We start from the raw sequence: 55,998 nt of genomic DNA, 5'->3' as shown, positions 1-55,998 counted from the left end.
CTCCATGATCGCATTCAACAGGCCCGGCAGATAATGCTGCACATGGGTCTGGCCGGTCTTGAGCGTCAGACCCTTCTCCATGAAGGCGCCGAGCGGAAACTTGTCGACGAAGCCGCCATAGACCGCCGGCATGGACACGCGGCCACCCTTGCGGCAGGCAATGATCGCCTGGCGGATCGAATGGGTGCGGTCGGTGCCTGTAAAGGTGGAGACCTTGATCTGGTCCCAGACATTGTCAGCGAAAAGGCCGTGCGCCTCCAGCCCAACCGCGTCGATACAGGCGTCGGGGCCAATGCCGCCGGTCATCTCCATCAGCGCCTCGTAGGTCTTGCTCTCCTCGAAGTTGATGGTTTCCGCGCCGAACTTTGCCGCCAGCTCAAGGCGGCGGGGGAAATGATCGATTGCGATCACCCGCTCGGCGCCCATCAGGAAGGCCGCCTGCACGCAGAACAGGCCGACCGGCCCGCATCCCCAGACAGCGACCGTATCGCCGGGCTCGATCTGCGCGAACTCGGCGGCCTGCCAGCCTGTCGGCAGAATGTCGGACAGGAACAGCACCTTGTCGTCGTCGATCCCGTCGGGAATGACGATCGGGCCAACGTCGCTGAACGGCACGCGAACATATTCCGCCTGCCCGCCGGCATAGCCGCCTGTCATGTGGCTATAGCCGAACAGCGCGCTCATCGGCTGGCCGTAGAGCGTCTGGGCGATATCCTGATTATCGGCCGGGTTGGAATTGTCGCAGGCCGAATATTGGTGCTTGCCGCAATGGTAGCAGCTCCCGCAGGCGATGGTGAACGGCACGACCACCCGCTGCCCTTTTTGGAGCGTCGAGCCGGGTCCGGTCTCGACCACCTCGCCCATGAACTCATGGCCGAGAATGTCGCCGGACTTCATCGTGGGAATGTAGCCATCGTAGAGGTGCAGGTCCGAGCCGCAGATTGCGGTGGATGTGACCTTGATGATCGCATCGCGCGGATTGATGATTTCAGGATCGTCCACGGTGTCCACGCGGACATCATGCTTGCCGTGCCAGGTGAGCGCGCGCATCAGGCCGTCTCCTCTTCCAGTTGCTTGTGCGTCCACGCCGACGTGGCGATCTCGCCGGTTTCCATGAGTTGTTTGAAGCGCCGCAGGTCGCGCCGGGCCTGAATGGCCGGCTCGCGCTGGAACATCTTGGCGATGACCTTGCCGATGAACCCTGCGGGGGGATCGTAGAGGATCGTCGCCGTAACCACGGTGCCGCGCGCGCCTGCATCGCGGAAATCGATGCGGCCGCTGTTCGGCACGTCGGCGCCCTCGGTCGAGGCCCATGCGATGAACGCGTCCGGTTGTTCTTCGGTGATGACGGCATCCCACTCGACGGTCCGGCCGCCTGGCGCCTTCACCACCCAATGGCTGGTAACATCATCGATCATGTCGACCCGCACGACATTGTCCATGAAGGTCGGCAGCCGGGTGAAGTCACGCCAGTAAGCGTACAGCTCCGCACGGGGGCGATTGATCGTCACGGAGCGGCCGACTAGACTGTCGCCTTTGGGTTCGACCAGGGTCGCCGCAGCCTCATCGACCGCGTGGCGATCTTTGGAGGTCGTCAGCGGTGCGTCGTCGCGCGCATCGGGCATTCTACTTCTCCTGTCGCGGGTTGGCTCAGTGAGCGTATGATTAGTCAACGCGTCTCAGCTGGGACCGTTGCCCACATATCGGACGAACTCCTCAGAATAGCGGCGGGTGATCATCGCCTGCTCGCTGGACGAGACGTCCTCCATCAGCTTGGGGAACCAGGTTCCCTCCTCGGAATAGATGTGATGGGCGACCGCGCCGCGGATATGCTCGAGCTTGTCGAGATAATCCTGGCTCATCGGGTCCAGCCGTTCCAGCAGACCCATCTCCATCTTGGCGGCGGATTGTTCCTGATAGGCAAGCTCGGCATGGCCGACCTGCTTGTCCGCGGCCAGCGCGGGATAGATCGCCGCTTCCTCCGCGATGGAATGGCCCGTGAGGAGCAGCGCCAGCCGCTCCTGCGCATCGCGACGCGTCTCGGCCGTGGCTGCGGCCTTCACCGCAGCGAACAGAGCCTCGATCTGCCGATGATGATCGAGAATATGCGCAAGCCAGCTGCCGCGCGTCGCAAGCTCCTCGGCCTTGGCCCGGGCCTCGGCCCGCGCCTCCTCGCTTTCGGGCGGGGTGACAGCGGCGATGACCTTATCGATGATGGACATGATTAATCTCCTTTTCGAAGGAACTCAGGCAACGGCATCGAGATCGACGAGCGGCTCGCGTGCCCAGAACCGCAGCGGCGCCAGCGCCGCGACGAATGCCGTCGCATCGGATTTGCTCTTGAGGGCGAAGCAGCCTTCATCGAGGTCGGGCATCAGACCGGCCTTGGTCAGCAGCGGCTCTGCTTCCTTGCTCAGGCCCATGAACTTGCAGTGGGCAAAAGCGTCCGTCACGAAGTCCTTCGCCGTGGCATCGAGCGCGAGCAACTGCCCGCCCTCGGCCGAGGCGACGACCGCGACGGCATCGAACAGGACCGAAGGCCCGCCATCCACCTTGTAGTGGGCGCCAAGGATCTTACCGTCCGACAAGGTGACCCCGCCGATCTTGGGGGCAATGAACTCGATCATCGCACCGGCTTCATCGACCGCATTGATGATCGCCTGGACGAGCGTCGCATCGGCGCCATCGGTCACCAGCAGGCCGAGCTTTCGGCCGGCAAAGCTCTGCGGCCCACGCTTGATGATGCTCAGCGCATCGGACGGCGCCAGATCCGTCCGCGGCTGCACCGCTGCGGTCGCCGCCTGCGGCATGGGAAGCCCCAGCCCGTCTGCGACGGTTGCCGCGAGGTCCGCATCGATGTTCAGCAGATGCGAAACCATGCGGGAGCGGATGTCCGGCCGCTCAACGCGGGAGAGCTCGAACACCAGCGCATCGCCGATATGCTTTTGCTCGATCAACGTCTGGCTCGCATAGAACTGCGTGGCCTGGCTATAATGATCGGCAAAGCTTTCCGGGCGAATGCGCAGCTTGTCGCCATCGGCCGGCTCCGCATAGCTCTTGAAGCCGCGCTGCGGATCCTCGCGCGGACCGCCGATTTCCGCGCCCCAGCTATTGGGCTCGTAATTGGCGCGACCAACGGGATTGCGCATCGCCATATGCCCATCCTGCTGGAAATGCGCGAACGGGCAGCGCGGGGCGTTGATCGGCAGATGCGTGAAATTGGGCGAGCCGAGGCGCTTGAGCTGCGTATCCAGATAGGAGAAATTGCGCCCCTGCAGCAGCGGATCGTTGCTGAAGTCGATGCCCGGCACGACATTCTGGGTGCAGAAGGCGACCTGCTCGGTCTCGGCGAAGAAATTATCGACCAGGCGATCGAGCACCAGACGACCCACGACACGGATCGGCACCAGTTCCTCGGGAATGATCTTGGTGGCATCGAGCACATCAAAATCGAAGCTGTCGGCGAATTCCTGATCGAAGAGCTGGAGACCCAGTTCCCATTCGGGAAAATCGCCGGCTTCAATGGCGGCCCAGAGGTCCCGCCGGTGGAAGTCGGGGTCGGCGCCGTTGATCTTGACCGCTTCGTTCCAGGCCACCGACTGAAGGCCCAGCTTGGGCTTCCAGTGGAACTTGACGAACGTCGACTTTCCTTCTGCATCGACCAGCCGGAAGGTATGGACGCCAAACCCTTCCATGAAGCGGAAGGAGCGCGGGATCGTCCGGTCGGACATGATCCACATGACCATGTGCATCGATTCCGGCGTCAGGCTGATGAAGTCCCAGAAGTTGTCATGCGCCGTCTGGGCCTGCGGAAAGGCGCGATCCGGCTCGGGCTTGGCGGCATGGATCAGGTCGGGAAACTTCATCGCGTCCTGGATGAAGAAGACCGGGATATTGTTGCCAACGAGGTCCCAATTGCCCTCCTTGGTGTAGAGCTTCACCGCAAAGCCGCGCACATCGCGCGCGAGATCGAACGAGCCCTTGGACCCGGCCACGGTCGAGAAGCGAACGAAGGCCTCGGTCCGCTCGCCTACCCGCTGGAAGAGATCGGCACGGGTGATGTCGGACAGGCTGTCTGTCAGCTCGAAAAAGCCATGGGCGCCATAACCGCGCGCATGAACCACGCGCTCCGGGATACGCTCATGATCGAAGTGGAACATTTTCTCGCGAAAATGGAAGTCTTCCAGCAGCGCGGGGCCGCGCGCGCCCTGCTTGAGGCTGTTCTGGTCATCGGAAACGGGAACGCCCTGCGCGGTCGTCAGCGTCGCGACATCACCGCCAGCGGTCTGCCGCGTCTCGCCACCCTCGCCCATCGGTCCTTCAAAAACAGGCATGTCCTCAAAGGCGGCATCTGCAGAAGGGCTGTTTGCCGATGACCGCTGCTGATCGGATTTCATCGGCGCACGGCCTTTCGCCGCACGCGTTGCCTGTTTCGCCATCGCGGTTCCTTGTCATTGCTGGGATGTGAACGAGTTCGTCTCGTGCTTCACCAACACGCCGTCCGGATGACAGTTGCCTGTTAAGGCTAGGAATTAACATTGATCATAGTGAAAGCCGATCGGGGCTGGATCGCCAGCGCGGCTTATCCGTTAGCCACTCGATGTTGATGGATCGCCTCCTTGCAAACCGCCGCGGCGTTGCCCTGACGCCGGAAGAACGAGCCGCGCTCGAAGACACGATTCTCGAGGTTCGCACCTTCGAGCCCCGCACGACGATTATCGAAGCGGGTCAGATTGTGGATGTCAGCAGCTTCCTGGTCGAAGGGATCATGTCGCGCTATATCGATGATCGCAAAGGCTTGCGGCAACTCGTCGCCATCCATGTGCCGGGCGAATTCGTCGATCTCCATGCCTACCCCATGCGTGAGCTGGACCATGCCATCGGCACGCTCACGACCGCGAGCATCGCTATTGTCCCGCACAAGGCGCTGAAGGAAATTCTCGATCCCCGGCCCGATCTGGCGCGCAAGCTGTGGTTCTCGACGCTCATCGATGCCGCGCTGCATCGCGCCTGGTTGTTCCGCGTCGGCCGGCTCGACGCGGTGGGGCGTGTCGCCCATTTCCTGTGCGAGATGAATGCCCGCCTGTATGCGGTGGGATTATCGGACGGCCATCGCTTCGTGCTGACCCTGACGCAGGGCGACATTGCCGAGATTTGCGGCCTGACCACCGTTCACACCAATCGGGTGCTCCGCCAATTAAGAGAAGCCGGACTGTGCGAGAGGCACGCCTCACTGGTCCAGATCAACGATTATGCCGGTCTGGCCCGCCGGGGCAATTTTTCATCAGATTATCTGTATCTCGCCCCCTGCGCAGATATCCAGCAAGGAGGACCAGCATGACTGTCCACTCCCCAATCGAGCCCTATGCCGAACCCGGCGTCGCCACGGCCGAGGAGGATCATGTCATCCTCGAGGGTCCGGGCGGGATCGCTGTAACCATGACGGCGGACGCAGCCGTTGCCACGGGCGAAAGTCTGATCGAAGCCGGCGAGGAAGCGCAAAGGCACCAGAAGACCAAATAACTGCGCGATCTCAGATGCCACGCAAGCTTGGACTGGGACGGCCACCGGCCGCGCCGAGCGCCGGTCGACTCCTCGCGGAGACCCCGGCGCCGGGAACGATGTCGACCGGATGGAAGTTTCTCTCCAGCGATAAGGACAACAGGTCGAGAGATGATGTTTCCGCAGGAGAAACCCTCAGAAGCTTATGCCGAGACCCTATCCCCGGCACTACCCGATGACATCATTGCGGCAGCCATGGCCGTGCTCGAAACCGCCAGTCAGGCGGAGATTGGGATCGCCACTGCAGAAAGTTGCACCGGGGGGCTGCTCGCATCGCTGCTGACCGATATCGAGGGGACCAGTAATGCCTTTGACCGGGGCTTCGTCGTCGACAGCAAGGATGCCAAATGCGATCTGCTCGGGCTCAGCCATAAGTTTGTCGAGGATTACAGCGCGGTGAGCGAACCCGTCGCGCGCGCGATGGCTGAAGGGGCCTTGCGCCGATCCAAAGCGCGACTGGCGATTGCGATCACCGGCTTTGCCGGCCCCGGTGCCTCCGACGATGAGCCGGGGCTGGTCCATTTCGCCTGCGCCGCGCATGGGGCGGATACGCGCCACAGCGTCCATCACTTCGGCGACATCGGGCGCGGCGCGACCAGGATCGAATGCCTGCGCGTTGCGCTTGCCATGTTGAGCGAGATGTTCGCCGAGGTGGTCGCCGATCCTCAGCAGGTCGCGTGAGGCCACCCATGGCGACACCGGCACCCGATGGCATCACGCAGGAGCATGAGAGCAACAGCCGGCGGGCCAATCCCTGGCCGCTGGTCCTGCTCACAGTGATCTTGGGCGCCGGTCTGACCGGCCTGTTTGCGGGGCAGGCCCCTGTCGTGCGCAAAAGCTCGAACGACCGCATCACCCTCCTCGTGCAAACGCCGGAAACGCTGCGCAACGGCATGGTTTTCGAGACCATCGTCGAGGTGACGCCGCGCAAACCGATCGGCGATCTGGTGATTGCCGTGTCGGATGACCTCTGGCGGGAGATGACGATCAACACGATGATCCCGGCCGCAAGCGAAGAACGTTACAAAGACGGCTCTCGTCAGTTCTCCTTCGGCGAGGCAAAGCCCGGCGAGACCTTCCGCTTCAAGATCGACGGGCAGATCAACCCGCCGCTGTTCGCCGGCACGCGCGGCAAGATCGCCGCCCTCGACGGGGACCGCGAACTCGCTGCCCTGCCCGTCCACATCAAGGTCTTGCCCTGATGGATATCATCCTGCGCGCCAGCGTGATGTTCTCCATCATGTACATGCTGCTCCGGCTGCTGGGCAAACGCGAACTCAGTCAGGTCACGCCGTTCGAACTGGTGCTGCTAGTGGTGATGGGCGATCTCGTCCAGCAGGGCATCACCCACAACGATCTCAGCATGACCGGCGCCGCGCTCGCCATTGGCACCATTGCCTTCTGGGCGCTGGCGCTGAGCTGGATCACCTATCTTTCCCCACGCGCCGAACGGCTGCTGGAAGGCGTACCGCGCGTGCTGATCAAGGATGGGGAACTGATTACCCCCAACATGCGCCGTGATCGCGTAACCCGGGCCGAGGTTGAAATCGAGATGCGGCTGGCTGGTATCGCAAACATATCCGAGGTCGCTTGGGCCATTCTCGAACCCAATGGCAAAATGAGCTTCATCGCGAAGAAGGAGGACGGGCCGGCCAAGCAGGAAGATGATGACAAGGCCGTTTGACCGGCTCCGCTGACCGCGCGGCCGATCTTTCCGGCTGAGCGAACGCGGCAGGGTTGCCCACGGGCCGGTGTCATTGTATCAGCAGGCCTGCTGATCAGACGAACTAATGTATTGGTTCAATCATGCGCATTCGCGACCACGCCGGTCTCACCCTATGAGGCCACACAACGAGACCCTAACTCGTCCCACAGCCCTGCTGCTGCAGCCCGGCGACTTGGCGCTCCCTGCCCGGCCCGAATGGCGCTCGTTCGCGCAGAGTTGGCATGACCTGCCCCGCGACATGTGGATGGCCGATGGCGGAACCTACCGCCGCCGCCGCTACGCTGCCTTTGAGATCGATGGCGACGCCTGCGCGCGCCTGCCGCATCGCTCCCATTATCAGGATCGCGATCACAATCGCTTGAATGGCGGCGTCGAACGCTGGTTTGCCCCCATGGCGGACGAACAGGCCGAGAGCGCGTTGTTGCAAGATCTGATGCGGGATACTGCGGCGCGCATTTCGCAGGCCAGCGGTTGCGAAGAGCACCCATGGATGGTCGAGGCCCATCAGTTTCGCATTGAGGCCCTGCCCGACCTCCCCGGCCTACCGACCCCTGAGGGGATGCATCAGGATGGACGCGACTGGGTGTTAATCCTGCTGGTCGGCGGCAGCAATTATTCCGGCGGCGAGACCCGCGTCGAAACTGTTTCGGGCGCGTGCCTGCTCGAACACCGGCTCGCGCACGCCGGCGAGGCGCTGCTCCTCGATGATGGAGAGGTGCGCCACGGAACCACGCCGATCCAGTCGGAAGCCGGGGATCTGCCGGCCTGGCGGGATACGCTGGTCCTGACCTTTGCGAACGCCGCGCGGCGCTGAGCGGCCGGCGTGGATCGCTTCTTCATCGTCACCGGCGGCCCCGGATCGGGCAAGACCACACTGCTCGATGCGCTGGCCCGGCACGGTATCGCGACCATGGCCGAGGCCGGGCGCGCGATCATCCAGCAACAGATGGCCGCAGGCGGCAGCGCCCTGCCCTGGGCCGACCGGGAGGCGTTTGCGGAGAAGATGCTGGCCTTCGACGTGACGTCCTATGAGACCGCAAAGGGACAATCCGGCCCGATTCTCTTCGACCGGGGCATCCCGGACGTGATCGGCTATCGCGCCCTGTGCGGCCTTCCCATTCCCGACAATTTGCACCGAACCGCCAGCGCGCACCGCTACAATAACGACGTCTTCATCGCCCCGCCCTGGGCGGAGATTTATGCGCAGGATGCCGAGCGCAAACAGGACTGGTCAGAAGCCGTGGCGACCCATGAGGTCATGGCCCGGGTTTATTCCGACCTTGGATATAATCTCGTGCCGCTACCGCTTACGACTCCGGACGAGCGCGGGGATTTCGTGCTGCGCAGGATCAGCGCCAACGCGTCAGCCTGACGACGATCGCCCATTACACCAGCCCCCGCGCGGCGCTGTCGCCGGCCGGCGTCAGCATTTCCACCACCTCATGAAGCGCCTGCTCGAGACGATCCCGTGACGGGATCGCGCCGAGGCACAGCCGCACGCCCGAGGGCGCACAGGGATCGACGGCCGGCGCATCGGGCGGGGTGAGCGCAATGCCGGCACGCAGGGCGCGGGCGCTCAGGCGCTCGGCATCGAGCATCGGCATCGGCATCCACACATGCAGGCTGCGCGCCGCGCCCGGCACGGCCATGGCCTTGCCCAGAATGTCGCGGGCAAGCTGTGTCCGCATCTCCGTCTCTGCGACCAGCTCGTCGGCGATGCGATCGGCCGTGCCATCCTGCTCCCACTGGCTGAACACCAGACCGCCCAAGGACGGCGGCGTATAACCAAAGGCGCGGACACCGAGCAGCAATCGGTCGCGAACCCCGGCATCCGCCGGCGGCAGCAGAAAGCCGAGGCGAAGGCCGGGCGCGACGGCCTTGGACACGGCGGCCACCATCAGCGTGCGCTCGGGCGCCAGATCGGCGAAACTCTCCGGGGCGTCCCGATCCGCGAAGACACGATAGGCATCGTCCTCGACGATCATCAGATCCCGCGCGCGCGCCACCTCGATGATCTCTGCGCGTCGCGCGGCATCGAGCGTGATGGTGGTAGGGTTCTGCAGGGTCGGGATCAACACCACCACCCGCGCACCGGTCTCGCGGGCGGCGCGGGCCAGTGCCTCAGGTTCGAGTCCGCGTTGATCCATGGCGACACCGCGCAGGCGATAACCAGCGTGATCGGCCAGCGTCCGGATGCCGGGATAGGTAGCCGCCTCGCACAAGATCGTATCGCCGGGCCGCGCCAGCGCTGCGAAGGCCAGCGCAAGGCCGTGTTGGCCGCCATTGCACTGGATCACGCGATCCCGCGTGGCGAGCTGAACGCCATGGCGACGGCGGAGCCAGGAGGCTCCGGCCTCCCGGATGGATTCTAGCCCCTCGGGCGGGGCATAATTGACGGCTGTCGCCAGATCCGCGCGCTGTCGCACACGGCTCAACCCTTCACCGATCCAGCGCTCGGCAGGCGCGAGCGGCGGAATGTTGCGCGCCATGTCCAATGGCCCGCCCGCCTCGGCCGGCGATTGCGGCCGCGCTCGGTCCGCGACGAAGGAACCGCGCCCGACATGGCTGGAGATAAAGCCCCGCCGTTCCGCCTCGACATAAGCGCGGCTGACCGTCCCGACACTCAGCGCCAGGCGATGGGCAAGGTCGCGCTGCGGCGGAAGGCGATCCCCCGGGACGAGCCGCCCCTCGCGCACATCGCGCTCCAGCGCTGCCACCAGACGCTCATACATCGGCGCGTCGTCGCCCGACACCTCCGGCCGCCAGTCCTTCATCCATCATCCTCGCTCGATTGAACCGGTGCAATATCACATTTGACACATGGATCAATCGCGATCATTTCCGGAAGCGGGAGATCATCATGGATACCAGCCTGCTCGCGCCTTTGGCGCTTTATAGTTTCGTCTGCACGGCCACGCCTGGCCCCAATAACATCATGCTCGCCTCATCCGGGCTGGTGTTCGGATTCCAGCGGACACTGCCCCATATCTTCGGCATCAATTTCGGTTGTGCGGCGATGCTGGCCTTGAGCGGGCTGGGCCTTGGCGCGATCTTCGAAGCCTGGCCGATCCTGCGCTGGGTGCTGCGCATCGGGGGCGCAGCCTATCTGGCCTGGCTTGCGGTGAAACTCTGGCAGTCCGAAGGCATGGCCCGGCGTGAAGGCGCGCATCCGATGACCTTCTGGCAGGCGGCGGCCTTCCAGTTCATCAATCCCAAGGCATGGGCCATCACCGTGCCGGCCATTGCCACCTTTACCGTGCCGGACCGTCCGCTGGGTCTGCAGCTTGCGGTGATCGTCGCGGCTTTCTCGCTGATCGGCCTGCCCTCCATCGCGGGCTGGGCGGCCATGGGCGCCGGCGCGCGCGAATTGCTCGAAAGTCGCAAGGCCATGACCATGTTCGTGCGGACCATGGCCATCATGACGGCGCTCACCGCTCTGCTGTTTCTGATCTAGGGAGATAGGCGCATGACACGCGACGAAATGATGCGCTTTGCGACCCAGTGGATCGCCAACTGGAACGCGCGCGATCTGGAGGCCGTGCTGGCGCACTTCGCCGAGGACGCGCGCTTCATCAGTCCCTTGGCCAAGGAGATTGCCGGCTCGCCCATTATCGAGGGCAAGGCCGCGTTGCGCGCTTATTGGTCCGATGCGCTTGCGGTCACCACGGACATGCACTTCACCCTCCTCGCGGCGGTGTGCGACATCGAGGCACAGGTGCTGGACGTCCATTATCTCGCGCAACGCAATGGCCGATCCCGGCGCGCGCTGGAGACGATGCGGTTCGTGGATGGCAAGCAGGTGGAAGGCGAGGCCTTTTTCGGCATCGATCTCACAGCCTGATAGCAGGCGCGGTTGCCAAAGCCCGCGCGAGCGTCTAGCAGGCTCCGTACATCAAGAGTTGGGGCGACGCCCAACGCCAACCTGCCAATCCGGGCAAGGTGGCACTCCGCAAGGAGGATGTGGCCGAACGGCAATTATGCGGATCAAGCCACTCAGCGTCGACCCGGACAAGGACCGACGCACCGTGCCGATCAAGATACCAGACCACCTTCCCGCCCGCCGTACCCTGGAAGCGGAAGGCGTCCTCGTCATGGACGAAGGCACCGCAACGCGGCAGGACATCCGGCCATTGCGGATCGGCCTGCTGAACCTGATGCCGGACAAGATCAGCACCGAGACGCAGATCGCCCGGCTGCTCGGCGCCACGCCGCTCCAGATCGAGCTGACGCTGGTGCGGATTACGGATCACGCCACCCGCAACACCTCCGCCGATCATATGGCCGCCTTCTATCGGCCTTGGAGCGCGGTACGCCATGAGCGGTTCGATGGCTTCATCATCACCGGAGCGCCGGTGGAGCGGCTCGATTATGAGGATGTGCGCTACTGGCCGGAGCTGACCCACATCTTCGACTGGACGCAGACGCATGTCCACCGCAGCTTGACAATCTGCTGGGCGGCGCAGGCGGCGCTTTATCACTTCCATCGCCTACGCAAGCGCACCTTGGAGCAGAAGGCGTTCGGGATCTTCCCGCATCGCAATCGCCTGCCGACCTCGCCATATCTGCGGGGCATGTCCGACGTGTTCGACGTGCCGGTGTCGCGCTGGACCGAGGTGCCGCGGATGGAGCTGGAGACGGCGCCGCATCTGCAGGTCCTGGCCGATGCGCCCGGAACAGGCGCGGGTCTGGTTTATGACGAGCCCCGACACATGCTGCACATGTTCAACCATCTGGAATATGATACGGAGACGCTCGCGCGGGAATATGCCCGCGATGGCGGGGCCTGTTTGCCTGTCGACTATTTCCCGCAGAATGACCCAGCGCGTCCGCCGCTGAACAGCTGGCGGAGCCACGCCCATCTGCTGTTCGCCAACTGGATCAACGAGGCCTATCAAACCACCGCGTTCGACCTTGCGCATGTCGGGCGGGAGCCACTGCCGGTGTCGTGAAGGACATCACCGGTTCCGCGCACGCCGTAGCCTCCAGTTGGCGATGTGCGCCCCCGCGAGCAGCAGGCTGCCCGAGACCGTGATCGCCGTTTCCAGAATCTCCCGGCTGGCGAACAGGATGCCGACCGCCATCAGCGCCAGGCCGACCGCGCCGATCGCCAAGGGCACGGGCGCCCGGTGCCTGCGCCAACCGCTCACCAGCGCGAAGGCGCTGGTCGGCACCGCGAGCGCGAGGACGATCGCGTGGAAGCTCTCGCCCGGATCGATCTGATCGGCGAAGGCCGGGAGGGCTGCCAGCAGCAGCGGCAGTCCCAGACAGTGGATCATGCAGGCGACGGAGGCGCAGACGGCAAAGCCGTCCAGCCAGTCGTTTCTGCTCCGGGTTTGCGTGAGGGGAGATGCGGCGGCTACATGATTCAATTTCATGCCACCATTATGATATGGTATATCATGTCTTTCAAGGCATGGAGCATTTAATTGGTCGGAACGCTACCTCTGAAGCAGCCCGCTATTCAAACGCTACGCGCCGCCAATCAGGGCGCGGCAGCCTGAACAACGCGCAGCCGCCTACCCTCTCAGTTCCGCTAGCATTTAGGTGCGCGAGCGCGCCCGCAACATGGAAAACTCCACGTCGCGGGCGTTCGCATTCACGCCTTGGGGATGACCGGCACCAGCAGGTGGCTGTCATACTGACCACCGGTGTGGATGATATGCGTGCCGGCGTTGCGCAGTTCTTCGTGGCGCGCGAAGGGCAGCATCGGCAGGCCCTCGCGATAGATATCCATGCCCTTCACGACGACGCGCAATTGCTCGCCCGCCCGGAACAGCGTGGAGGACGGCCAGATCTCGATATCGACCGGCACCGGAACGCCCGGCTCCAGCGGCTCCTCAACGAGATGGCTGTGGACCGGTTGGAACGGCGTCGAGCGTGCTTCATCCAGCGCGCGATGGCTGGCGCGCAGCCAACCCAATGCTACCGGACCATTTTCGAAAAAGGCGTAGAAGGTCATGCCCACCGCATTGCCATCGGCATCGAGCTTCTGCAGCGCGACGAACAGATCCATGTCGTCCGCGCCCTGCGCTTCCACCCACAGGCGCAACTTCATATAGCCGGTCAGCTCGGTATCCGTGTCGAAGCGGATATCGAAGCGGGCCTCGCCGGCTTCGTCGAGCGGATCATAGGAGGCGCTGGCTGCATTGCCCACGGGCTCGCCCTGCATCGTGCCGGTCGCGGCATCGAGATAGAGCGGCGTGTAGACCGTGCGTGCCAGCGGCCATTCCTGCTCGCCGCGCATGGTCCATGTCTGCGCGCTTTCGCGGACTTCGAGCAGCACCTTGGGCCAGTCGGCAAGGCCGCTCTCGACGCCCTTGAGATAGCGATCGAAGAAGACGCGGGCCAGCTCCTTGCTCTCGGGCATATAATAATGTGCCCATTTCTTGCGGCCATGGCCAATCAGCCATTTGTCCGGCGAGGAGAACTGGCGGAAGGCCTCGAAGGTGCCACGGGTATGCAGTGCCTGATCCGCCCAACTGCCCACGACCAGCGCCGGAATGTCGATGGCCGACAGGTCGACTTCCTTGCTCGCCCAATAGGCATCGTACAACGGATGCGCCTGCACATTGGCGTTGGTATCCTCGTAGCGCTGATGGCCAAAGCGCAGATTGCTGCTGCCGCGCGGCAGGAAGCCCGTCTCGCGAATGCCGCCATGATAGGCGAATTCGCGATACCAGTCCGAGAAGCCTTCCCACGGATTGATGGCGGCCAAATGCGGCGGCTTGAGCTGACCGACGAGATACTGGATCGCCGCGAGATAGGAGACGCCGGTCATGCCGACCTTGCCATTGCTCCAATCCTGCACGCCGAGCCATTCGATAAGGTCATAGCAATCCTCGCCCTCGCCGAGGCCGTTGTGGCGCACCTCGCCCTCGGACTGCCACATGCCGCGCGAGTCCGCATTGCACACGGCATAGCCATGCGCACACCAAAAGGCCGGATCGGGCGCCTCGAAGGCGGTGAAGCGGGACATCCAACCAGCCTCCACGCCCGAATGGGGCGGGAAGAGCTTATCGGACAGGCCATGCTTGCCATAAGGGCTCCACCCCAGAAGCACGGGCAGCGGGCCAGCGGCGGCATCGGCGGGACGATAAAGATCGACATAGATGTGAACGCCGTCGCGCAGCGTCACCTGGATATTGCGGTCGATGAGGAGGCCGTCCTCTTCCCATTGCTCATGGGCAATCGGCGGCAGCGGCGGCTTGCCCGGTGCTGTCGTGGGATCAATGCTGTCCTGCATGATCAGCGTGAAGCCGGCCGTATCGCTCATCGACAATCCTCTCGTCTGGAAATTAAAAATGCCCGGCGGTCAGTTCGACCGCCGGGCACATCATTAACGGATCAGAACTTGAACCGGGCACCGATGCGGTAGGAACGGCCAACCACGTCATACAGCACGTTGTTGGTCGGACCGAAGCTGGACGGTGCGTCCACCGGCGGATCCTTGTCGAACAGATTGTTGATCGCGCCGAATATCTCCATCTTTTGGTCGCCACGGTTCCAGACCGCGACGCTGCCGTTCAGGTTCACATAGGTCCACGGCGCGATGTAGTTGTCGTTGACGCTGTTATCGAGGTTCGGGTCATAGCCATATTGGCCGGGCCCGATCAGCGAGTTGTTGTAGGTGCCGCTGGAGATGTGACGGACCTGCACCTGCAGCGTGGCAGGCTCCGCATTGAACGTCACATAGCCGTTGATGATGTAGCGCGGCATGCCCGAGGGCTGCGAAACCGGCGAGCCGTTCATGCCGGCACGATCGACCGTACCGCTGGCGGAGTTGGTGATCAGGTCGTCGATGATCGTCGCCATGCCGCGCAGCGAGATGCTGCCCCCGAACAGGTTGACCGGCAGCGTGTAAGCGGCCTCGATGTCCCAACCGCGCGTGATCAAGCTACCCAGGTTCACGTTCGTGTTCACGATCGACTGGATATCACCGAAACGGCGCCCCGGAGCGACCGGACCGCGGGTGATGAGGCTGCAATATTCCTGGATGCCATCGCGCTCGCAACCATCGACGATGACCTGCGCACCTAGCTGCGACACAGCCTTATCAAGCTTGATGTCGAAGTAATCGACCGAGAAGCGCAGGCGACCGGCACTGCCCAGATCGGGCTGCAGGACGACGCCGACCGTGAAGGTATCGGCTTCTTCCGGCACCAGCGTGGAATCGCCGCCGAGCAGCACGGAGGTGAGCACCTGACCGCCTTCACTCGGGCGAACGTTCTGGAAGCTGGTCTGCAGCGGCCCGAAAAGCTCGAAGAGGTTGGGCGCACGAATGTCACGCGAGCGCGTCGCGCGCACACGCAGCCAGTCCAGCGGCGAAGCCTCGACACCGACCTTCCAGGTCATGACGTCGCCGCTAGTCGAGTAGTCCGTGTAACGCAGAGCGCCGTTCAGATAGACGCCCGGCGCGACGGGAACGTCGAGTTCGCCGAAGGCCTCGAAGACATCGACCTTGCCGTCGATCGGCGCGCCCGGGCCCGTGTAGAACTGCAGCGCCCGCGAGATCGCATCGGCATTACCCCGCGCGATATCCTGGCGCAGCTCGACACCCGTTGCGGCCTTGATCGGACCGGCCCAGCCCTGGAACAGCGTGCCGTTCATCGATGCGGCAACGACGTTCTGGGTGATCCGCGTGTCCTGCTCCACCGTGCCATGCGTCCACGCCTTGGCGGCGGCCGAGAAGTTGTTCTCACCGAACGGGTTCAGCGGAACGCAGCCAGCAGCCGCCGGGTTGCCCTGCAGGGTTGCGCGGCACACGATGTTGCCGTTGGCAGGACCGCCGTTGAATTCGCCCTGATCGACGGCGTCGATGGCAAACTGCAGGCGCGGCGTGATCGAGGTGTTGTAGCCGCGCTGCCAGTAGTCGGTGCGGCCGAACTGGTAATAAGCATCGAATTTCCAGTCGCCCCACATTTCAGCATTGATACCCACGACCGCGCGGTAGGTGTCGCGCTTCACGGTCGAACGCTGCGGCCCGAGGTCGTTCCACACGCGACCCATGTTGAAGGACGGCAGGCCGACGCTCGCCATGGTGGCTGCGACCGAATCCGGCAGGAAGGCGTTGTCGGCGCGGATCACCAGCGAACCCAGGTCGCGACGCTGCGCCCCGATGGTGGAGCCATTGACGCGGCTGTAGGAGCCCTCGGCGAACAACTCGACGCCGTCAGCCACTTCGAACTTCAGATGGGTGAAGCCATTGAGGCGCTCGACGGGCGCGGCGATCGGGAAGTTTTCGTAGAAAGCCTGACGCGCATCGCCACCACCGCTCTGGAAGATTGGCACGCCGTAATAGGTGCCATAATCATGCGGCACGAGCGTTCCGTCCGGGCGGAATTCCATGCCGCGCAGACCCGACGCATTGAAGGCTGCCGCGTTCGCAGCCGGCCCGGAGACGATGAGACCATTATAGGACGCCGTCGCCGTGCGCGTGTTCGGCAGGATCAGCGTGGCGGGCAGCCCCGCGCCGACGCGGCCGAGGCTCCGATTGGCGGGGTTAACGAGCGGATTGGCGACTGTGTTGTAAGCCAGCGAGCACCAGTCGCGCGAATAGCAGCCATCGGTGCCCTTATTATCGGAATACTCGACGCCCGCGATGATGTGGCCGCGACCACCGGCGAAGCTCATGCCGCCGGCGAGCGCGAACTGATATTCCTTGCCATCGCCTGCATCGTTGATGCCGTACTGCGCCGAGCCCTTGAGGCCGGTCAGGTTGGTGTCGAGAATGACGTTGACGACGCCGGCGACGGCATCCGAGCCGTAAGCGGCCGAGGCACCGCCGGTCACCACATCGACGCGCTCGACCAGCGAGGTCGGGATGATGTTAAGGTCAACCGCGCCGGCATTGGCGAAGGAGCTGCCCTGCACGGTCGAAGCCACCACGCGGCGGCCATTGATGAGCACGAGCGTGCGGTTGGCGCCGAGGCCGCGCAAGTCGGCGGTGGAGGCGCCGATGTTGTTGGCGAAGATCGCGTTGGTGCTCGGCGTCGCCTGCGGACGGAAGGACGGCAGCTCGTTCAGCACCTGCGCGACGTTGACGGCAGCCTGGCGCGCGATCTGCTCACCGCCAACCACGGAGACGGGCGTGGGCTGATCGAAGCCGGTGCGGGCGATGCGCGAGCCGGTGACGATGATCGCCTCGCCAGCCTCATCATCCTGCGGCTGCGCGGCGTCCTGGGCGAAAGCGGGCGTGGCGACAAAAGCCATGCCGAGCGCGAGAGCGCTCAGGCTGGCACCGGCACCGGCCCTCAAAACGCGCGAACGGGTAATGAATGGGGACATGGACAATCTCCTCTCCTGATCAGGCACTAGGCACAAGCTTTGCCGAACGACGCGCGCGCAAAGACAATGCCCGCCCCCGTTCGACATGCTGGAAAAACAACGATGACGGACTATCAAGGGAGAATTGATCCCTCAACACCTTTAGCGCGAGTTAACTGCCTCATTGGCGAGGTGTGACATATCCGTCACAAAACCGGGGCTTTGCGTTGAAAAAGTCCACTCGAATAGGGGTTTTTGAACACCAGAACCCCCAGCGAGATCAGGGAGCGAGGGGAATCGTCTCCGCCTCGGCGAGGATCAGGAGAAAGTCCTCCCGGACGTCGGTCCAAACCTGTTGGGGGGTCCAGCCACCGGCTGAAAGCAGGGCGCAGGCAGATTGTTCGGTATATTTGTGGCTGTTCTCTGTATGGATGGTTTCCCCATCGCGCATGAAGAACAAGCGGTCCTCGACCTGAAACGCGACGTCCCGCTGCGCCTCAAGATGCATTTCGATCCTGCTCGCCGCAGGATTCCATCGGGCGACATGGCGGAAATCGTCTGCGGGAATGTCCGCGCCCAGCTCCCGATTGATCCGGTGCAGGAGATTGAGGTTGAATTGCGCAGTCACGCCTTGCACGTCGTCATAAGCCGCGATCAGGCGATCGATTGGCTTCACCTGGTCGATGCCGATGAGCAGCCATGAGCCATGGCCGAGCGTGTCGCGCATCGAGCGCAGAAGGTCCGTCGCGGCGAACGGCGCGAGATTGCCGATGGTGGAGCCCGGAAAGAAGCCGAGCATCGCTCTGCCCCGCAGCGCCGAAGGCAGCGCGACCGTTTTGGTGAAGTCGGCTTCGACCGGATAGATCGGCAGGTCCGGCAGCAATTGCGCGAGATCGGCGTTGGACTGGAGAAGAAATTCCCCGGAAATATCGATCGGCACATAAGCCGAAGGATTGACCTGCCGCAGCAGATGGGGGGTCTTGAGCGAACTGCCGGAGCCGAACTCCACAACGACCCGCCCCTCCCCGATCAGGCCTGCGACATCACCGCAATGGGCCTTGAGCAAGCCGACTTCCGTGCGGGTCGGGTAATATTCGGGCAGCCGCGTGATATCCTCGAACAGTTCCGAGCCGACAAGATCGTAAAACCAGCGCGCCGGGATGGCCTTTTGCCGCTGCGACAGGCCCGACAGGACGTCCTCGCAAAATGCACTGGTGCCTTCATCCGGTGCGGAGCGGTCCAGCAGATCGAGTTTGGGCATCGTCGCCATGGTTAGCAGTCCTTTGCGAGCCGCAGTCCGGTGAACTGCCAGCGCTGATGAGGGTGAAAGAAATTCCGGTACGAGGCGCGCATATGGCCGCGCGGCGTAGCGCAACTCCCGCCCTTCAGCACGAACTGGCTGCTCATGAACTTGCCATTATATTCGCCGACCGCGCCCTCGGCGGTACGAAAGCCGGGAAAAGGTCGATAGGCCGAACCGGTCCATTCCCAGACATTGCCGAACAGCGAGAGAAGGCCTGGCCCGTCTTCCGGGCATAGCGGCGCGACCGGTCCCGGCCCGTCAAGCTGGATGCCGCCGTGAGGATCGGCACCCTGTGCCGCCGCTTCCAGTTCCTGCTCGGTGGGCAGGCGCGCGCCCGACCAGCTCGCAAAGGCATCGGCCTCGTAGAAGCTGATATGCGTGACAGGATCGGCATCATCCACGGCCTGCCAGCCCGAAAGACTGAACTGCTCCCAGGCGCCATCCGACTCCTGCCAGTAAAGCGGGTGGCCGATCCCTTCCCGATTGCACCAATCCCATCCGTCTGACAGCCACAGGGATGCCGTGCGATAGCCGCCATCCTCGATGAACGCGCGCCACTCACCATTGCTGATCGGTCGATTGGCGAGCGCGTGGGGCGCGAGATAATGGGGATGACGCGGCTGCTCATTATCGAAGGCGAAGGCTACATCGCCATCTGCGTGGCCAATGTCGGCAAGGCCGTTGGGCCGCTCGATCCAGCGCACGGCCGGGGTCTCGCTATGTCCTCGCGGTTGTGCAGGCCACAGGGCGACATCGAGCGGGTTGCACGAAAACAGATGCTTGAGATCGGTCAGCATCAGTTCCTGATGCTGCTGCTCATGATGGAGGCCGAGGGTGAGCAAGTCCGGGCACGCCTCCGCGAGCCGAGGCATCGCGTTCAGGACCGCCTCATCGACCCGCGCACGATAATCGCCGACCTCCGCGAGCGTGGGGCGCGTGAGCAGGCCTCGATGCGGGCGCGGGTGTCGCGGCCCCTCCGCTTCGTAATAGCTGTTGAAGAGATAGGCCCAGCGCTCGTCATGCGCGACATAGCCCGGCACATGGTCGCGCAGCAGGAAGGTTTCGAAAAACCAGGTCGTATGAGCGAGGTGCCACTTGGCGGGCGACGCATCGGGCATCGACTGCACCGTCGCGTCGGCGTCGCTCAGCGGCGCCGCCAGATCGACAGAAAGCGAGCGGACGGATTGGAAGCGGTCAGCCAGGTCTGCAGAACATGCCTCGGCGACCTGCGCGCGGCTCGCCATCTCAGGGATTCATGTCCGCGATCGGCTTCCCGTCCTGCTCCTCTTCGAACAGCAGGGCCGCTGCTCCAGTTGCGGACAAGCGCACCTTGTCCCCTTCCACCTCTGCGACGAGGCCGCCGGACAGATAATGGTGATGCTTGCCATGCGAACCGCTGTCCGCGCGCGTCATCTTGATGCGGTCGCCCTCGACATGGTCGACTGTCCCGATATGAGCGCCATCCGCGCCGATGATGGACATATGCTCTTTGACGTTGCTGAGATCGGCCACAATTGCCTCCACGCTTGATCGGGAACCCGATAGCCTAACGCGCAAGGCCGATATTGGATGCAGCCCGATCCGAGCGAATCTTCGGCTCAGACGTAGCGCAACCCGGCGTCCATGATCCGCTGGCGCAGATCGAACACGTCGAGACTGAACTCTCCGGCTGCAAGGCGCGTGCGCTTCCCAGCCTCGTTCGCCTCACGGGCCCGCGATGCTTCCAGCACCTTGGCGGCGTTGGCGCGGGGGACGACGCACACGCCGTCATCATCAGCGACAATCACATCCCCGGGATTGACCAGCGCGTTGGCGCAGACCACCGGGATGTTCACGCTGCCCAGCGTGTTCTTGACCGTGCCCTGCGCATAAATGGCCTTGGACCAGACCGGGAAGTTCATCTCGGTGAGGTCGCGCACATCGCGCACGCCGGCATCGATGATCAGGCCGCGACAGCCGCGCGCCTGCGCCGAGGTGGCCAGCAGATCGCCGAAATAGCCGTCTTCGCACGGGCTGGTCGGCGCCAGCAGCAGGATGTCGCCCGCTTTCAACTGCTCAATGGCGACATGCACCATCCAATTGTCGCCCGGAGGCGCGCTGATCGTCACTGCACTGCCGGCAATCCGCGCGCCGGCATAAATCGGCCGCATGTAGCTCGCCAGCAAACCCGTGCGTCCCTGCGCCTCATGAACCGTCGCAACACCGCACGCCGCCAGACCGTCAATCACCTCAGGATCAGCACGCTCGATATTCTGTACGACCACACCCATGATTGCTCTTGCCCTCTCAGCTTGCGATGATTGTCTTGGTCTCCAGAAACTCTTCCAGTCCCCAGACACCATATTGCCGGCCATTGCCGGACCTTCTGTATCCCCCGAACGGCGCCGCCGCCGTCCATGGCGGAAAGTTGATTGACACATAGCCTGCCCGCACGCGGGCAGCGACGGCCCGCGCCGATGCGGGATCGGCCGACTGCACATAGGCGGCGAGGCCGAAGTCGGTGGCATTGGCGATTTCCACCGCCTCGTCAACATTCCGATAGGTGAGGATGCACAGGACCGGGCCGAAGACCTCCTGCGTGGCGATGGCGGCATCCGGCGCGACCGGACCGAAGATCGTCGGCCTCGCATAATAGCCGGTCGGCAGATTGTCGGGTCGTCCGAGACCGCCGGTCAATAGCGGCTGCCCGCCATCGATCGCCTGCCGGATCAGGCCCTGCACCCGATCGAACTGCGCCGCGTTCATCAGTGGGCCGAAGCTCGTCGCGGGATCATCAGGCGGCCCCACCACAAGGCCCTGCGCTGCGGCCACGGCAAGCGCGGCAACATCCTCGAAGCGGTCGGCCGGGACGATCAGCCGGGTCGGCGCGGCGCAGACTTGCCCTGCCACCATCATGCATGCCACCACGCTGCGCGGGACGACCGCCGCAAAATCAGCTTCCGGCAGCAGGATATTGGCGCCCTTCCCGCCCAGTTCCTGATGCACGCGCTTGATGGTCGGTGCCGCCGCTGCCGCGACCGCCGCGCCGCCCGCCACCGATCCGGTGATCGAGATCATGTCTACATCCGGGTGTGCGGCGAGGCGCTGCCCGCAATCCGCGCCGCGACCATTGACGAGATTGAACAGGCCGGGCGGCAGGTCCGCCTGTGCCATCGCCTCCGCGAGCAGGCCGCCGCACAATGGCGCATGTTCGCTCGGCTTGACAATCACCGTGCATCCCGCAGCGATCGCCGGCACGGCCTTGCACAGCATCTGATTGACCGGGGCATTCCAGCTGGTGATCGCCACCACCACGCCAATCGGCTCCCGCACGATCTCGAACCCGCCGGGCATCTTCTGGGCGAACGGATAGCGCGCGAGGATCTCGGCCATGCTGTCGAAATGCGCTCGGCACATCATGCTCTGTCCCTGCGCGACCATGCGCGTCAGGCCGATCTCCCGCATGAGATGATCCTCCAGCGCGGGTGCCAGCGTCTCGAAGGCGGCGCGCATCCGGGCGAGCACGTCCAGCCTTTCCGCGATGCTGCTCTGCGACCATGAGGTGAACGCCTGCCGGGCAGCAGCGACGGCGCGATCTGCGTCGATCGCATCGCCGAGGACCGCGCGCCCGAGCAACGTTCCATCCGCCGGAGACCGAACCTCGACGATGTCCCGGCCGTGCGGGTTGACCCAAGCGCCGCCGATGAAGAGACGATCCTGATACAGCGGAGCATTCAAAGTCGTGACACCTTGGCGTGAGGATTGTATAGCACGAGAATATACTATTTCAGAGAGGCGCCGGTGCCGCAATCGGAAAGCGCAGATTATATCATCATCGGCGCGGGGTCGGCGGGATGCGTCCTCGCCAGCCGCCTGTCGGCCGCGCCGGAAAACCGGGTCTTGTTGCTGGAGGCAGGCGGGCACGATCGCCACCCGCTGATCCGCATGCCCTTTGCCTTCATGAAGCTGCAAACCATGCCGTTCCTGACCTGGCCCTATTGGAGCGAGCCCGAGCCGGGGCTGGATGGCCGGCGCCTGTGGCTGCCACGGGGCAAGGTTTTGGGCGGCACCTCCTCGATCAACGGCATGGTCTACGCGCGCGGCCATCCAGCAGACTATGATGAATGGTCGGCACTCGGCGCCACCGGCTGGAGTTGGGACGAGGTGCTCCCCTATTTCCGCCGCTCCGAACGGAGCTGGCGCGGCGACAGCGCAGATCATGGCGTCGACGGGCCGCTGACGGTCAGCCCGGTCGAGACGACTGGGCCTTTGCATGATGCGGTGATGCAGACCGCGCGCGCCCTTGGCCATCCAATTCTCGACGATCAGCATGGGCCAAATAGCGGGCACGGCTTTGCACCGCCCGAAGTGACGGTGGACAAAGGCCGCCGCGCCAGCAGTGCGCGGCAGTTCCTGCATCCCGTCGCGCATCGACCCAATCTGGCCATTCGGACCGGCTGCACGGTCACCCGGATCGCCATCGAGGCCGGGCGCGCGGTGGGCGTCGAGATCATCGACAAAGGCCGGCCGACTTTGCTGAGCGCGCGCCGCGAGGTCATATTGTGCGCGGGCACCTACAACTCGCCGCAATTGCTGATGCTCTCGGGGATCGGCCCGGCAGACGACTTGCGCGCGCTCGGTATCGATGTCGTGGCCGACTTGCCCGGGGTTGGCCGCAATCTTCAGGAGCATCCCCTCACCGGCATTGGCTACACGCTGACCGAGCCCATCGGCTTCGAGAGCAATTTGCGCTTCGACCGGCTGCTGTTGAACGTGGGACGCTTTTTCCTCGGCCTGGGGAACCGGGCGACGCAATTGCCGGTCACCGCCTTTGGCTTCATGCCGACCACGCCCGGGCTGGCGCGGCCGGATATCAAGGCCAATATATACCCCACCCGGCTCGATGCCCGCGTCTGGTTTCCCGGCATTCGCAAGGGCGCCGGTCATGCCATGAGCGCATTCGCCGTGCTGCTGAGGCCTGAAAGCCGAGGCAGCGTGCGCCTGCGCTCGCGCAACCCGGCGGACGCGCCCGAGATCCGGATCAACATGTATGAGGACGAACGCGATCTGCTGACGATGCGCCGGGCGGTGCGCATGTTGCGGGAGTTCTTCGCCACCGCGCCGCTGCGAGACCTTGCCGCAGGCGAGATCATGCCGGGCAGTGGCGTGCAGAGCGATACGGAGATCGACGCCTATAATCGCCGCAGCAGCGTGCTCGCCCATCATGCCTCCTCGACTTGCGCCATGGGCGCCGATGAGCAGGCTGTGGTCGACCCGGCCTTGCGGGTCCGTGGCATTGAGGGTCTGCGCGTGGCCGACGCCTCTGTCATGCCGCGCATTGTGGGCGGCAATACCAATGCGCCGGTGATCATGATCGCGGAAAAGGCCGCTGACCTGATCCTTGGCATCGCGCCGCCGCAGTCCTGCTGAGGGAGGACGTTCCCACGGCAATCGATTGCATTTTTACTGGCCCTGCGAGCCTCGCTTCGCTACCCCTCCCACCCATCGACCCGCTGGATGCGAGACTCGCCGCAGCCGCACGAGGATGAGGAGGCTTTGAAATGAAGAGATTTTTGATCGCCGGCGCCGCCATGCTGGCCATGGGCACGGCGCTCGCTGCGCCCGCTCAGGCAGAACTGAAAGTCGGCGCCGCCAAGGTCGACTGGACCCCGGCCGCCAAGAGTCTGAAAGAACCCTATACCGGCGTTCTCGACCCCATTTACGTGCGCGCGATCGCGCTGGAGAGCAATGGCGAGCGCGCCGCGCTCGTGACGGTGGATGTGGGCGCGATCCCGACGGACCTGTGGAGCGGCGTCACCGCTCGACTGAGCAGCGACCTCGGCATTGCGCCGGAGCGCGTCATGCTCACCGCGACCCACACCCACAGCGTGCCCTGGGGTCCGCACCCCAAGCTGGAGGACCAGATCGTCCAGGCCGTGCGCGAAGCGGTCGGCAAGATGCAGCCGGGCAAGGTCGCCTTCGGCGAAGGCAAGTCCTACATCAACGTGAACCGCAACATCATCGACCCGGACAACCGCCGTTGGTGGGAAGGCCCCAATGTCGATGGCCCGTCCGACAAGACGGTGGCCGTGCTGCGCTTCGAGAATGCGGCCGGGAAGCCGATCGCCGTTTATTATAACTACGCCGTCCATGCCGTGCTGACCGGCAATCTCGATCTGGTGAGCGGCGATCTGCCCGGCGCCGCCTCCCGCTATATCGAAAATGCGATGGGCGATGATGTGGTGGCGGTGTGGTCCGAGGGTGCCGCGGGTGACCAGAACCCCATCTTCTTCCAGCAGACCTACGATCTGCGCGCCATCCGCATCGCCGATTATGCCAAGCGCGGTGAGGACATCAGCAATGCCATGCCGCCCGGCGGCGTCGGCATGGATCGCAAGAACCCCCAGGTCGCCAAGCTCATGGAGCAGCAAAAGCAGATGGCCCAGTCCATGGGCCAGATGCTCGGTGAGGCAGTGCTGCAGACCATGCGCCTGCGCCTCGAACGGCCCGAGAAGGTGAACGGCATCGCCGGCGCCAGCAAGACCTTGGTGTGCCCCGGTCGCGAGCGCACCGACAAGGGCCGCGCAGGCTATGCCGGCACCTATGTCGACGCGGCAGACATCCCCATTCACCTCAGCATGCTGAAGATCGGCGATGTTTTCATCGGCGGCGTGAATGGCGAGGTGTTCAATCCCATCGCGACCAGCTTCAAGGCACAGGCGCCCTCGCGCCGCACCATGATGGCGACGCTGACCAACGGCTTTGGCCCATCGGGCTACATCCCGAACGATGCGGCTTTTGGCCAATATACCTTCGAGGTGGTGTCCTCGCGCCTGAAGCCCGGCTGCGCGGAAAGTGGCATCGTCAACGGCCTGCTCGATCTGGTCGAGCAGACTGACGCCGCCAAGTAAGGCCAAGGGGGCTACGGCCCCCTTCCCGCCTCCGGCCCAATCCGCCTAGGCTCAGTCCTCTTCGCACTTGCAGACCGGCCCCGCGCGCGTCGCGCTGGGCCGGGGTGCGGTCGTCGCGAACTCGACTGGGACCAGCCGGCCATCGCGGTTTGCATCCGCTCCGGCAAACCGGGTCGATGTCGCCACGGCCCACTCCTCGAACGAGAGGAGGTTGTTGCCGTCCTTATCCAGCTTTCGGAACGCGCTCGTTCGGCTTGCCATCATTTCCAGTCGCGTCACCACGCCATCGCGATTGCGATCATAGCGGTCGAAGCGCTTCTGCTCGCGGGTGCGCTCTGTGGCTTCCGGGACGTCGGGCGGCGGCGCCCCGCGTGCATTGGGATCGCCCGGCCCGGGCAAGGGCGGCGCTTCTGCGCGCAGGCCACCATTGGCGACGCGCGGCTGCATGTCCGCATCCACGGCGGACTGCCACCAGAACAGCCCCGCCGCGACGAACAGCAGCGCGGAAAGTACACCGGCAAAGAATCGCCCCATCGCAGGCCCCCCGAAGGGAGATTAACCGCGCAGGGCGGCGATCAGCAAGCGGCTGTACTGGCGGGGCGTGAAGCCGCGCGATGGCAGCCGGGCGGCGCGGACGTCCGGCATGGCAACAGCGGCGAGCAGACGCAGGGGGCGCGGCAGGCTACGAGGCGATCGCGCATCCCGAGGCAGAAAATCCGAGGCGATCGCGATGCTCCGCAGCGCAAGAGCCTCCTCGCTGGCGTGACCGGCCAGATCCCACAAGGCCCAGAGCGCGCCGAGCCGATCGGACGCCTCGCTCTCTCCTCCAGCCAGCAGGGCAAACAGCCCGCCACCCCGAGCAAGCGCATAGTCCCGCAAATCCTCGTCGCTCAGCGGATCGGGCGAGGCAAGCACGCGCCATCCGTCGATCAGCCGTTCTGCCGCCGCGCTGGCGCCGGCGTCCGCTTGCTGGCGCCAGGCTTCGACCAGAGGCTCGCCGCGCCCCTTGGCATCATCCCGTTCCACCAGCACGGCATCCCACCAGGCAAGGCGAATGGCGGCGATCGTCGGATCGGCCCGCCGACGGATCAGCTCGGCCAACCGGGCGTCCAATTGCCAGCACAGCGCATGCCATGAGCGTTCCGCCGCAGGCGTGTGTGCGAGCAACAGGCGCTGCAACGGGGCGGGCTCGTGATCGGCACCGAGCGCGGTAGGCGGCGCATTCACCAACGATCAACCAACCGAATTAGGCATTTGTCCACCACTTCTGAATAAGGCGAGGATCGGGCCGGTGGCGGTGCAATCGTTCGCCGGGTGGGTGGCTTTAAGGGCAGTGAGGACAGGAATGCGCAACCGGGCAGGCGCAAGCTTCATGACCAGGCTTGGCCGCGACGTGCGCGGCAACGTCATCGCCATTTCGGCAGCGGCGCTCATTCCGCTGGCGGGGCTGATTGGCGGCGGCGTGGACATGAGCCGTCTCTACCTCACAAAGACGCGACTGCAACAGGCTTGTGACGCCGGCGTGCTGGCCGGCCGCCGCGCAATGGGATCGGGCAGTTGGACCGAAGAAGGCAGCACCAGCACCCGCAGCCGCGCGCTCGAGCTGTTCAACGCAAATTTCACGGACGGCGCCTACGGCACGACCTTGCTCGACCACGATTTCTCGGAGGATGACGGCGAGGTCACCGGCTTCGCGGACGTCTCCGTGCCCATGACCATCATGCGCATCTTCGGCATCACCGAGCGGACCATGCACGTAACCTGCACCGCCAAGATGGAAATTCCGAATACCGACGTGATGTTCGTGTTAGACGTGACGGGATCGATGAATTGCCCAGCAGATGGAAGCTGGTGCCCGGGCGGCAACAATAACAATAGCCCGGCAAGCAATGCCCGCCTTGTTGGGTTGAAGAGCGCCGTCAAATGCTTTTATGAAGCTCTGCTGCGGGTTAACACCACGGAGACCTGCGGCAACGACCCTGCAGCCACCACTTATGCCGGCACGGCGCAAATCCGCTTGGGGTTCATGCCCTATTCGGTAAACGTGAACGTCGGCAAGCTTCTGAACAATGACTGGATGGCTAGCACAGCGATCTACCAGTCGCGCGAGCCAAAAACTGAAACAGTTTACTCATGGCAAGCGGGCACCGAAACAATAACCCCGTGGACAAACTGGTCAGGTTCTCCGACGAATCTAAATAATGCCAGCACCTATTCCGGCTGGTCTAATATTACGAACAGCAACAACAACAGTTCAACTACTATTAACGGCACATCATACAGCAATCGGCGCACCGACAGGAACTCTTCAAACTGCTCCAACCTCAACTCGAACGGGACGGTACTTACTTACACGGATACTGGCAGCCTACAGGACCCCACCGACGTAGCTCCGGTGTATCCGGAAGATCCACAAGTTCGGACCCATCGGCAGGACGACAACCATGTCGTCGTCGCATACAAATACTCATGGTCAAACAGCAGTTGCCGTCTTCAGAGCAGCAACGCGCGCACATACACGCGCTCAAAGACGGCGACTGGCACACGCTCCATCACTTGGACTACACACCGGCAACGCGTAACCGGCTGGACATATAAACAAATGTCGTTCGACGTTTCCGCTTTGAAAGCTGGTGGTACAAACTGGAATAATAGCGTCGCACTGCCGGTAGCGACATCGACCGTTCCAGCGGTCAAACTATCCGGCTCCAACGCGGACACGACGCTCTATATTGCCGCGAATGCCGAGGTCACTTGGGATGGGTGTATTGAGGAGCGCAAGACCGTTCTAAACAGCGACGGCGATGCGAGCGATGAATGGAATTCCATTCCGACTGGCGCGCGCGATATGAACATCGATGCGGTGCCCGATCCCTCCAACCCGGACACGCAGTGGAAACCTATGCTGCCTGGTGTAGTCTGGGCGCGCTACACGGGTACCAATTACAACTACAATTGGACCGTAGATCCTCCTGTAGTGACTTCGGATCCGAATCCTTATCATCCCCGCAAGGACCGATTCAGTTATTATTGCTCGACCGAAGCGAAGAAGCTCCAGACCTGGTACACACCAGGGGGATTTGAAACCTATGTCAACTCCTTGCGCGCCATCGGCAACACGTACCACGACATAGGGATGATCTGGGGCGCCCGGTTCATTTCGCCGACCGGTATCTTTGCTGACGAAAACAGGGAGACCCCCACTGGCGGCGCCATCCAGCGGCACATTATCTTCATGACCGACGGCGCCACGATGACAGACAACACAAATTATACGGCCTATGGCATTCCCTGGTGGGACCGGCGCCAGACCACCTATGCGCCCAACGACACGCAGCTCACCAACATCCTCAACAGCAGGCTCGTCGCACTGTGCACCGCGATCCGCAACCGCAACATCACATTGTGGGTGGTCTCCTATGGCGGCGGTGTCGACGCCGAGACTGAAGCGCGCCTGGAGAATTGCGCGACGCCCGGCAAATATTTCAAGGCGGACGATACGCCAACGCTGATCAGCAATTTCAAGCAGATCGCATCTGAAATCGCCGATCTGAGGCTGACCAACTGAGATGAGGCGCGCGCCTCATCTGTTCGGCGCACGCGCCCTGCCTGTCCTGCGCCGTTTCGCGCGGGCGCAGGACGGCGTGACGATCATCGAGTTCGCGCTCATTCTGCCGGGCTTCCTCATCATGCTGCTGGGCGCGCTGGATGTTGGGCACACGCTCTACATGCAGAGCGTGGTGCAGGGCGCCGTGCAGAAGGCCGCGCGGGACGGCACGCTGGAGACATCCGCGGGCACCAACGCGACCTCGCGCGATGCGATCGACGCCGTCGTGGAAAGCCAGATCAAGCAATTGCACAATGACGCGGAGGTTTCGGTCCAGCGGCGCTTTTATCGCAGCTTCTCGCAAGCCGCTGCTGCTCAGGCCGAGCCCTTTACGGACAGTGCGAGCGGACCCAACAAGAATGGCGTTTGTGACGGTGGCGAGCCGTTTGTAGACAACAATAACAACGGCGTTTGGGATGCCGACGGTGGCAATGCCATCAACGCCGCGGGCGCGCGCGACAATGTCGTGTTCACCGTGACGGTGTCCTATCCGCGCCTGTTTCCGATCGACAGACTGATCGGCGGGCATGGTATCACGCATGTCGTAGCCAGAACGGTCCTCTCCAACCAGCCCTATGGCGACCAGGGCACCGATGGCACGCCCACCGTGCGGTATTGCTCATGAGTGCGGTGAGACTCCTCAAGCGCAAAGGCGCACTCTGCCGTATGCGGCTTGGAAACGTCTCGCGTCTCGCGCGCGCCCAGAGTGGTGTGGCCGCCGTGGAATTCGCACTCACGGCTCCGCTGATCCTTGGGATGTTCCTCGCGGGCGCGGAACTCACCAATTTCGCGATCACGCGGATGCAGGTGAGCCAGATCGCCCTCCACGTTGCCGATAACGCTTCCCGCATCGGCACCAACAGCCTGCTCACCGCGCCGCAGATCAGCGAAGCGCAGATCAACGATCTGCTGATCGGCGCCAACATGCAGTCCGGCGCGCTCGATCTCGCGACGAATGGGCGGATCATCATTTCGAGCCTTGAGCCGGTCGCCAATCCCAATCCCGAACCCAAAAAATTCCACATTCACTGGCAGCGTTGCTTCGGCGCCAAAAGCTGGGCCTCCACCCATGGCGTGCAGGGCGACACCGATCTGCCGGCGATGGGCGAAACCGGCAAGCAGGTGACGGCGCCCGATGGCGGCGCGGTCATTTTCGTTGAAGTGGCCTATGATTATACGCCGCTCATTTCGGCGAGCATCGTGCCGACGACCGTCATCGTCGATACTGCCGCCATGACCGTGCGCGACGACCGCGACTATAATGGCAATGGCGGGACGGGCGTCTACAATAATGAAGGCGTCACCGCTTCGACCTGCAGCAGCTGAGGCGATAGCGCGGGCCTAGAGCGCCAGATCGACCCAGCCGTCTTGGGCCCGAGAGGCGGCAACGGCTGTCTCGATAAACGCCATGCCGCGCAACCCCTCCTGCACGCCGGGCAGCGAAGGCGCCGCATTGCCCTGAAGAACCGCCGCGAAATCGCGATAGAGGGTGGCAAAGGCCGCCATATAGCCGTCAGCGTGGTGGACGCCGGGCGGGCAGGCGATCGCAGGCTCGTCCTCGCCGAAAGCGAGCCGAAGGCTGGCACCGTCGATCGGATGCAGCGCGAGGGCATGCGGATCATCGAGCGTCCAGACCAGACTGGCAGCGTCCCCGTCACAGCGCAGGCGCAGCCGGTTGCCCTCCCCCGCCTCGATCTGCGAGGCCATTATGGTCCCGCGCGCGCCATTGTCGAACCGCAGGAGCACGGCGCAGTCATCGTCCAGCGTGCGCCCCGGGACGACGCTGCCAAGGTCGGCCATGATCCGGCTTACGTGCAGGCCGGAGACGAACTCGGCGAGATGGAAGGCGTGGACGCCGATGTCCGCGATGCAGCCGCCTACTCCGGAGCGCGCGGGGTCTACCCGCCAGGCGGCCTGCGCATGGCCGGCTGCGCTCGCCAGCCAGCCCTGCGCATAGGTTGCGCTGACCTTGCGGACCGCGCCCAGCTCGCCTGCGGCGATCATCGCGCGGGCGGCGCGCACAGCGGCAAAGCCACCATACGGATAGCTGACCGCAAAGGGGCGGCCCGTCTCGTTCACAAGCGCGGCGAGCCTGCGGGCTTCATCGAGCCACGCGGTCATGGGCTTGTCGCTCATCACGGCAAGGCCAGCCTCAAGGGCGGCCACGGCCGCCGGATAATGGAGATGATTGGGCGTGACGATGCTCGCGAAATCGGCCCCATCCGCCCGGTCCCGCTCGCCCGCCAGCAAGGCGGGGACATCGGCATAGACGCGGGCGGGATCGATGCCATAAGCAAGGCCCGCCTGCCGGGATCGCGCCGGGTCGGAGGAAAACACGCCGGCAACCAGCCTGATCTGTCCGGTCGCCTCCGCCGCGATGCGGTGGGTCTGGCCGATGGACAGAAGCCCGCCTCCGCCAATCATGGCCATGTTCAACATGACAGGCGTTTCTGCATCGGAACGCTTTCCCCAGCGATCAGGCAGCGACCAAGGCGGCGTCGCGCAAGCCGCGCCACACGCGGGCGGCCTGCACGCTCTCCTGCACATCATGCACCCGCACGATCTGCGCGCCCTGCCCGATCGCGACCTGCGCCAAGGCGACCGAGCCGCCGAGCCGCTCCTCGACCGGCGCACCATCGGTCAGCGCGCCGACAATGCGCTTGCGGCTGGCCCCGAACAGCAGCGGCACACCCAGCGCCTGATACATGGCCAGATTGTTGATGACGCGCGTGTCGTCCTGCAACGCCTTGCCGAAGCCGACACCGGGATCGAGGATGATCTTGCTCCGCGCAATGCCGGCATCGAGGCAGGCAGCGACCCGCGCCTCCAGCCAGTCAAACACGGCCATGGCTACCGTCGGGCCGGCAACGGCGCCGGCCTTGTACTTGACCGCGCCGCCGTGCGGATCGTCGCCGGCGGACGGGCTGTGCATCAGGATGACGGGGCACCCCGCTTTCGCCACCACCTCAAGCCCGCGCGGATCGTGGGTGAGGCCAGTCACATCATTGATGATGCCCGCGCCGGCCGCGAGCGCGGCCTCCATCACCGCCGCCTTGCGCGTATCGATGGAGACCACGATGCCGTTCCCGGCCAGTCGCTCGATCACCGGCACGGTCCGGGCGATCTCGTCGCCCTCCCACACGGTGGCGGCGCCGGGCCGGGTGGACTCGCCGCCGACATCGATGATCGAGGCGCCGGCCAGCTGCATCTCAAAGCCGGCATCGGCGGCGCGCTCGGCATCGCCGATGAGCTTGCCGCCATCCGAGAAACTGTCCGGCGTCATGTTGAGGATGCCCATGACCTGCGGCGTATCGAAGCGAATGACGCGCTCGCCCAGCGTCAACGGTGCGCGAGGCGCCGTCAGCCCCTGCATTTGCGCTGCGATCCGCTCAGCCTGCGCGTCGCTCAGGCGGCTTTGCCAGTCATCAAACATGGCAACGGGGACGATGGCCTTACCGGCGGTGCCTTCCGCGCCCGCCCAACGGACCTCGAGGCCCTGAAACCAGATCAGTCCCCCGGCAAGCCTGCGGAATTCATGCGTCTCCAGCCCGACAGGCGTGTCGATGAACCAGATCGGGCGCAGATAGAGGCGGGCGTCCGGCGGCGGGATTTCCATCATCATCGGGCGATATCCTTGTGCATCCCGCGCGCCTTAGCTTGCCCGACAGAAAAGCGGAAGCAGGAGCCCGGACCCGCGGTGGGAGCGCGCCGTCCGGGCCCCAACGACGGTGCCTTATGGCTCCGTCGCGAGCAGGTAAAGCTGGCGCATGGCATCGAGCGGCTTCACGGCGCCTTCGTGCTCGATTTGCCAGAAGGTCCAGCCATTGCAGCTGGGCGCGCCCTGCAGCGTGGCGCCCATCTTGTGGATCGAGCCGGTCTGGCCCTTGCACTCCAGCGAGCCATCGGCGCGGACATGCGCCTTGAAGCGCCCCTTGCTGGCGGTGAGCACAGTGCCGGGTGCGATCATGCCGGTCTCGACCAGCGTGCCGAACGCCACGCGCGGCTGGCTCTTGGGGGATTGCATGATGGTCAGCGCGCTCTCATCGAGCGGGAGCGCTGCAGCAATACGCTCCCGCGCGACCTCGCAATAACTGTCTTCCCGCTCGATGCCGATCCAGCGGCGCCCCAGGCGGCGGGCCACGGCGCCGGTTGTGCCGGTGCCGAAGAAGGGATCGAGCACCACATCGCCCTTGTTGGTGCAGGAGAGCAGCACGCGGTACAGCAGCGCCTCCGGCTTCTGAGTGGGATGGGCCTTGGTGCCACCGCGCTTGAGGCGCTCCTGCCCGGCGCAGATCGGCAGCACCCAGTCCGAGCGCATCTGCAACTCGTCGTTCAGCGTCTTCATCGCACGATAATTGAAGGTATATTTCGCCTTCTCTCCCTGGCTGGCCCAGATCATCGTCTCATGCGCATTGGTAAAACGCGTGCCCTTGAAGTTGGGCATGGGGTTGGCCTTGCGCCAGACGATATCGTTGAGGATCCAGAAGCCGTGATCCTGCATCAGCGCGCCCACGCGGAAGATATTGTGATAGCTGCCGATCACCCAGATCGTGCCATCCGGCTTGAGGATGCGGCGCGCCTCGGCCAGCCACTCGCGGCAAAAGGCGTCATAGGCAGCGTAGCTGTCGAACTGGTCCCAGGCGTCGTCGACCGCATCGACGCGCCCGCCCTCGGGGCGGAACAGATCGCCGCCGAGCTGGAGATTGTACGGCGGATCGGCGAAGATCATGTCTACGCTTGCCGTCGGCAGCGTGCGCATGATGGCGATGCAGTCGCCCTGCAGCAGCGTGTCGAGTGGCAGGATCGGCGGCGTGTTGGCCGGCAGGACCTTTGCGCGCACCGGTCGCTTCGTCAGTTTTTCCATCACGCTCATGTCGTCTCACCCCCGTTTGTGCGCCCGGTGTGAGTCACGACGAGTCCACCGTCAAGAGCGGTAACGGACTGGAGTCACGCGAAGAATCCGCGCCGGAAATGAGAACGAAACGAGTCCCACACGAGGGATGGAGTCCTGCGATTCAGGCAGGACTCAACATGTTGTGGTGTTGCGCCGAAGACTCAGGGGCGCGATGGGCCGAAAAATATTTTAACCGAGCCTCCGGCGCTATCGATTTTCAGAGGCTACCCGGCCCCTGGATCAGCAACCACAGGCCGATGACCGCGAACAGGCTGGCCGCCACGATGCGCACCACCTTGAGCGGCACGCGGCGGAGCAGTTCGTGCCCGAGGAACACTGCCGGGACATTGGCGATCAGCATGCCCAGGGTTGTGCCCATCGTCACCAGACCGACCTGATGGAACTGGGCGCCAAGCGCGACGGTCGCGATCTGCGTCTTGTCGCCCATCTCCACCAAGAAGAAGGCGATCGTGGTGGTGACGAACGCGCCGAAGCGGGCCGGCTTGTCCTCCAGATCATCGATCTTGTCGGGGATCAGCGTCCAGATCGCCATGGCGAGGAAGCCGGCCGCGACCAGATAGTGGAACCAGTTTTGCTGAAAGATGGACGCCACGCTTGCGCCGAGCAGGGCTGCCAGAAAGTGGTTGGCCAGCGTCGCCGCGAGAATGCCGAGGATGATCGGCACCGGCTTCTTGAACCGGGTGGCGAGCAGGATGGCCAGCAACTGCGTCTTGTCGCCGATTTCGGCGAGCGCGACGACGGCGGTGGAGGTGAACAGGGCTTCCATGAAAAATCCTCAGCCGGGCAACAAGACAAACAATGACACCGCGCCTCCCGCCCGGCCTGGACGGAAGCTCGATGTCATTGGTCTCGCCGGAATGCTTGGATTCCCTGCCGCCACGGCCTCTCGACCGAGTATGTTGACGGGCAGGCCTGCCGGAAACCGGCAGCTGGCTACTCCCCAGATGACCCCAGCGCCTTAGGCCTTCGGCCGTCTCCCGTCAACGGGCGCCCTACAGAAAGGCCAGCTGCGCGACTGGCGCGAAGCTGCGGCGGTGAAGCGGGCTTGGGCCATGCTGGCGCAGCGCGGCGAGATGATCGGCGGTGCCGTACCCCTTGTTCCGCTCCCAGCCATAATGCGGATGATCGCGCGCGGCTTCCCGCATCAGCGCGTCGCGATGTTCCTTGGCGATGATCGACGCGGCGGAAATGCAGGGCTCCAATGCATCCCCTCCGACGATTGCGCGCGCCGACCAGCGCCACTCAGGGCGCCGGCCGTGAGGTGTGAGATTGCCGTCGACCAGCACCTCGCGCGGATCGCACCCCAAGCGGGCGCACAGCCCCTCGACCGCCAGCGTCATCGCCAGCATCGTCGCGCCGAAGATGTTGAGCCGGTCGATCTCCGCGACATCGACCACGCCGACCGCCCAGTGGCAGCGGCGCTTGATCGTCGCTTCCAGACCCGCGCGCTTGGCGGCGCTCAGCTTCTTGCTGTCATCCAAGCCGGACGGGCGCGGCTTGCAGAGAACCACCGCCGCCGCGACCACCGGCCCGGCCAGTGGCCCGCGCCCGGCCTCGTCGACCCCCGCGATCATCCCTCGACCCGCCAGGGCGGATAGCGCCGGTTTTCGCCCGCCGAATAGAGACAGACGCGGTTGCCGGCCGGATCGACCAGCCAGGCCTCGCGCCAGCCCCATGCCTGATCCACCGGCTCATTATCGAAGACGAGGCCGGCCGAGATCAACGCGGTCACCCGGGCATCGAGATCATCGCATTCCAGATAGACGCCATGCTGCTGGCCATGGAGAGACAGCGTCGCGCCGCCGGGCGCCTCGAAGCGGGCATAGGGCTGGTCCGGGCTGTCCACGATCAGGGTCAGGCCCAGATCCTCGTAGAAATCGCGGGAGGCGGCATAATCACTGACCGGCACGGAAATCTGGTTGAGGCGGCCGCTCGGCCCCATGTCGAGCCGCACCGCGCCATGCGCCATCGGGCCATGCCCGCGGCCGAGGCCGGGCGCAGTGCGCAGAGCCAGCCGCACGAACAGGCGTGCGCGCGCAATGGCTTCCGGCAGATCGAGCCCCTGCCCCAGCCCGGCCGCGATGGCGCTGGCCAGGGTGCAGCCGGTGCCATGGGTATCCTCGGTATGGATGCGTGCCCCTTCCCACCGGGCAATTTCCCCCTCCGAACCGACAAGCCGGTCGGTGATGATCTCGCCGGGGGCGTGGCCGCCCTTGATGAGCAGCATTTCGCCCCGCGCAGTCAGGTCCGCCTCGCCGCCAAGCGCCTCCAGTTCGGGGAGATTCGGCGTCGTGACGAACGCCCAGCCCATCAGCTCGTGCAAGCTCTCGATGGTGGCGGCGTCCGCCAGCACGCCGCCGCTCGTCGCGACCATCACCGGATCGAGCACCACCGGCGCGCCGATGCTCTCAAGCCGGTCGGCGACCGCCAGCGCCGTCTCCGCGGAGCCGATCATGCCGATCTTCACGGCGTCCACGCCGATGTCGCTGACCACGCTGTCGATCTGCGCCAGCACCATCTCCGTCGGCACGGGATGCACGGCCTGCACGCCCAGCGTATTTTGCGCGGTGATCGCGGTGATCGCGGTCATGGCGTGGCCACCCAGCATGGTGACGGTCTTGACGTCCGCCTGGATGCCGGCGCCGCCGCCGGAGTCCGAGCCGGCGATGATCAGGATTCGAGGATAGCTCATGGGGCGCTTTTGCCCCCTGCCGGCGCGGAAGTCGAGCCGCTGGCGCTGCGCCTCACTGTTCCTTGCGGGCGCAGGCGATGCACAGCGATGCCTCGGGCCGGGCCGCCAGACGCGCCGGCGCGATGGGCTCGCCGCACAGCACGCAGGCACCGTAAACGCCCGCCTCGATCCGCGCGAGCGCACGATTGACCGAGCCGATCTCCCGCGCCACCAGCGCGGACTGCTGCTCCAGTGCGCGATCATCCTGCACTTCGCTTGCCTGTTCAGCTGAATCGGCATTCAGCGGTTCGTCCAGATCGACCGCAAGCCGCTTCTGCCGGGCTTTCAGATCATCGCGCATGGCCAGAAGCCGTGCTTTTGCGTCCATCATGTCCATGGCCACCCCCTCTCCGTCCGACTGCTTGATGCCAGTCTAGGCGGTGATGCGCGCCAATCCATGCGCCAGATCAAACCGGTCGCGCGGGCGCTCAGCCCTTGAAGCGGCGCTCCGTCGAAGCAGGGTTTCGCTTGAGCGCGTCGCCAGTCCGGCTCGGCCGGTCCAGCAGCTCGCCCCCGCAATTGGGGCAGCGATCGTCCAGATCCTCGGCGCATTCGGCGCAAAAGGTGCATTCGAACGAGCAGATGAAGGCACCACCCGCATCGGCGGGGAGATCGGCGCCGCAGCGCTCGCAATCCGGGCGCATCTCAAGCATGGGCGGCCGCCGCGCTTGCCACGGCATCGCAGATGCGGTCCACCACGCGGACGACCTGATCGCCATCGTCCCCTTCGGCCATCACGCGGATCACCGGCTCGGTGCCGGACGGCCGAATGACGAGGCGCCCCACCCCTTCAAGCTCCGCTTCCGCCTGGGCGATCACGGCCTGGACGCTCTGCGCCTCAAGCGGCTTACCGCCGGCGAAACGGACATTCTTGAGCAATTGCGGGACCGGCTCGAACTGGCGCAGCAGGGCGCTGGCCGGCTTGCCGCTCTGCACCAGCGCGGCGAGCACCTGGAGCGCGGCAATGGTGCCGTCGCCCGTCGTCGCATAATCGGAGAGGATCATGTGGCCGGACTGCTCGCCTCCGACGTTGCAGCCGCGCGCCTTCATTTCTTCCAGCACATAACGGTCGCCAACCTTGGTGCGGATGAGGGGAATGCCCTCGCTGGCAAGCTTTCGCTCCAGCCCCAGGTTGGACATGACTGTGGCGACGACCCCCTCGCCCTTGAGCATGCCCTGCCGCGCCCAGCTCGTGCCGATCAGCGCCATGATCTGGTCGCCATCCACGATGGTGCCGGTCTCATCCACCACGATCAGGCGGTCAGCATCGCCATCGAGCGCAATGCCGATGTCGGCGCCGGATGCCACGACCGTCTCCTGCAGCAGCAGCGGCGCGGTCGAGCCGCAGCCATCGTTGATGTTGGTGCCGTTGGGAGTCACACCGATCTGGACCAGCTCGGCGCCCAGCTCCCAGAAGGTATAGGGGGCGGTGTTGTACGCGGCGCCATTGGCACAATCGAGCGCCACCTTGAGCCCATCGAGCCGCAGATGCTGCGGGAAGGTCGATTTGACGAAGTGAATGTAGCGCCCGCGCCCATCCTCGACCCGCCGCGCGCGCCCGATCCCTTCGGACGGGGCCAGCGGTATCTCGCCGCCCTCGATCAGCGCCTCGATCTTCAGCTCGTCGGCGTCGGAGAGCTTGTAGCCATCCGGCCCGAACAGCTTGATGCCATTGTCATAATAAGGATTGTGGCTGGCGGAGATCATCACGCCGAGATCGGCGCGCATCGATGCGGCCAGCATCGCCACGGCGGGGGTGGGGATCGGGCCGAATTGCACCACGTCCATGCCGACACTGGTAAAGCCCGCGACCAGCGCATTCTCGATCATATAGCCGGAAAGGCGCGTATCTTTGCCGATCACCACGCGGTGGCGATGGCTGCCGCGCATGAAGTGGCGGCCGGCGGCCATGCCCACTCGCATGGCCATTTCGGCCGTCATCGTGGACTGGTTGGTGCGGCCCCGGATGCCATCCGTGCCGAAGAAGCGTCTGGTCATCGCCGGTGCTTAGCGGATCGGGGGCCGGCAGCGCCAGCCCCCTTGAAGGCTCACCGCACAGGCGCCGTCTGGTCCCGCAGGCCTTCCTCCGGGCGATCATCGACCGGGGCATCCTCTTCCTTCAGCGTATCGAGATGCATCAGACGCTTGACCAGCGGGGAGACCGCCAGCACCGCGACGGCGATGCCGATCGTCCACCAGCCAATGGTGTTGTAAACAGAGAGCGTTGCTTCCTTGGTCATCTCGCCATCATGACCGCCGGTCGCCTCGCCGATCTTGCCTGCAACAAAATTGCCGACCGCCGACATGTAGAACCAGGCGCCCATGATGAGGCTGGCGAGATGCTTCGGTGCCAGCCGGTTCATCGCGGAAAGCCCGACAGGTGAGAGGCACAGCTCACCAGTGGTCTGGAACAGATACACCAGGAACACGAACAGCACCGGCGTCAGCGCCGCCATGCCGGCCGACTGGGCGCCCCATACGAAGATGAGGAAGGAAAAGCCGACCTGCGCCAGCGCCAGACCGAATTTGGCCGGTGCGGACGGTTCCCAGCCCCGCTTGCCCAGCCACAGCCAAAGCCAGGCGAAGACCGGCCCGAGCAGCACGATGTAGATGGGGTTGAGCGACTGGAAGAAGGTGGTCTGGAAACCGCCACGGTCGACATAGCGGTCCGTATACAGATTGAGGCTGCCGCCCGCCTGCTCGAACAGGCCCCAGAACACCGGGTTGAGCGCGACGAGGAAAACGATCGCAAAGATGCGGTCGCGCGCATCCGGTTGCAGCTTCATCGCGGCGTAGAGCACATAGCCGAGCAGGGCGACGCCGGCGACGATGAGCAGCGTCTCGATGATATCCTGATACTGGACGAGGAACCAGATCACGCCGATGGAAGCGACGCCGATCGCGTAGAGCAGCCATTCGGTGCGCAGGGTGAGCGGCTTGGGCGGCTCCCCCTTGCCCATGAGGAACGGCTTGCCGATGACGAACACCGCCGCGCCCAGCAACATGCCAACGCCCGCCGCGCCGAAGCCGTATTTCCAGCCGTAGGTCTCGCCGAGCCAGCCGGCCATGATGGTACCGATGGCCGCGCCCACATTCACGCCCACATAGAAGATCGTGTAGGCGCCGTCGCGGCGGGGATCGGTAAGCCCGTAAAGCTGGCCGACGATCACCGAGATATTGGCCTTGAGGAAGCCCGAGCCGACAACGATGCAGCTTAGCGCCAGCCAGAAGATGTTGATCGTGGGATCATCCTGTCCGCCCGAGCCTTCAAATGCCATCAGGCAGTGGCCAGCGGTGAGGATCAGCGCGCCGAACAGCACGGCCTTGCGCTGGCCGAGATAGCGGTCGGCGAGATAGCCGCCCAGCACCGGTGTGACGTAGACGAGGCTGGTATAGGCCCCGTAGACGAGGTTCGCCTGTCCATCGCTGAACAGCCAGTGCTTGGTGAGGTAGAAAATCAGCAGGGCGCGCATGCCATAATAGGAAAAGCGCTCCCACATCTCGGCAAAGAACAGGATGTAGAGGCCCTTGGGATGGCCGATAAACTCCTGCTTCTTGCTCACAAGCCCAACCGCGCCGCCGGCAAGAAGCACGACGAGCGCGATGAGGGCGATGGCTGGAATGGTCGCCATAAAGTCTCCTGGTCCGGGCAACGGCGAGACGCCGGCCGCGACAATATGCCCACGAGACTTAGAGAGTCTGACATTTGAGAAAAGCGCTTTTTTCCGCCGGCCTCGACCAACCAGCCCGCCGATCCGTGATAAGGGCTGCCCGAGCGCCGTTGCCGTAGCGAAACCGGGCACAGTAGATGCAACATTGTGATCAATTGGCAAACGCGCTTGGCGGATCGACCGGATTTGTCTAGCGATGCGGCATGTTCAACGACCGCTCTTCCCTCCCCGCCTATCTCGCATCCCGCCGATCCGGCAAAGCGCGCGATCTCGCGGCGCCCGGCCCCTCGCTCGATGAGCAACGCGAGATGGTGCGGATCGCGACGCGGACCCCCGATCATGGCAAGCTCGCTCCCTGGCGGTTCCTGATCGTGCCCGACGACAAGCGCGCGGCGCTGGCCGCGCTGCTCGAGCGTGCCTATCTCGCCGAGAAGCCCGAGGCTGGCCGGCTGGAAATCGAGGCAATGCATCAGTTCGCGCATCAGGCGCCGGCGCTGATCGTTGTCCTGTCCTCGCCCAAGCCTTCCAAGATTCCCGTGTGGGAACAGGAGCTCTCAGTCGGTGCGGCAACCATGAACCTGCTGCATGCCGCCCATGCCATGGGTTTTGCGGGAGGTTGGCTGACCGGCTGGCCGTCCTACAACGAGGCCGTGCGCGATGCGTTCGGCACCAGCCAGGAGCGGATCGCCGGCTTCGTGTTCATCGGCACGCCCTCGCGGGATCTGGACGAGCGCCCCCGGCCGGAGCTGGACGACGTGTTGTCGATCTGGTCGGGCGGCTGACCGCACGCTTCCTGGCCGGCGCCTTGACCGATCCACTGTATTATGTCACTGATGCAGCATGATCGATGAGAGCCGGCCTGTCTATCTGCGCCTGCGCGACGAAATCGCCGCTGCCATTCTGGATGGACGCTTTGCCGATGGCGATGTCTTGCCATCGGTGCGGGCCTTTGCGGCCCAGCAAGGCGCGAATCCCCTGACCGTCGCCAAAGCCTATCAGAGCTTTCAGGATGAAGGGCTGGTGCAGGTCCGCCGTGGCGTTGGCATGTTTGTCGCGCCGGGCGCATCGCGTCGCCTGCGGGCGATGGAGCGCGAACGCTTCTTCAGTGCGGTCTGGCCGGGCGTCTCCGAGCAGATGCATCGCATTGGAATCACGCTGGAAGAGCTTGTCGAGCGAGATCGCATGACCACCGACTGATCACGGCCCATCGCTCCAGCCCATCGATCTATCGCGTCTGATCTCTCGTTCATCTGCCGTTGCGGTTGGCCTCGCCAGACTTGTCGCATCAGGTTGAACGGAGACAAAACATGATCAAGACCGCCCTTGCTACCCTCGCCGCCGTCGGCGTGATGATGAGCGCAGCCCCTGCGGAAGCCCACAAGAGCAAGCATCGGCACGGGCACGGCGCCAGCCGCATGTATGACGACCGCGGCTATTATCGCGAGCCCCGCCCGATCACCCGCGACACGCGCACATGGCGCGGCGACGATGGCCGCTATTATTGCAAGCGCGCGAACGGCACGACGGGCCTGATCATCGGCGCGGCCGGTGGCGCATTGCTCGGCCGGACCATCGATACGCGGGGCGACCGCACGCTCGGCACCGTCCTCGGTGCCGCTGGTGGCGCCTTGCTCGGTCGGGAAATCGAGCGCAGCGGCGCGCGCTGCCGCTGATCGCCGCTTGAGTTTGGACGTGCCGGAGTGGCCATGAGGTCGCTCCGGCACGGACCGCTCAACCCTGAAGATTATAGCTTTTCATGAGATCGTAGAGCGTCGGCCGGCTCACCCCCAGCATCCGTGCCGCGCCTGAGATATTGCCCTCGGACCGGGCGATGGCCCGCCGGATCGCCGCCTGATCGGCCGCCTCCCGGACCGCGCGCAAATTGACCACCGGGCCGTCCTCGCCGGCTGTTCCATCCAGATCAAGATCGCCTGCGGTGACCATCTTGCCCTCGGCCAGGATGACCGCGCGTTTGACGCGGTTTTCCAGCTCCCGCACATTGCCCGGCCAATGCCAGGCATCGATGGCAGCAATGGCATCGCTGGACAGGCCGCGCACCTGCGCATTCAGTTCCGGCGCGAAGCGGCCGACGAAGTGGCGCGCAAGCAGCACGGCATCGCCGGTTCGCTCCGCCAGAGCTGGGATGCGCACGATGATCTCTGCCAGGCGGTAATAGAGATCCTCGCGGAAGCGGCTTTGGGCGATCATCTCCTCCAGATTCTGGTGGGTCGCGCAGACGATCCGGCAATCCACGGCGATCTGCTGGCGCCCGCCGATCCGCTCGATGGTCCGCTCCTGCAAGAAGCGCAGCAGCTTCACCTGCAGGGCGAGCGGAATATCCCCGACCTCATCGAGGAACAGCGTGCCGCCCTGCGCCTGCTCGATCTTGCCGGGCGTCGTCTTCACCGCACCTGTAAAGGCGCCCTTCTCGTGCCCGAACAGCTCGCTCTCCAGCAGCGTCTCGGGGATCGCCGCGCAGTTGATCGCCACGAACGGTCCGGCTGCGCGGTCGCTCTTTTCGTGCAGGCCGCGGGCGAGCAGCTCCTTGCCAGTGCCGCTGGCGCCAAGCAGCATCACGGACACGCTGGCGCTCGCCACGCGCTCAATCATGCGCGCGACCTTGAGCATTTCCGGCGATGCCGTGATCATATGCCCGAGCACCCGCGCATCGGCGGGCACTGCCTCGGCAAGGCGCCGGTTCTCCTGCTCAAGCGTGTGGACGTGGAAGGCGCGGGCGACGATGTGGCCCAGGGAATCGATGTCGAGCGGCTTCTGGTAGAAATCCCACGCCCCCTGCCCGATCGCACGCCGGGCACTGGCGCGGTCGCCCTGACCGGACGCTACGATCACCTTTGTCGCCGGGGCTTCGGCGAGGATCTGCGCCAGCGCGGCCATGCCTTCGGTGATTCCATCCGGGTCGGGCGGTAGCCCAAGATCGAGCGTGACCACCGCCGGCGCTTCTGCGCGCAGGATGTCCATCGCCTCCTCCCGGTCCCCCGCGATCAGAATGTGATAACCGTCATAGGACCAGCGCAACTGGCGCTGCAGACCTGGATCATCTTCGACGATCAGCAATTTCGGGCGACTATCCCCCATCACATCGCACTCCGCATCGGCATGTCTGTTGCGTTCTCACTTGGGCTGGTAACTGGCAGCCGGATCGTGAACTGGCTGCCTTCTCCCTGGACACTCTGGACGAGCAGGCGGCCGCCCATCGCCTCGACCAGCGCGCGCGTCTCATGCGCGCCAAGGCCAAATCCATTGGCTTTGGTGGAGCTGAAGGGGCGGAACAGACGGTCGCGCATGAAGGCGGCGCTCATCCCCTTGCCCCGATCGATAACGTGAAGATCGAGCCAGGCATCGCCCTGTTCCACGACGATCCGCACCAAGGCGCCATCCGGGCTGGCTTCGATGGCATTGCGCACCAGATGGGTGAGCGCGCGCTGCAGATTATCGGCGTCGACGATCACCTGCTGTTCGAGCGCGCCCTCCACGACGACATTGCGCGTGCCGCCGGCCCAGGCGCGGGCGAGATCGCCGAGCCATGGCCCCAGCAGCAGTTCCTCGCGCTCGGAGGGGCGTGCCTGCCCGCCACGCCCAAGGCGCTGGATGAGGTCGTTCATCCGCGATGAAGTTTCTTCCAGCGTCAGGATCATATCCTCCCGGAACGCCGGATTGTCTGCGTGGCGGCGGGCGTTGCCGGCCAGTAGCGTCATCTGGCTGACCAGATTCTTGAGATCGTGCAGGATGAAGGCGAAGCGGCGGTTGAACTCTTCGAACCGCTGCGCTTCAGCCAAAGCCTCGCGATGGCGCTCCTCCGCGACGCGAGCGGCAGCTTCGCCGCAAACGACGCGCAGAACGTCAAAATCCTCCCAGTCGAGCGCGCGAGAGCGTGGCGGTGCCGCGAGCAGCATCACGCCGATGATCTCATCGCGGCAGATGAGCGGCGCAAGTGCCCAAGCGACACGGCTCTCCAGCATCGAGGCCGGGAGGAGGTCGCCCAGATCATGTCCCTCGCGTGCGAGGTCGAGGATCTTTCCGGCCGGAACCATCCGGTCGGTGACGGCGAGTGGCAGGGCCAGCGGCGGGGCGCTAGCCTCTGACCACGCATAGGCGCAGACGCGGACCAGACGCTCATCCTGCCTCAGATACAGCGCACCGGCCGGCGCATCGACCGCCTGGGTAATCGCCCGCGCGATCCGGCAATCGAGGCTGGTGCCATCCGTGTCTCCGCCATCCATCGTGGCGGAGAAGCGGAGCCAGAGGCTACGATAGTCATATCGATGCGCGAACACATGCTTGGAGATTTCGCCCCGCAGCCAGGAGCGCATGGATGCAGACGGCAGAAAGGCCAGGACCGCGACGGCAAGGGTGAACAGGAGCGCGAACTGGACGATGCGCGCCATGGGAGCGCTCATGCCGCTCAGCAAGCCGACCAGCAGCAGGATGACGCAGATATAGAACAGCGCGAGGCCTGCAGAGACGAGCCGGGTCTTCAGTGTGCGCGAGAGCGCGAAGGCGCGCGTGCCGTCGCTGCGCAGGCCCAATGCGAGCATGATCGCCAGTACCGCCATCACGAACCCGCGCATCGGCGCAAGCGGGGTCATGCTCCCTTCCGCGAACCAGACCAGCAGATAATGATTGAAATCATAGGCCCACATGCAGGCCAGCGCGGCGGCCAGCCAGCCCTCACGACGGGCCGATTCCGGGTCACCGCGCCCCGTGTTCCAGCGGAAGAGCAGCAGCAGCGCGCCCAGAGCGAAGGCAGCGCGCAACATCCAGGTCATCTCGAAATAGACGAGGATGCGGCGATCGACCCGAATGCCCTCGCCCATCTGCAGATCGAAAATCAGCTGAACCGCGAGCACAAGCGCCAGAGCCAGCACCACGACCTTGGGGCCGGCCCGCCCGCCCGGTCGCCAGACCCGCGAAAGGCTGGCCAGTGCTGCCAGCCAGGCCGCATTGCGCATGGTCTCGGTGACGCCATCGCTCAATTGGCCGAGCGGGCTGAAGCCGACAAAGGCGTGCCGCAGCGACCACAGCGCCGTCAGCGCCAGCGCCACGATGACGAACTGCGGCGCGGCGATGCGGTGGGGCTGTCGCGAAATCAGGATTGCGAGCGTGGCGAACAGGATCGCCGCGAGCGCGTGACCCAGATGGCCGGCAATCAGCCAGACAGCCATGCGCATCTCCCCCGGCTAAGCGACCGCGCGGCCGTGAAGATCACACCGCCCACGCCGCAGCGCCGCCATCCCGCTTTACAGGTCATTGTAAGATGATCCGACACCCGTCCGGCTTATGGTCAAATAGCAAAAATATGCTGAACGCCGCAGACTGCCGGTGCGCGATGCCTTTTTTTACCGGATGCTAAGGCTGTCTGCTTATCATGCCCGCGTCCGCGAAGACCGGACGAGCCGGAGCCGTTCATGCCCAACCGCATCTATCTGCTGATCGCCCTCGCCTTCATCATCGGTGGCCCTGTGCTTGTCATGGGCATCAGCAATGTCCTGCCCTCGGACCCGGCGGCAGAGATGGCGGCGAACGGCGGGCAGGCCCCGGAACCGTCTGTGGAGCAGGCGCAGTTCGAACCGGTCGCGGAGGCACCGCCCCCGCCGGTGGTAGAACAGGCGCCCGGATCGACCGATCCCCTCTTCGATGCCAATCCGACGCTGGACGCGGAGTCCTCTCGCGTCTCGCTTCCCGAGCCGGTCGCCGAGGATGCCCCCGCACCGGCGCCCCCGGCCCACGCGGAAAACTTCTCGCCGCAGTCCGGTTTTGGCGGCGACGATGGCAAACCGCATTATTGAGGCGCGCGTGATCTTGACGGACGAGGCGGGAGGCCGGCCGCTCAGCGCGGCGTTGTCAAAATGTCAATCAGGGCGCTCACACCGGCGTCAATCCCGATGCTCATCTGCCCCGCTCGGAAGCGCGGCAATATCCGTTCGGCGATGATCTTTTTGCAAAGTGAGTTGGGCAACGCTTGTTCCAACCCATAGCCAACCGCGATCCGCACCTGCCGCTCGTGAGGCGCGACAAGAAGAACCACGCCGTCATTATAATCCTTGCGGCCGATCCCCCAGGCGTTGGCAAGGTCACGGGTGAAATCTGAAACATCCCGCCCGCCCAGAGATTTGACGGTCACCACAACCATCTGATGACGGGTGGTCTCCTCAAACCGCGCCAGACGCTTGGAAAGTGCCGCTTCTTGCTTGTCTGGAATGATGTTGGCGAAGTCATTGACGCGGCCGATAGGTGCGACTTCCGCCTGCGTTTGAGCGGCGTGACACGGCGCATCGGTCGTGGACTGGTCATCTGGCGGCGCGTTAGAGCAAGCCGCAGTGAACATGATCAGCAGGGGGAGGAGGAGCTTCCTGGCCAGCATTTCGATGTCTGACCTAAAGGTCCGCATTTTGCTGTTTCGGACCAACATATATCGAACCGAAAAACATACGTCCCGCCCCCAGCAAAGTCAGCCTACGATTTCCCAAAAATATCCAGCGCCGCCACCGTCAGCGCCTTTGCGGCCGTGCCGATCACCGCATGGGGATCGGGTGCCCAGAGCGGGCTGTGGAGCGACGGCAGGCTGATCTCGCTGCGCTGCGCAGCGGCCACCTTGTCAGGGTCCACCCCGCCGACCCAGAAGATCATGCTCTCGATGCTGTTATCGGCGCGGTGATATTGGCCGAAATCTTCGCCGCCCATCACCGAGGGCACCTGTCGGACCCGATCGGCGCCGAAATGGGCGCGCAGCACGCCCGCGACATGATCGCTGAACTGCGGCGTGTTGTAGGTGGCGGGCGTGTAATCCTGCTCCACCGCCATGATCGGCATCCGGTCCTCCGGCACACCGGCCGCCATCGCCTCGCCCCGCGCGATCCGCTCGATGCCGCCCAGCAGGCGCCCGCGCGTCTCATCGGAATAGCTGCGCACGGTGATCAGCAGCTTTGCCTCATCCGGTATGACATTGTGCTTGGCGCCGGCGACGAAGCTGCCGACCGTGACCACGGCCGCCTCCTGCGGATCGCACTCGCGGCTGACCAGCGTCTGCAGGCTGGTGACGATGCGCGCGGCGATCACGATCGGGTCGATGGTCTTGTGCGGATAGGCACCGTGACCGCCCTGACCGCGCACTGTGAGGTCCACACTGTCCACATTCGCCAGTATCCAGCCCGGCGTGTAGCCGATGGTGCCGGCCGCAAGCTCCGCGCTGTCATGGAAGGCAAGGACATGGCTTGGCTTAGGGAAGCGCGTGAACAGCCCATCGTCCAGCATGGCCTTGGCGCCCAGACCGATCTCCTCGGCCGGCTGCAGGATCATCACCAGCGTCCCCGACCATCGCGCCCGCAGCCCAATCAGCGCCTGCGCCGCGCCGGTCCAGGCCGTCATGTGCGTATCGTGGCCGCAGGCGTGCATCACCGGGCTCTCGATGCCGTCGCGCGTCGTCGCCCGGACCCTTGAGGCGTAGGGCAGACCGGTCTTTTCCTCGAGCGGAAGCGCATCCATGTCGGCGCGGATCATCACCACCGGGCCGGGGCCGTTCTCCAGCACAGCCACGACGCCCGTCTGCCCGACCTGCTCGGTAACGGCAAAGCCAAGCGCCCGCATCCGCGCCGCCAGCGTCGCCGCGGTGCGTACTTCCTGAAAGCTCAGTTCCGGGTTGGCGTGCAGGTCGCGGTAGATCTCCAGCAGTTCGGGCAGCGCCGCATCGATGGTCGCGTCTATATGGGAGGCCGCAATGGCTTCGTTCGACGCTTCGTTGAAAGACATGGACGTTCCTTTTGCCCTTGATGGTCACGATCATAGGCGCTTTTGCGCGCCTTGGAAGGGCGGTGAGACCGCAGCGCTTCCAACCCGCCTGCTCTCTGCCTATGAGGCAGGCATGAAGCTGGACCGCCCCCCAAAAGCCGTGGTGTTCGATATGGACGGCGTGCTGTTCGACACCGAGACGCTCTATCGCGCGGCGATGTTTGCCGCCGGCGATGAGGGCGGCCATGCGATCACCGAAGCGCTGTTCAATGCCACATTGGGATGCCCATGGCCGACGGCGCGCCAGCAATTGCTCGACCATTTCGGCGGCGATTTTCCGGCCGATGATTTTCGGCATCGCGTGCGGGCGCATTTCGATCTTTTCGTCGCGCAGGACTTGCCGCTCAAGCCCGGCGTGGAAGCGTTGCTCGATGTGCTCGATGCGGCGGGATTACCCCGCGCAATCGCGACATCCTCCGGCCATGAGCAGGTCCGGCATCATCTGGCACATCATGGATTGGCGGGTCGGTTCATGCATGTCGTGGCGTTTGGCGATTATCAGGCGGGAAAACCGGCGCCCGATCCCTATCTCCTCGCCGCAGAGCGGCTGCGCGTCTCGCCGGCGGATTGCCTTGCCCTTGAGGATTCGCTCAATGGCGTGCGCTCGGCAGCCGCGGCAGGCATGATGACGGTGATGGTGCCGGATCTGATGGCGCCCACATCAGAAATGCAGGGCCTATGCGCTCACATCGTCGAGGATCTGCATGCCGTGCGCGACATCGTGCTGGCGTCGCTTTCGGAGGGCCACCTGGTCGAACAACGCTAGTCCGCGCGCCCTGTGACTCGCTCGTCGGCCATGGCATCGGCCTCTTGAGCGGCGCTCTCGCCCGGTGCCGGTAACCGCCCAAGCGCCTCGACCGGTTCGATCGCGTCGATCTCCCGCGATCCGGTTTCGACGCTCAGATCCTTGAAGCGACGGCCGGTCACCAGCACGCGGTTCTCGAAGCTGGAGACGAACTTATTGTAGCTGGAGACCGAGCCATTGAGGCTGCGGCCGAGCGAAGAAAGATGCCCGGCGGCAACCGCCAGCCGCTCATACATCTCCTTGCCGAGCGCCGCGATCTGCTGGGTCTGTTCGGCCATTTTCTCCTGCCGCCAGACGCTCGCGACGGTCCGCGCGATGGCGACCAGATTGGTCGGCGTGGCGAGCAGCACACGCTTCTCGAAGGCCCATTCCCACAGGCCGTCATCCTGCTCCAGCGCGGCCGCGAGGAAGTGCTCGCCGGGGATGAACATGACGACATAGTCCGCCGCATCACCGAAGCGCGTCCAGTAATCCTTCGCGCCAAGCTGCTGCGCGTGGTTGCGGATCGCGCCGGCATGGGCCTTGAGATGCCCGGCCCGCACCACCTCGTCCACAGCGTCGACCGCTTCCAGATAGGCGTTGAGCGAGCATTTGGCGTCGATGATGAGTTGCCGCCCCCCGGGCAGACGCACGATCACGTCCGGGCGCAGCCGGCCATCGGCAGTATCCACGGAAACTTCCGAGCGGAAATCGGCGAACTGGCTGAGCCCCGCCATTTCCAGCACGTTGCGCAATTGCTGCTCGCCCCAGCGCCCGCGCGCCTTGGGGCTAGAACGCAGCGCGTTCACCAGCCGGGCCGTCTCCACCCGCGCCTCTGCACTGCCCAACCGCACCTGCTCGACGGCCTCGCGCAGCGCGGCGTAGCTATCCACCCGCTCCTTTTCGACCTTGCCTAGGCCTTCCTCATAGCGCTTCAGCGTCGTCTCGACCGGCTGCAGCAGCGCCTTGAGGCTCGCCTCGCTCTTCTCATGAGCCTGATGGAATCGCTGGTCGGCGCGCTCGATGAGCATGCGCTGCGCCTCGTTCAGCAACTTGCCGGCGGTTTCACTGAACTGAGCAGACAATTGCTCGCGCGCCTCACTCAGCGCGCGAATTTGGGCCTCGAAGCCCTCCATCCGCGCCTTCTGATCGGCCTGCACAGCCGCGAGCATCCGTTCGGCCTCGTCCCGCGCGCGATCGGTCTCGTCCAGTTTCGCGCGCAAGAGGTCCGTTTCTTCCGCCCGGCTCGCCGCCACCGCGAGGTCGCGCAGCGCGGCGTTGCGCATGTCCTCAAGGGTGGCGAGTCGGTCGGCAAGGGCCTTGCGCTCCGCCTCGACCGGTGCAGCCATGCGGGCGCGCATCAGCCAGCCGATAGCCAGGCCTACCCCCGCAGCCAGAAGCATGATCAAAAGAAACGTTTCCGTCACACCCACCCTCAAACAAGAACGAAATGAGAACATAGCTGTCTGCAAGCACTAAGGCAAGCTGAAAGGGTTCGGGTGTCAATGCTTGCCAAAAACCACTTCGTCTATTCGCTGCATGAACTTTAGGGACGTGTCTGAACTGACTTTGCGCGCGAACAATGCGCCGGAAGCGATCGCCGCCTGCACGTCGTTTTCGTCCAGATAGGCGGGCACGCTGCCGTTGCGAAATGACCAATCTGTAAAGCGTAGATCATTATTCACTGTCGACGTTCTAAAACTGCTGTTTAGAAAGTAAGTTTGAAAATATATTTCCTCAGCCAAATAGGTTCTCTTCGCCCCGTTCAAAAAAACCTGAGCCTTTCTATCTTCTACAATTTTGCGTGCTGCCGAATGCGGTAAGGACATCCAGACCGTCCCAACGAATATCTTCTCAAAAGGCATAATTTTATTGCGGCTTATTTTAAGCCTTTTTTGACCCCATGCGAACAGGCGATCCAGATATTTATGTAGTGATCCTGAAAATGGTGGGCCGCCCTGCAGAAAATAGAAAATATTGTAGTGCCGATATCTCTCTGCGACATGATCAGGTGAGATCTCCAGCGGCTCATATTTCATAAAAATGCGCCCGTCACATTTAGTCTGAAAATCCTCAACTGTCGCAATCGGATAGTCTTGCCCGCTTACAAGGTGGACATAGTCACAATCGTCATACTTCACCGCAATCTTAAGAAGATCCAAAATAGCATAGAGATGCGTAACTGATCCCCAGCGGACCCGATAGGTACGCTGACAATGACATCCAAGCGCAGTCAACCTCTCCAATTGATCATTACTGATCCGACTTCTCTTGTCGACGTGAATGATCACCCGGAAAAATGCGCGATCAAGGCGTCGCACCATCCGCTCTAGTGTGGGAAAGTCCTTATAGGCGGTAATGACGACGGCATGCATTCTTACTGATCCTTCAGCTGATTAATATGCTATCAACATAGCGCGATCTGGCGGCAACCACTGGGCGAAGAATCCTCTTAAAGAAATTGTTGCGCCGACGAGCTAAGTTTTCAGATATTGCAGAAGTATTACATTTGCGTTCTATCAATCCACACTCGTCGGCGGATGACGCTATTTTTTCTAAATTCGATTGGTGTCGAGCCTAAAGAAATGCAAAATCGAGGCCCAAGACCAGCAACCTCGCCAACTGAAGAGGATCTGGAGCGACAATCTGCAACTGCGAATCGGATATTGAGGGCAGCCCGATCTCAAGCTTTCGACCACCCTAAATGGGGACCTCGGACCTTTTGACACACGTAGAAAAGTTCACAGGAACAGTGGAACGAAATGAGAACCTGTTGCCCCTGCCCCACAAGCGCAAGCCCGTCACTCGATATGGCCCTGCTCGCGGAAGAAGCTGTTGAGGGCGCCGAGCATCGTCTGCCACCAGTCGACGACATCGGCGAAATTGCGCTGGGTCAGGCCGCCATAGGTCGTCACGTCATAGGTCAGGTCAAGCGAGCCATCCTCGTCCACCGCCATCTGGCTGAACCGGTTCTTGCGGTTCCACAAATTGGCGAGCTCTGGCGTGTTCTTGCCGTCGTCCACGAAGCTGGTGGAGAAGTGGAGTGAGGCGCAGTCCTTGCCATCCTCGCATTCGTAGAAATAGATGTTGAAGTTGTAGCCGCTTGCCGCGCTGGTGATCATCGGGTTGCCGGTGGACTCACTCTTGCTCAGGCTGGCCTTGTAACCCGCGTCCTGGATCGCCTTCACCACCGTCTCGGGCGCATTCGCGCAGACGAGCCCCTTGCCGCACGGTTCCTCATCGGCCGCATGAGCGGTCGCCGCCATCATCACAAGCGCACATGCTGCAGCCGAAATCCAAGCGGTCGTCTTCATCGTCGTCCCCATTTTCCCGTTACTGCCACGGCCTTATCGCGATGAAGCCGACATCGCCACACCGCAAAGCCTATTGCGGTTGCGTTCTCTATATGTTCTATTGACGCATGACTGCGATCAAGGGCCGCGGCGCCTCGGCCAACGAGGTATCGAGCCGTTTTCATTTGCCCGCGCGCGAGGTGGATGGCGACTGGCTGGATGCGCGACTGGCGGACGAGGAGGATCAGCCGCCCCCCCTGCGCACCACCGTGACGCTGGAGCAGGCGCGCACGATCATCACCCGCAACAATTCCCCTGACATTGGCTTTGAGCAATCGGTGAATGCCTATCGGGGCTGCGAGCATGGGTGCATTTATTGCTTTGCGCGGCCGAGCCATGCCCGGTTCGATCTCTCGCCGGGGCTGGACTTCGAGAGCCGGTTGTTCGCCAAGCCGGACGCGGCCAGGCTGCTGCGGCAGGAACTCGCCAGGCGCGCATATGTGGTGAAGACCATTGCGATGGGGACGAACACCGACCCCTATCAGCCCATCGAGGGGCGGTATCGCATCACGCGGGCCTGCATCGAGGTGCTGGCGGACTGCCGCCATCCGCTGATGATCACTACCAAATCCAACCGGGTGCTGCGGGATCTCGATCTGCTGGGGCCGATGGCAGCGCAGGGGCTGGTCGCGGTGGCGATTTCGCTCACCACGCTGGATGCCGGGCTGCACCGCAAGCTGGAGCCGCGCGCGCCCTCGCCGGCCAGTCGGCTCGCGGCGATCCGCGGGCTCTCCCAGGCGGGAGTGCCGACCCATGCCAGCCTGTCACCGATGATCCCGGCCATCAACGATCATGAGATCGAGGCGCTTGTCGCGGCGGCCGCAGAGGCGGGCGCGCAATCGGTCTCGTTCATTCCGGTGCGACTGCCCTCCGAGGTCGCGCCGTTATTCCGGGACTGGCTCGAGGCACATTATCCGGACCGGGCCGCCAAGGTGATGAGCCTCATTCAGTCGATGCGGGGCGGGCGCGACAATGATCCCAATTTCGGCACGCGCATGCGTGGGTCCGGGGCTTATGCGGAGTTGATCGGCACGCGCTTCCGCGTCGCTCAGGCACGCCATGGCCTTGGCAAGGGCCGCCTTGCGCTGCGGCACGATCTGTTCGTGCCGCCGTCCGATCAGGGCGATCTGTTCAGCATGCTGCGATGAACAGACCGCCCTTCGGCTATGTCAGATCAGTTGAAGGACACGCGCATCGTCGCCTTGCGACCCCGCAACGTGTAGCCAACCGCGCCGAAGCCGATGACCAGCATGGCCCAGACAGCAGGCTCGGGCACCGGCGGAGCGTTGGTTCCGTTTACGGCAATATTGTCGATGTTCGCCGAAGCGCCACCGACAACGAAGCCGAAGACGACCCGGTCAACCAGATTGCTGGCGCCGGCGATCGTGGAGAAATCCCCGGAGAAGGTCGAGAGCAGGCTGAATACCGGCATCTGACCCGAAAAGCCGGTCACGCTGTAGAGCAGGTTGCTGTCCACGGTCGCCAGATCGAAGCTGTCCAGCGTGAAGCTCGCGCCGCCCGCCGTCAGATCGAACAGGCTGAGCGCCGTCCCGCCGCCAAAGCCGACGCTGGGCGCGCTATTGCCCGAGCCGGTATCGACCACGGAAGACCCCAGCACATTGGCGAAGGTAAACCCGTCCTGCGTATAGCTGGTGAATGGATCACCCGATCCGGAGAGACCATCGAAGCTGATGATTGCGGCCTGTGATGGTGCCGCCAAGGCGGCTCCGGCCATCAGCGCCGCTGTGACAAGCGGCAGTTTGTACATAGTTTTCATCGGTAACTCCCAAGTCCTAAGAGTCACCCCCGGCGCCACCCGATGGAACGGGATGGCACCCCCGCCGCTGCGATGGTTAACATTTCGCAAACGCACAATAGCGCTGCGTTCAATTGTGCTCACGAGGCGAGGAAAGCCGCCTCGGCTCGCGCTCCGGCGCGGTGCAGTGCAACACATCGCGCGTCAGGCACGGTTTAGCGGGAGGCGACCAGCGCCAGCTGTGGCCCGTGCTGAGCGAGCACCACCTTGGTCACACCGCGCACCGTTTCGACCCGCTCGCCAAGCTCTGCATCGAGCTGGAAATCCTCGCCGAGGATGACCCGCGCCCGCCCGCCATCGGGCAGCGCCGCGTCCAGCTCCACCGTCGATCGTGCCCCGCGCCGTTCGCCAAGCATCTGCCGGAGCGAAGGAATAGCGCCGGGCTCCTCGACGGAAATGACCATCCGCATTCGCGCCGTGCCCGCGAGGCGCGCGAAAGACTGAACGTTGCGCACGGTGACGCGCGGGGTCTCCTCACCGGGCTGGCGATCCAGCTCCACGGTCAGCAGGGCGCACTCGTTGCTCTCGTGCAGGGTTGCGAGCAGCTTGCAGCTTTCCTCATCGAAGCAACTGGCCTGGAACTGCCCGCTCGAATCCGAGAAGGTCGCCGAAGCATAGCGGGCGCCGCGCTTGGTCTCGCGCCAGCGTATATCCTCGATCAGCCCCGCCATCATCGCGCCGGTTCGGTCGCCGCCGCCAATGCCATCCGACTGGCCGCACAGCTCCGCATAGCTGCGCACGCCCTTGCCGCGCGCGAGGATGCGATAGCGGTCCACGGGGTGCGCCGAGAAATAGAAGCCGAAAGCCTCCTTCTCCTGCGCCATGCGCTCGACGGCGGCCCATTTCACATCCGGCAGCGGCACATCCGCATGGGAAACATCCTCCCCACCGAACAAGCCGCCCTGCCCGCTCTCGCGCTGCTCGGCGGCTTTGGCGGCAACTGCGAGCAGCGCCTCGGCCGCGGCATGGACCACTGCCCGGTCCAGCCCCAGGCTGTCGAAGGCGCCGGCCGCTGCGAGACTCTCAAGCTGCCGGCGATTGAGCAGGCGCGGCTCGATCCGCCCGGCCAGATCATCGAGATCGCGAAACGCGCCGCCTCGGACCCGCTCCTCGACCAGCGTTTCCATCGCCTTCTCGCCCACGCCCTTGAGGCCGCCCAGCGCATAGCGCACCGCATGGCGGCTGGCGTCCTCCGGGTCCGGTTCCACCGAGAAATCGGCCTCGCTGACGTTGATGTCCGGCGGCAGGCAAGTCAGCCCCATGCGGCGCATATCATCCACGAACACGGTCAGCTTGTCCGTCTGGTGGATATCGAAGGCCATGGAGGCGGCGTAGAATTCGGCCGGATAATGCGCCTTGAGCCACGCGGTCTGATAGGCGAGCAACGCGTAGGCGGCCGCGTGGCTCTTGTTGAAGCCATAGCCGGCGAACTTGTCGATCAAGTCGAACAGCTCGTTGGCCTTCTTCTTGTCGATCTGGTTGTGCGCCTTGCAGCCTTCGACGAACGTCGCGCGTTGCGCGTCCATCTCCGCCTTCACCTTCTTGCCCATGGCGCGGCGCAGCAGGTCGGC

At 64.1% G+C, this 55,998-nt stretch carries 55 protein-coding genes and 2 riboswitches (2 of these 57 running past the window's edge); of the genes, 21 read left to right on the top strand and 34 right to left on the bottom strand.

Annotated elements, in window-relative coordinates; genetic code table 11:
- The 4 genes in view from M2336_RS12265 to M2336_RS12250 are tightly spaced (at most 54 nt apart) and all read right to left on the bottom strand, a layout consistent with a single transcriptional unit that may run on beyond the window.
- Positions 1-1,050: the 5' portion of a zinc-dependent alcohol dehydrogenase gene (locus tag M2336_RS12265; RefSeq protein WP_264572741.1), read on the bottom strand. It extends 141 nt beyond the left edge of the window; 1,050 of the gene's 1,191 nt are visible here — the first part of the coding sequence; it begins with the start codon at positions 1,048-1,050; its stop codon lies beyond the left edge, outside the window.
- Entirely contained in the window at positions 1,050-1,625 is a 576-nt protein-coding gene (locus M2336_RS12260) for an SRPBCC family protein (RefSeq protein ID WP_264572740.1), read from the bottom strand. The genes M2336_RS12265 and M2336_RS12260 overlap by 1 nt, the downstream gene beginning before the upstream one ends.
- Positions 1,626-1,679: 54 nt before the next feature.
- Positions 1,680-2,222, bottom strand: coding sequence for a hemerythrin domain-containing protein (locus tag M2336_RS12255; protein WP_264572739.1), 543 nt, complete (start codon positions 2,220-2,222; stop codon positions 1,680-1,682).
- A 24-nt stretch (positions 2,223-2,246) separates the two neighbouring features.
- The gene (locus tag M2336_RS12250) at positions 2,247-4,334 is read right to left on the bottom strand and encodes a catalase (protein ID WP_413715932.1); all 2,088 of its coding nucleotides are present in this window, start codon (positions 4,332-4,334) and stop codon (positions 2,247-2,249) included.
- Positions 4,335-4,600: 266 nt separating this feature from the next.
- Between M2336_RS12250 and M2336_RS12245 the strand changes: the two genes are divergently transcribed.
- From M2336_RS12245 to M2336_RS12215, 7 genes are all read left to right on the top strand, one after another.
- Positions 4,601-5,341: a Crp/Fnr family transcriptional regulator gene (locus tag M2336_RS12245; RefSeq protein WP_264572738.1), complete on the top strand. Its 741-nt coding sequence runs from the start codon at positions 4,601-4,603 to the stop codon at positions 5,339-5,341.
- Positions 5,338-5,523: a hypothetical protein gene (locus tag M2336_RS12240; RefSeq protein WP_181559564.1), complete on the top strand. Its 186-nt coding sequence runs from the start codon at positions 5,338-5,340 to the stop codon at positions 5,521-5,523. Before M2336_RS12245 ends, M2336_RS12240 begins: the two co-directional genes overlap by 4 nt.
- Before the next feature lie 150 nt (positions 5,524-5,673).
- Positions 5,674-6,243 (top strand): CinA family protein, encoded by a 570-nt coding sequence (locus M2336_RS12235; RefSeq protein WP_264593033.1) that lies wholly within the window; start codon positions 5,674-5,676, stop codon positions 6,241-6,243.
- An 8-nt stretch (positions 6,244-6,251) separates the two neighbouring features.
- Positions 6,252-6,764 carry a hypothetical protein gene (locus M2336_RS12230; RefSeq protein WP_264572736.1) on the top strand — a complete coding sequence of 171 codons (513 nt, stop codon included), beginning with the start codon at positions 6,252-6,254 and terminating at the stop codon, positions 6,762-6,764.
- Positions 6,764-7,246 (top strand): DUF421 domain-containing protein, encoded by a 483-nt coding sequence (locus M2336_RS12225; protein WP_264593032.1) that lies wholly within the window; start codon positions 6,764-6,766, stop codon positions 7,244-7,246. The genes M2336_RS12230 and M2336_RS12225 overlap by 1 nt, the downstream gene beginning before the upstream one ends.
- A gap of 106 nt (positions 7,247-7,352) precedes the next feature.
- On the top strand, positions 7,353-8,102 hold the full coding sequence (locus M2336_RS12220; protein WP_319801643.1) for a 2OG-Fe dioxygenase family protein: 750 nt from the start codon (positions 7,353-7,355) through the stop codon (positions 8,100-8,102).
- 9 nt (positions 8,103-8,111) lie between these two features.
- Complete coding sequence (locus tag M2336_RS12215; RefSeq protein WP_264572733.1) at positions 8,112-8,660, top strand: AAA family ATPase; 549 nt, start codon at positions 8,112-8,114, stop codon at positions 8,658-8,660.
- A 13-nt stretch (positions 8,661-8,673) separates the two neighbouring features.
- On the opposite strand, the gene M2336_RS12210 is transcribed toward M2336_RS12215, so the two are convergent.
- A complete protein-coding gene (locus tag M2336_RS12210; RefSeq protein WP_264572732.1) occupies positions 8,674-10,062 on the bottom strand; it encodes a PLP-dependent aminotransferase family protein in 1,389 nt (462 codons plus the stop codon).
- A gap of 86 nt (positions 10,063-10,148) precedes the next feature.
- On the opposite strand from M2336_RS12210, the gene M2336_RS12205 reads away from it, so the two are divergent.
- The 3 genes from M2336_RS12205 (at position 10,149) to M2336_RS12195 (ending at position 12,237) form a co-directional block, all read left to right on the top strand.
- Positions 10,149-10,742 carry a LysE family translocator gene (locus tag M2336_RS12205; RefSeq protein WP_264572731.1) on the top strand — a complete coding sequence of 198 codons (594 nt, stop codon included), beginning with the start codon at positions 10,149-10,151 and terminating at the stop codon, positions 10,740-10,742.
- A gap of 12 nt (positions 10,743-10,754) precedes the next feature.
- Entirely contained in the window at positions 10,755-11,129 is a 375-nt protein-coding gene (locus M2336_RS12200) for a nuclear transport factor 2 family protein (protein WP_264572730.1), read from the top strand.
- 43 nt (positions 11,130-11,172) lie between these two features.
- A riboswitch (SAM-I-IV-variant riboswitch) is annotated at positions 11,173-11,277 on the top strand.
- Between the two features lie 36 nt (positions 11,278-11,313).
- On the top strand, positions 11,314-12,237 hold the full coding sequence (locus tag M2336_RS12195) for a homoserine O-succinyltransferase (protein WP_264574870.1): 924 nt from the start codon (positions 11,314-11,316) through the stop codon (positions 12,235-12,237).
- Between the two features lie 6 nt (positions 12,238-12,243).
- Here the strand turns inward: M2336_RS12195 and M2336_RS12190 are convergent, their stop codons facing one another.
- The 8 genes from M2336_RS12190 to M2336_RS12155 form a co-directional block, all read right to left on the bottom strand.
- Positions 12,244-12,663: a MerC domain-containing protein gene (locus M2336_RS12190; protein WP_264572729.1), complete on the bottom strand. Its 420-nt coding sequence runs from the start codon at positions 12,661-12,663 to the stop codon at positions 12,244-12,246.
- Positions 12,664-12,884: 221 nt separating this feature from the next.
- On the bottom strand, positions 12,885-14,561 hold the full coding sequence (locus M2336_RS12185; RefSeq protein ID WP_264572728.1) for a CocE/NonD family hydrolase: 1,677 nt from the start codon (positions 14,559-14,561) through the stop codon (positions 12,885-12,887).
- 71 nt (positions 14,562-14,632) lie between these two features.
- Positions 14,633-17,572, bottom strand: coding sequence for a TonB-dependent receptor plug domain-containing protein (locus M2336_RS12180; RefSeq protein WP_264572727.1), 2,940 nt, complete (start codon positions 17,570-17,572; stop codon positions 14,633-14,635).
- Between the two features lie 259 nt (positions 17,573-17,831).
- Positions 17,832-18,821, bottom strand: coding sequence for an L-histidine N(alpha)-methyltransferase (gene egtD / locus M2336_RS12175; RefSeq protein WP_264572726.1), 990 nt, complete (start codon positions 18,819-18,821; stop codon positions 17,832-17,834).
- 2 nt (positions 18,822-18,823) lie between these two features.
- Positions 18,824-20,098 carry an ergothioneine biosynthesis protein EgtB gene (egtB, locus tag M2336_RS12170; protein WP_264572725.1) on the bottom strand — a complete coding sequence of 425 codons (1,275 nt, stop codon included), beginning with the start codon at positions 20,096-20,098 and terminating at the stop codon, positions 18,824-18,826.
- A 1-nt stretch (position 20,099) separates the two neighbouring features.
- On the bottom strand, positions 20,100-20,366 hold the full coding sequence (locus tag M2336_RS12165) for a DUF2171 domain-containing protein (protein WP_264572724.1): 267 nt from the start codon (positions 20,364-20,366) through the stop codon (positions 20,100-20,102).
- An 86-nt stretch (positions 20,367-20,452) separates the two neighbouring features.
- Positions 20,453-21,127, bottom strand: a complete 675-nt coding sequence (ligK, locus tag M2336_RS12160) for a 4-carboxy-4-hydroxy-2-oxoadipate aldolase/oxaloacetate decarboxylase (RefSeq protein ID WP_319801493.1) — start codon at positions 21,125-21,127, stop codon at positions 20,453-20,455.
- 13 nt (positions 21,128-21,140) lie between these two features.
- Positions 21,141-22,571 carry an aldehyde dehydrogenase family protein gene (locus tag M2336_RS12155; protein WP_264593030.1) on the bottom strand — a complete coding sequence of 477 codons (1,431 nt, stop codon included), beginning with the start codon at positions 22,569-22,571 and terminating at the stop codon, positions 21,141-21,143.
- 63 nt (positions 22,572-22,634) lie between these two features.
- On the opposite strand from M2336_RS12155, the gene M2336_RS12150 reads away from it, so the two are divergent.
- Both M2336_RS12150 and M2336_RS12145 read left to right on the top strand, forming a co-directional pair.
- On the top strand, positions 22,635-24,263 hold the full coding sequence (locus M2336_RS12150) for a GMC family oxidoreductase (RefSeq protein WP_264572721.1): 1,629 nt from the start codon (positions 22,635-22,637) through the stop codon (positions 24,261-24,263).
- A 131-nt stretch (positions 24,264-24,394) separates the two neighbouring features.
- Positions 24,395-25,744 (top strand): neutral/alkaline non-lysosomal ceramidase N-terminal domain-containing protein, encoded by a 1,350-nt coding sequence (locus M2336_RS12145; protein WP_264572720.1) that lies wholly within the window; start codon positions 24,395-24,397, stop codon positions 25,742-25,744.
- A gap of 51 nt (positions 25,745-25,795) precedes the next feature.
- Here the strand turns inward: M2336_RS12145 and M2336_RS12140 are convergent, their stop codons facing one another.
- Positions 25,796-26,278 carry an EF-hand domain-containing protein gene (locus M2336_RS12140; protein WP_264570194.1) on the bottom strand — a complete coding sequence of 161 codons (483 nt, stop codon included), beginning with the start codon at positions 26,276-26,278 and terminating at the stop codon, positions 25,796-25,798.
- Positions 26,279-26,299: 21 nt separating this feature from the next.
- Positions 26,300-26,971, bottom strand: a complete 672-nt coding sequence (locus M2336_RS12135; protein ID WP_264572719.1) for a hypothetical protein — start codon at positions 26,969-26,971, stop codon at positions 26,300-26,302.
- Between the two features lie 145 nt (positions 26,972-27,116).
- Between M2336_RS12135 and M2336_RS12130 the strand changes: the two genes are divergently transcribed.
- The 3 genes from M2336_RS12130 to M2336_RS12120 are packed head-to-tail and all read left to right on the top strand — an operon-like array spanning position 27,117 to position 30,677.
- Positions 27,117-29,312 carry a TadE/TadG family type IV pilus assembly protein gene (locus M2336_RS12130; RefSeq protein ID WP_264572718.1) on the top strand — a complete coding sequence of 732 codons (2,196 nt, stop codon included), beginning with the start codon at positions 27,117-27,119 and terminating at the stop codon, positions 29,310-29,312.
- 1 nt (position 29,313) lies between these two features.
- Positions 29,314-29,976 (top strand): TadE/TadG family type IV pilus assembly protein, encoded by a 663-nt coding sequence (locus M2336_RS12125; protein ID WP_264572717.1) that lies wholly within the window; start codon positions 29,314-29,316, stop codon positions 29,974-29,976.
- A 41-nt stretch (positions 29,977-30,017) separates the two neighbouring features.
- Positions 30,018-30,677 (top strand): TadE/TadG family type IV pilus assembly protein, encoded by a 660-nt coding sequence (locus M2336_RS12120; RefSeq protein WP_264593029.1) that lies wholly within the window; start codon positions 30,018-30,020, stop codon positions 30,675-30,677.
- A 15-nt stretch (positions 30,678-30,692) separates the two neighbouring features.
- Here M2336_RS12120 and M2336_RS12115 read toward each other — a convergent pair whose 3' ends face one another.
- The 10 genes from M2336_RS12115 to M2336_RS12070 all read right to left on the bottom strand — a co-directional run bounded on the left by M2336_RS12115 (position 30,693) and on the right by M2336_RS12070 (position 40,629).
- A complete protein-coding gene (locus tag M2336_RS12115; protein WP_319801642.1) occupies positions 30,693-31,790 on the bottom strand; it encodes a Gfo/Idh/MocA family oxidoreductase in 1,098 nt (365 codons plus the stop codon).
- 37 nt (positions 31,791-31,827) lie between these two features.
- Positions 31,828-32,973, bottom strand: a complete 1,146-nt coding sequence (gene folP / locus M2336_RS12110; RefSeq protein ID WP_413715931.1) for a dihydropteroate synthase — start codon at positions 32,971-32,973, stop codon at positions 31,828-31,830.
- Positions 32,974-33,084: 111 nt separating this feature from the next.
- The gene (locus tag M2336_RS12105; RefSeq protein WP_181559542.1) at positions 33,085-34,224 is read right to left on the bottom strand and encodes a site-specific DNA-methyltransferase; all 1,140 of its coding nucleotides are present in this window, start codon (positions 34,222-34,224) and stop codon (positions 33,085-33,087) included.
- Positions 34,225-34,462: 238 nt separating this feature from the next.
- A complete protein-coding gene (locus M2336_RS12100; RefSeq protein WP_181559541.1) occupies positions 34,463-35,032 on the bottom strand; it encodes a TMEM165/GDT1 family protein in 570 nt (189 codons plus the stop codon).
- Between the two features lie 3 nt (positions 35,033-35,035).
- Positions 35,036-35,221, bottom strand: a riboswitch (yybP-ykoY riboswitch).
- A 37-nt stretch (positions 35,222-35,258) separates the two neighbouring features.
- Complete coding sequence (locus M2336_RS12095; RefSeq protein WP_264570188.1) at positions 35,259-35,840, bottom strand: ribonuclease HII; 582 nt, start codon at positions 35,838-35,840, stop codon at positions 35,259-35,261.
- Positions 35,837-36,958 (bottom strand): bifunctional hydroxymethylpyrimidine kinase/phosphomethylpyrimidine kinase, encoded by a 1,122-nt coding sequence (thiD, locus tag M2336_RS12090; protein ID WP_264572714.1) that lies wholly within the window; start codon positions 36,956-36,958, stop codon positions 35,837-35,839. The genes M2336_RS12095 and thiD overlap by 4 nt, the downstream gene beginning before the upstream one ends.
- 52 nt (positions 36,959-37,010) lie before the next feature.
- Positions 37,011-37,334, bottom strand: coding sequence for a TraR/DksA family transcriptional regulator (locus M2336_RS12085; RefSeq protein WP_264572713.1), 324 nt, complete (start codon positions 37,332-37,334; stop codon positions 37,011-37,013).
- Positions 37,335-37,425: 91 nt separating this feature from the next.
- The gene (locus tag M2336_RS12080; RefSeq protein WP_181559537.1) at positions 37,426-37,650 is read right to left on the bottom strand and encodes a DUF1272 domain-containing protein; all 225 of its coding nucleotides are present in this window, start codon (positions 37,648-37,650) and stop codon (positions 37,426-37,428) included.
- Positions 37,643-38,995 (bottom strand): phosphoglucosamine mutase, encoded by a 1,353-nt coding sequence (glmM, locus tag M2336_RS12075; protein ID WP_181559536.1) that lies wholly within the window; start codon positions 38,993-38,995, stop codon positions 37,643-37,645. The genes M2336_RS12080 and glmM overlap by 8 nt, the downstream gene beginning before the upstream one ends.
- A 50-nt stretch (positions 38,996-39,045) precedes the next feature.
- Complete coding sequence (locus M2336_RS12070; RefSeq protein WP_264572712.1) at positions 39,046-40,629, bottom strand: peptide MFS transporter; 1,584 nt, start codon at positions 40,627-40,629, stop codon at positions 39,046-39,048.
- A 242-nt stretch (positions 40,630-40,871) separates the two neighbouring features.
- Between M2336_RS12070 and M2336_RS12065 the strand changes: the two genes are divergently transcribed.
- The 3 genes from M2336_RS12065 to M2336_RS12055 all read left to right on the top strand — a co-directional run bounded on the left by M2336_RS12065 (position 40,872) and on the right by M2336_RS12055 (position 42,341).
- Positions 40,872-41,450 (top strand): nitroreductase, encoded by a 579-nt coding sequence (locus tag M2336_RS12065; RefSeq protein ID WP_264572711.1) that lies wholly within the window; start codon positions 40,872-40,874, stop codon positions 41,448-41,450.
- Between the two features lie 58 nt (positions 41,451-41,508).
- Positions 41,509-41,865 carry a GntR family transcriptional regulator gene (locus tag M2336_RS12060; RefSeq protein WP_264572710.1) on the top strand — a complete coding sequence of 119 codons (357 nt, stop codon included), beginning with the start codon at positions 41,509-41,511 and terminating at the stop codon, positions 41,863-41,865.
- 110 nt (positions 41,866-41,975) lie between these two features.
- Positions 41,976-42,341 carry a glycine zipper 2TM domain-containing protein gene (locus tag M2336_RS12055; RefSeq protein WP_181559532.1) on the top strand — a complete coding sequence of 122 codons (366 nt, stop codon included), beginning with the start codon at positions 41,976-41,978 and terminating at the stop codon, positions 42,339-42,341.
- Positions 42,342-42,399: 58 nt separating this feature from the next.
- On the opposite strand, the gene prsR is transcribed toward M2336_RS12055, so the two are convergent.
- Together prsR and prsK are read right to left on the bottom strand one after the other, a co-directional pair.
- Complete coding sequence (prsR, locus tag M2336_RS12050) at positions 42,400-43,764, bottom strand: PEP-CTERM-box response regulator transcription factor (protein WP_264572709.1); 1,365 nt, start codon at positions 43,762-43,764, stop codon at positions 42,400-42,402.
- Positions 43,764-45,851, bottom strand: a complete 2,088-nt coding sequence (gene prsK / locus M2336_RS12045) for an XrtA/PEP-CTERM system histidine kinase PrsK (protein WP_264572708.1) — start codon at positions 45,849-45,851, stop codon at positions 43,764-43,766. The genes prsR and prsK overlap by 1 nt, the downstream gene beginning before the upstream one ends.
- 243 nt (positions 45,852-46,094) lie before the next feature.
- Here prsK and M2336_RS12040 point away from each other — a divergent pair, with 243 nt between their 5' ends.
- Positions 46,095-46,475, top strand: coding sequence for a hypothetical protein (locus M2336_RS12040; RefSeq protein WP_264572707.1), 381 nt, complete (start codon positions 46,095-46,097; stop codon positions 46,473-46,475).
- A gap of 41 nt (positions 46,476-46,516) precedes the next feature.
- Here M2336_RS12040 and M2336_RS12035 read toward each other — a convergent pair whose 3' ends face one another.
- Both M2336_RS12035 and M2336_RS12030 read right to left on the bottom strand, forming a co-directional pair.
- Entirely contained in the window at positions 46,517-47,050 is a 534-nt protein-coding gene (locus M2336_RS12035; protein ID WP_264572706.1) for a TPM domain-containing protein, read from the bottom strand.
- A gap of 92 nt (positions 47,051-47,142) precedes the next feature.
- Complete coding sequence (locus M2336_RS12030; RefSeq protein ID WP_264572705.1) at positions 47,143-48,435, bottom strand: amidohydrolase; 1,293 nt, start codon at positions 48,433-48,435, stop codon at positions 47,143-47,145.
- Positions 48,436-48,547: 112 nt separating this feature from the next.
- On the opposite strand from M2336_RS12030, the gene M2336_RS12025 reads away from it, so the two are divergent.
- On the top strand, positions 48,548-49,240 hold the full coding sequence (locus M2336_RS12025; RefSeq protein WP_264572704.1) for an HAD family hydrolase: 693 nt from the start codon (positions 48,548-48,550) through the stop codon (positions 49,238-49,240).
- On the opposite strand, the gene rmuC is transcribed toward M2336_RS12025, so the two are convergent.
- The 3 genes from rmuC to M2336_RS12010 form a co-directional block, all read right to left on the bottom strand.
- Positions 49,237-50,661, bottom strand: coding sequence for a DNA recombination protein RmuC (rmuC, locus tag M2336_RS12020; RefSeq protein WP_264572703.1), 1,425 nt, complete (start codon positions 50,659-50,661; stop codon positions 49,237-49,239). The genes M2336_RS12025 and rmuC overlap by 4 nt on opposite strands.
- Before the next feature lie 99 nt (positions 50,662-50,760).
- Entirely contained in the window at positions 50,761-51,633 is an 873-nt protein-coding gene (locus M2336_RS12015) for a beta-1,6-N-acetylglucosaminyltransferase (protein ID WP_264572702.1), read from the bottom strand.
- A 426-nt stretch (positions 51,634-52,059) separates the two neighbouring features.
- On the bottom strand, positions 52,060-52,572 hold the full coding sequence (locus M2336_RS12010) for a YbjN domain-containing protein (protein ID WP_264572701.1): 513 nt from the start codon (positions 52,570-52,572) through the stop codon (positions 52,060-52,062).
- A 107-nt stretch (positions 52,573-52,679) separates the two neighbouring features.
- On the opposite strand from M2336_RS12010, the gene M2336_RS12005 reads away from it, so the two are divergent.
- The gene (locus M2336_RS12005; RefSeq protein WP_264572700.1) at positions 52,680-53,759 is read left to right on the top strand and encodes a PA0069 family radical SAM protein; all 1,080 of its coding nucleotides are present in this window, start codon (positions 52,680-52,682) and stop codon (positions 53,757-53,759) included.
- Positions 53,760-53,785: 26 nt separating this feature from the next.
- Here the strand turns inward: M2336_RS12005 and M2336_RS12000 are convergent, their stop codons facing one another.
- Together M2336_RS12000 and dnaE are read right to left on the bottom strand one after the other, a co-directional pair.
- The gene (locus M2336_RS12000) at positions 53,786-54,388 is read right to left on the bottom strand and encodes a PEPxxWA-CTERM sorting domain-containing protein (protein ID WP_264572699.1); all 603 of its coding nucleotides are present in this window, start codon (positions 54,386-54,388) and stop codon (positions 53,786-53,788) included.
- Between the two features lie 194 nt (positions 54,389-54,582).
- Positions 54,583-55,998: the end of a DNA polymerase III subunit alpha gene (dnaE, locus tag M2336_RS11995; protein WP_264572698.1), read on the bottom strand. 2,121 nt of this gene lie beyond the right edge of the window; only the last 1,416 of its 3,537 coding nucleotides appear in the window; its start codon lies off the right edge, out of view; it ends in the stop codon at positions 54,583-54,585.

Source organism: Sphingobium sp. B1D7B (genome assembly GCF_025961965.1).
Lineage (GTDB): Bacteria > Pseudomonadota > Alphaproteobacteria > Sphingomonadales > Sphingomonadaceae > Sphingobium.
The sequence above is the reverse complement of the archived record's forward strand: the minus strand, read 5'-3'. Positions and strand labels throughout refer to the sequence as shown.

What these genes read in the sequence shown, in the direction of transcription:
- M2336_RS12130 (WP_264572718.1), top strand. Translation starts at nt 27,117, where the DNA reads ATGACCAGGCTTGGCCGCGACGTGCGCGGCAACGTCATCGCCATTTCG.
- M2336_RS12070 (WP_264572712.1), bottom strand. Translation starts at nt 40,629, where the DNA reads ATGGCGACCATTCCAGCCATCGCCCTCATCGCGCTCGTCGTGCTTCTT.
- M2336_RS12015 (WP_264572702.1), bottom strand. Translation starts at nt 51,633, where the DNA reads ATGCATGCCGTCGTCATTACCGCCTATAAGGACTTTCCCACACTAGAG.
- M2336_RS12025 (WP_264572704.1), top strand. Translation starts at nt 48,548, where the DNA reads ATGAAGCTGGACCGCCCCCCAAAAGCCGTGGTGTTCGATATGGACGGC.
- M2336_RS12125 (WP_264572717.1), top strand. Translation starts at nt 29,314, where the DNA reads ATGAGGCGCGCGCCTCATCTGTTCGGCGCACGCGCCCTGCCTGTCCTG.
- M2336_RS12085 (WP_264572713.1), bottom strand. Translation starts at nt 37,334, where the DNA reads ATGGACATGATGGACGCAAAAGCACGGCTTCTGGCCATGCGCGATGAT.
- M2336_RS12100 (WP_181559541.1), bottom strand. Translation starts at nt 35,032, where the DNA reads ATGGAAGCCCTGTTCACCTCCACCGCCGTCGTCGCGCTCGCCGAAATC.
- M2336_RS12010 (WP_264572701.1), bottom strand. Translation starts at nt 52,572, where the DNA reads ATGAAGACGACCGCTTGGATTTCGGCTGCAGCATGTGCGCTTGTGATG.
- M2336_RS12095 (WP_264570188.1), bottom strand. Translation starts at nt 35,840, where the DNA reads ATGATCGCGGGGGTCGACGAGGCCGGGCGCGGGCCACTGGCCGGGCCG.
- M2336_RS12190 (WP_264572729.1), bottom strand. Translation starts at nt 12,663, where the DNA reads ATGAAATTGAATCATGTAGCCGCCGCATCTCCCCTCACGCAAACCCGG.
- M2336_RS12030 (WP_264572705.1), bottom strand. Translation starts at nt 48,435, where the DNA reads ATGTCTTTCAACGAAGCGTCGAACGAAGCCATTGCGGCCTCCCATATA.
- M2336_RS12235 (WP_264593033.1), top strand. Translation starts at nt 5,674, where the DNA reads ATGATGTTTCCGCAGGAGAAACCCTCAGAAGCTTATGCCGAGACCCTA.
- M2336_RS12060 (WP_264572710.1), top strand. Translation starts at nt 41,509, where the DNA reads ATGATCGATGAGAGCCGGCCTGTCTATCTGCGCCTGCGCGACGAAATC.
- M2336_RS12105 (WP_181559542.1), bottom strand. Translation starts at nt 34,224, where the DNA reads ATGAGCGTGATGGAAAAACTGACGAAGCGACCGGTGCGCGCAAAGGTC.
- M2336_RS12210 (WP_264572732.1), bottom strand. Translation starts at nt 10,062, where the DNA reads ATGAAGGACTGGCGGCCGGAGGTGTCGGGCGACGACGCGCCGATGTAT.
- M2336_RS12225 (WP_264593032.1), top strand. Translation starts at nt 6,764, where the DNA reads ATGGATATCATCCTGCGCGCCAGCGTGATGTTCTCCATCATGTACATG.
- M2336_RS12240 (WP_181559564.1), top strand. Translation starts at nt 5,338, where the DNA reads ATGACTGTCCACTCCCCAATCGAGCCCTATGCCGAACCCGGCGTCGCC.
- M2336_RS12005 (WP_264572700.1), top strand. Translation starts at nt 52,680, where the DNA reads ATGACTGCGATCAAGGGCCGCGGCGCCTCGGCCAACGAGGTATCGAGC.
- rmuC (WP_264572703.1), bottom strand. Translation starts at nt 50,661, where the DNA reads ATGCTTCTGGCTGCGGGGGTAGGCCTGGCTATCGGCTGGCTGATGCGC.
- M2336_RS12140 (WP_264570194.1), bottom strand. Translation starts at nt 26,278, where the DNA reads ATGGGGCGATTCTTTGCCGGTGTACTTTCCGCGCTGCTGTTCGTCGCG.
- M2336_RS12205 (WP_264572731.1), top strand. Translation starts at nt 10,149, where the DNA reads ATGGATACCAGCCTGCTCGCGCCTTTGGCGCTTTATAGTTTCGTCTGC.
- M2336_RS12055 (WP_181559532.1), top strand. Translation starts at nt 41,976, where the DNA reads ATGATCAAGACCGCCCTTGCTACCCTCGCCGCCGTCGGCGTGATGATG.
- M2336_RS12040 (WP_264572707.1), top strand. Translation starts at nt 46,095, where the DNA reads ATGCCCAACCGCATCTATCTGCTGATCGCCCTCGCCTTCATCATCGGT.
- M2336_RS12120 (WP_264593029.1), top strand. Translation starts at nt 30,018, where the DNA reads ATGCGGCTTGGAAACGTCTCGCGTCTCGCGCGCGCCCAGAGTGGTGTG.
- M2336_RS12255 (WP_264572739.1), bottom strand. Translation starts at nt 2,222, where the DNA reads ATGTCCATCATCGATAAGGTCATCGCCGCTGTCACCCCGCCCGAAAGC.
- M2336_RS12115 (WP_319801642.1), bottom strand. Translation starts at nt 31,790, where the DNA reads ATGTTGAACATGGCCATGATTGGCGGAGGCGGGCTTCTGTCCATCGGC.
- M2336_RS12180 (WP_264572727.1), bottom strand. Translation starts at nt 17,572, where the DNA reads ATGTCCCCATTCATTACCCGTTCGCGCGTTTTGAGGGCCGGTGCCGGT.
- M2336_RS12260 (WP_264572740.1), bottom strand. Translation starts at nt 1,625, where the DNA reads ATGCCCGATGCGCGCGACGACGCACCGCTGACGACCTCCAAAGATCGC.
- M2336_RS12065 (WP_264572711.1), top strand. Translation starts at nt 40,872, where the DNA reads ATGTTCAACGACCGCTCTTCCCTCCCCGCCTATCTCGCATCCCGCCGA.
- prsK (WP_264572708.1), bottom strand. Translation starts at nt 45,851, where the DNA reads ATGGCTGTCTGGCTGATTGCCGGCCATCTGGGTCACGCGCTCGCGGCG.
- M2336_RS12035 (WP_264572706.1), bottom strand. Translation starts at nt 47,050, where the DNA reads ATGCTGGCCAGGAAGCTCCTCCTCCCCCTGCTGATCATGTTCACTGCG.
- M2336_RS12000 (WP_264572699.1), bottom strand. Translation starts at nt 54,388, where the DNA reads ATGAAAACTATGTACAAACTGCCGCTTGTCACAGCGGCGCTGATGGCC.
- M2336_RS12145 (WP_264572720.1), top strand. Translation starts at nt 24,395, where the DNA reads ATGAAGAGATTTTTGATCGCCGGCGCCGCCATGCTGGCCATGGGCACG.
- M2336_RS12230 (WP_264572736.1), top strand. Translation starts at nt 6,252, where the DNA reads ATGGCGACACCGGCACCCGATGGCATCACGCAGGAGCATGAGAGCAAC.
- M2336_RS12220 (WP_319801643.1), top strand. Translation starts at nt 7,353, where the DNA reads ATGTATTGGTTCAATCATGCGCATTCGCGACCACGCCGGTCTCACCCT.
- M2336_RS12245 (WP_264572738.1), top strand. Translation starts at nt 4,601, where the DNA reads ATGTTGATGGATCGCCTCCTTGCAAACCGCCGCGGCGTTGCCCTGACG.
- prsR (WP_264572709.1), bottom strand. Translation starts at nt 43,764, where the DNA reads ATGGGGGATAGTCGCCCGAAATTGCTGATCGTCGAAGATGATCCAGGT.
- glmM (WP_181559536.1), bottom strand. Translation starts at nt 38,995, where the DNA reads ATGACCAGACGCTTCTTCGGCACGGATGGCATCCGGGGCCGCACCAAC.
- M2336_RS12080 (WP_181559537.1), bottom strand. Translation starts at nt 37,650, where the DNA reads ATGCTTGAGATGCGCCCGGATTGCGAGCGCTGCGGCGCCGATCTCCCC.
- egtD (WP_264572726.1), bottom strand. Translation starts at nt 18,821, where the DNA reads ATGGCGACGATGCCCAAACTCGATCTGCTGGACCGCTCCGCACCGGAT.
- M2336_RS12185 (WP_264572728.1), bottom strand. Translation starts at nt 14,561, where the DNA reads ATGAGCGATACGGCCGGCTTCACGCTGATCATGCAGGACAGCATTGAT.
- thiD (WP_264572714.1), bottom strand. Translation starts at nt 36,958, where the DNA reads ATGAGCTATCCTCGAATCCTGATCATCGCCGGCTCGGACTCCGGCGGC.
- M2336_RS12200 (WP_264572730.1), top strand. Translation starts at nt 10,755, where the DNA reads ATGACACGCGACGAAATGATGCGCTTTGCGACCCAGTGGATCGCCAAC.
- folP (WP_413715931.1), bottom strand. Translation starts at nt 32,973, where the DNA reads ATGATGATGGAAATCCCGCCGCCGGACGCCCGCCTCTATCTGCGCCCG.
- egtB (WP_264572725.1), bottom strand. Translation starts at nt 20,098, where the DNA reads ATGGCGAGCCGCGCGCAGGTCGCCGAGGCATGTTCTGCAGACCTGGCT.
- M2336_RS12250 (WP_413715932.1), bottom strand. Translation starts at nt 4,334, where the DNA reads ATGCCTGTTTTTGAAGGACCGATGGGCGAGGGTGGCGAGACGCGGCAG.